Source organism: Nocardia sp. NPDC049190, from assembly GCF_040648115.1.
Lineage (GTDB): Bacteria > Actinomycetota > Actinomycetes > Mycobacteriales > Mycobacteriaceae > Nocardia.
In genome coordinates this window covers 1-56,399 of record NZ_JBEZDE010000028.1, presented here as the reverse complement: position 1 = coordinate 56,399, position 56,399 = coordinate 1, and the positions used below count along the sequence as shown (strand labels likewise).

Below are 56,399 nucleotides of genomic sequence, written 5' to 3'. Positions count from 1 at the left end.
AGGCGTTGGACTCTCCCTCGAACAGGCTCATGTGCGTGTGCATCGCCGAACCGGGGTACTTGGCGAACGGCTTGGGCATGAACGTCGCGCGCACACCCTCGTCGATGGCCACTTCCTTGATCAGATAGCGGAACGTCATCACGTTGTCGGCCATGGAAAGCGCGTCGGCATACCGCAGGTCGATCTCCTGCTGACCCGGTGCGCCCTCGTGGTGGCTGAATTCCACCGAGATGCCCATGGACTCGAGCGCGTCGATCGCATGGCGGCGGAAGTTCGGCGCCGAGTCGTGCACGGCCTGGTCGAAGAAGCCGCCGGAGTCGGCGGGTATCGGCATGCCGTTGTGCGAGCCGTTCTTCAACAGGAAGAACTCGATTTCGGGGTGCACGTAGCAGCTGAAACCGACGTCGCCCGCCTTGTTGAGCTGGCGACGCAGCACGTGCCGCGGGTCGGCCCAGGACGGCGAGCCGTCGGGCATCGTGATATCGCAGAACATGCGCGCGGAGTGCTGGTGACCCTTACTGGTGGACCACGGCAGCACCTGGAAAGTCGACGGATCCGGCCGAGCGACCATGTCGGCTTCCGAGACACGGGCGAAGCCTTCGATGGCCGAGCCGTCGAAGCCGATGCCCTCCTCGAACGCGCCCTCCAGCTCGGCGGGAGCGATCGCGACGGACTTCAGGTAGCCCAAGACGTCGGTGAACCAGAGACGCACGAAGCGGATGTCCCGCTCTTCGAGCGTCCGCAGCACGAATTCCTTCTGGCGATCCATGACCGCGAGCGTAAGCACTTGGCGTTAAATCTGTGTTACATACACGCTCGAGAATTCGGATCAGGTTTCTTCCGAGAAAAATTCACACCAGCGGATCATCCGATTTGCGCGGTTTGCCGCCGCGACCGACCGGCGACCAGGGGTACCGCACCGTTCGGCCAGGTCTCGACAGGTTCAGCAGGTGAGCCCCGCCGGCGGTTCGGAAAGGTCGACCAGATAGGCGATGACGGCGTCGTCAACACACGGCACGCCACCCGCCAGCGCCACCGTGTGCCGGTTGCCCCGATAGCTGATCAGCGCGGCGCCGAGCTGGTCGGCCAGGTCGACACCGGCCTGGTACGGCGTCGCCGGATCATCGGTCGTGGACACCACTACCGTCTTCGGTAGCCCGCTCACCGAGATCCGGTGCGGTTCACTCGTGTTCGGCACCGGCCAGGCGGTGCACAGTTCCAGGGGCGCGGCACCGGTGCCGCGGCCGTCGTCCAGGAACGGCGCCGCCTTGCGGTACTCGGCATCCTGCCGTCCGGTGACCGCGCGGTCGCTGATGCGCGGGTCGTCCATGCAGCGGATGGCGTTGAACGCGTCGGTGGTGTTGCTGTAGGTCCCGTCGTCGCGGCGGCCGTCATACAGATCGGCCAGCGAGAGCAGGGTGTCGCCGCGGCCGTCACGCAGTTCGGACAAGGCGAGCGTGAGCACCTTCCACAGCTCGTCGGAGTACAGCGCTTGTCGCACGCCGGTGAGCGCGTCGTCGTAGTCGAGCCCGCGCGGATCGGTGGTCGCGACAGGCTTGTCCCACAACGGGTTCACCAGCGCACGGAATCGTGGTACGGCCTGTGCCGGATCGGTGCCGAGCGGGCAGTCCCGCTGCTGCGCGCAGTCCGCGGCGTAGGCGTCGAACACCTTCTGGAAACCCGCCGCCTGCCGCAACGACTCCTGTACCGGGTCCTGTGCGGAATCGATCGCACCGTCGAGCACCAGAGCGCGTACGCGCGTCGGGAATCTCTCCGCGTACGCCGAGCCGATCCTGGTGCCGTAGGAGTAGCCGAGGTAGGTGAGCTGGGCGTCGCCGAGCGCGGCGCGCATGACGTCGAGGTCCTGCACCACCTCCCTGGTGCCGACGTGCGCGAGGAAATCCTTACCGGTCCGCTCGAGGCAGCGGCCGGCGTAACGACGGTTGTCGGCCTCCGCGTCGCTGATGCCCTCGGGTGAGTTGTCCTGCTGCGGCTCGGCGCGCTCGGCATCCTGCTCCTGGGCGGTCTGACAGACGATCGTGGGGGTCGAGGAGCCGACGCCGCGCGGGTCGAAGCCGATCCGGTCGAACCGTTCGGCCAGCGGCGTCTTATTGCCGAGGGACGACAGCGCAAGGCCCGACTCCCCCGGCCCACCCGGGTTCACCAGCAGCGAACCGATGCGCCGACCGGTCGCCTTGATCCGAGACACCGCGATCTGCGCGACCGGCCCGTCCGGTGCCGCGTAGTCCACCGGCACGCTGATCCGCGCGCACTCCGCATTGGGCGGCAGGCGGTCATCCGGCCCGCCGAAGCCGGTGCAGCCGCCCCACTGCACCGTCTGGCCGTAGAACCTCTCCAGCCCGGTCGGCGGCGCGGGCAGCGCGGTCCCCGACTCGTCTCGGGTGCTGGCGCAGCCCGCCGCGACCAACGCCAGCACCGCCACCACGAGCACACCGCGCCCACTGCGCACCATCGACATGCCCTTGATATTGCCATCGCGAAAACACCGACACCGCCATCGGGAAACCGGTGGCGCTCCGATCGGGCGAACTCGGGCGGCGCTGTGACCAATTGCACCGGTCACAGCCCTTAATCCGCGCTGGTGGCGGGTGGCACACTGGGGTTCGTCAGATAAACCCGGGGACCCGGTCGGGCCCCGAGGCGACACAGACGAAAGGGACGACGATGTCCGTATCCGATTCGGAAACCCCTGCCTACGGCGCGGTGCCCGCCGAGCGGCAGAAGACCCTACGCAAGACCCGGGTGCACCATCTACAGCAGATGAAATCCGAAGGCGAACGATGGGCGATGCTCACCGCCTATGACTACTCCTCGGCCCGCTTGTTCGAAGAGGCGGGCATTCCGGTGCTGCTGGTCGGCGACTCCGCGGCCAATGTCGTATACGGCTACGACACCACTGTGCCGATCACGGTCGACGAACTCGTCCCGCTGGTGCGCGGCGTGGCGCGCGGCGCCCCGCACGCGCTGGTGGTGGCCGATCTGCCGTTCGGCACCTACGAGTCCTCGCCGCGACAAGCGCTGGCCACCGCGACCCGGTTCATGAAAGAAGGCGGAGCACACGCGGTGAAACTGGAGGGCGGCGAGCGCGTCGCCGAGCAGATCGCGTCGATCACCGCGGCGGGCATCCCCGTCATGGCACATATCGGCTTCACCCCGCAGAGCGTGCACACGCTGGGCGGCTTCCGCGTCCAAGGCCGCGGCGACGGCGCCGAGCAACTGATCGCCGACGCCATCGCGGTGCAGGAAGCGGGCGCGTTCTCCGTGGTCATGGAGATGGTGCCCGCGGAGCTGGCCGGGCAGGTCACCCGCAAGCTGACGATTCCGACCATCGGTATCGGGGCCGGCGCCGATACCGACGCGCAGGTGCTGGTCTGGCAGGACATGGCTGGCTACACCAGCGGCAAGACCGCCAAGTTCGTCAAGCGGTTCGGTCACGTCGGTGACGAATTGCGTTCCGCCGCAGCCGCTTACGCCGACGAAGTGCGCCAGGGTGTCTTCCCGGGGTCGGAACACAGCTTCTGAAGCGCCACCCCGCGCGGCCGATGACCGGGCCGAGCAGCGCACGTCTGCGTCGCACTGCTCGGCCACGGCCGGTGGCGGGTGCCGACGAGGTGCTGCGCACCCACGGGGTCGACATCATCGGCGACCAGGCACAGGCCCGCCGTCGGGATGGCCGCTGACCACCCGGATTCGCACCGACGCGGGGCCGAAACCCGCCAGGCACGGGCCGCTGCGCGGAAAAAATGGCAGACTCGATGCGGACAAGACCGACACGAGCAGAGGTACCGATGCCGCACAGCCGTTGGATTTCCCGCAGCACACTGCTGATAGCGGGCGTGTTCGCCGCCGCTGCACTCACCGCGTGCGGCAGCGATTCGAGCCCCGCGCCGACCACAAGCTCGAGTTCGACCACGGCCTCGGCGACCGGGATGCCGGGCGCGACCTCCGCTCCCCCCGCCAGTCCGGACGTCAGCGACGCCTCCGCGACGCAGCTGTGCGACATGCTCCGACCGGAACTGTCGAACTGGCGGATCCAGGGTGGCACGCTGGGCAAGATCGGGTTGAACGCGCTCGTGCACGAGTGGGCACTGCGCAACGGCGGCATCAACGGCGCGGTACTGGCCGACAAGGCCATGATCGACCGCGCTGCCATCAAGATGTGCCCCGACGTGCGTCAACAGGCCATCGAGGCGCTGGGGATCCCCGATCTGGCCTCCGGTCTGGCGTTCTGATCCGGGCGCGCCACATGCGGACCGTCTATCCCGAGATCGAACCGCACGACTCCGGCATGCTCGCGGTCGGCGAAGGCCAGTCGGTGTACTGGGAGGTCAGCGGGAACCCCGAGGGTAAGCCGGTGGTGTTCCTGCACGGTGGTCCCGGTGGCGCCACCGTGCCGTTCCACCGGCGGTTCTTCGATCCGTCCGCGTACCGGATCGTGCTGTTCGACCAGCGTGGGTGCGGCCTGTCCACCCCGCACCTGGCCGACGGCGCGAGCCTCGAGCACAACACCACCGGCCATGTGATCGCCGACATCGAGGCTCTGCGCGAGCATCTCGGCGTCGAGCGCTGGCAGGTATTCGGCGGTTCCTGGGGTTCGACGCTCGCGCTGGCCTACGCGCAGCGACATACCGAACGGGTGACCGAGTTGGTGCTGCGTGGCATATTCCTGTTGCGCCGCAAAGAGATCGACTGGTTCTACAACGGCGCCGCGGGCTACATCTACCCGGACGAGTGGGCGAAGTTCCTCGCACCGGTGCCCGAAGCCGAACGCAACCAGGACTTGGTCGAGGCCTATCACCGGCTGCTGCATTCGGCCGACAGCGAGGTCGCGCGCGCGGCCGCCGTCGCCTGGTCCACCTGGGAGAGCGCGACGAGTTCGCTGCTGCCGCGACCGGATCGGATCGCCGAAACGGCCGAACCTCGGTTCGCGCTCGCGTTCGCCAAGATCGAGAACCACTACTTCCGCCACGGCGGGTTTCTCGAGGAAGGCCAGCTGCTGCGCGACATCGGCATCATCGCGCACATCCCCGCCGTGATCGTGCACGGCCGCCACGACATCGTCTGTCCGGCGGTCAGCGCGTGGGAACTGCACCGGGCGTGGCCCGGTTCGGTACTGCACTTCGTCGACGACGCCGGGCACGCGGCGAACGAGCCGGGCATCACCCACCACCTGGTCGAGGCGACCGACCGATTCGCGCAGGCACGGTGAGGCACGATGACCACCGCCGGGAACGCTCTCGTCGCCGCGTTGCGCGACGACATCGACCGACTGCTGGCCGCCGAACCCGAGGTTCGTTCCGACGCACCGGATTCCGTGCATCAGATGCGAGTGGCCACCCGCAGGCTACGCAGCGTGCTGCGGTCCTATCGCAAGCTGTTCGGCAAAGGGACGGTCACCGCGATGGGTGCGGAACTCACGTGGCTGGCCGGACTACTCGGCGCGGCCCGCGACGCGGAAGTGCGTGCCGACCGGTTCGAGACACTGCTGGCTGACCACGCCGAGCAAGGACCCCCCGATGACCTGGCCGCTGTCACCGCTCGTCTGGTGCTGGCCGAACGAGACCGCTACCGCGCGGCACACGAGGAGATCCTGACGGCGTTGGACGACGCACGCTACCGCGAACTGCGGAGCGAGTTGTCGCGCTGGCGCGGTGAACCCCCGTTGCGCCATTCCCGCGCCGCGGGAACCGCCGCGGACTTCTTCGGGACGGTGCTGCGGCGCGACCTCGAGCGGCTGCAAGCCCTCGTCCGCGCAGAACCGACGGTGGCGGCTGCCGAGCGGGTGGAGCGGCTACACGATATCCGCAAGAGCGCCAAGCGTTTACGGTATTCGTGCGAGGCGGCGGCGCAAACGGTCGGCAGCGACGCCGCCGATCTCGGCAAACGCGCCAAGCAGTTGCAGACGATACTCGGCGACCACCGGGACACTGTGGAATCGCACGAGACCATCCTCGCCAGAGCAGCCGAAGCCGCCGCGGCGGGCGAGCGGACCGGAACCTACGAAATACTCGCGGCCGCGGAAGACGCCGCGGCCGGCCGCGCGCTCCGTCACTATCCGGCCACGGCCGCGGCAGTGTTCGGTCAGCCGAGTTCGAGCTGACCGAAATCCTGTGCGCTACCGCGTATCTGCTCCGGGCGAGTTCACGCGGTATAAGCGAACATCACCTTCCGGCTAGTCGGGTCGGCCGACGTCAGTGTCACTCGCACCGCTGCCCCCTCCGGCGGTTCGCCTTCGCACGGCGCGAGCACCGGCGGGTCGGCGATGATGATCTCGGCGGGCCGATTGCCATTGGCCTCGCGCACGACCACGGCGTCGAATTCCGTGCCGGTACGCGGCGCCAGCAATGTCGATTCGGTCAGATCGATGCAGGCGCGCTCCAGTTTGCCCGCGACGCCGTCACTGCGGCGCATGGTGTCGACGGCGTCCGCCAATCCGCGCCGCACCCACCGCGGCACCTCGGTTCCGGCGCACCTGGCCAGACAGATCTCGGTCGCGAACCGGTCGGCCAGTCGCCGCAGCGGGGCGGTGACATGGGCGTACGGCGCGCCGATCGCACTGTGCCGCAGCGTCTCCGCCGCGGGCGGCTCCCCGGCGGCGCCATCGACCACGGTGTAGGACGTGCCGCGCAGCAGGCTCGTAGCCTCGGACATCAACACCAACGTCGCGGGGGTGTTCGGGTTCAACCGCGCCAGCATCCGGCCGACCGCCTCCTCGGCGGGCCAGGCAACTCCCAGTGCATGCGCGGTGCGCCGCATCGACTCGATAGCCGATTCGGCCGGAGGCGGCATAGTACGCAGCAGTGCGACCCGCTGCTCGCTCTGCGTGCCCCCGTCCAGCATGATCCGCGCCGCGCACAGACCGGTCAGCAGCGAGACCTGCTCGTTCCAGTCGTCGACCGCGGTGCGCGGTTCCGCGACCAGCCGCCAGTGACCGTCGGCCGTGTCGTCGCGCACGATGCTCTGTGCGGGAAGCCTCAGTTCGATCGCGCCGCGCGCCAGTCCCGCCGCGATGCGCCGCGTACCGAATTCCGGCAGGGCCGCGATCGAGGGATGTAGCCGACCGGCGTCGGCGTCGGCCTGCACACCGGCGTAGTCGAGCCGGACGCGGGAGCGCACCAGGGCCCGGACCACCGAGAACCGCTGCGGTTCGGCCTGTTCATCGAGTTCGATGGACCACAGCGCCGCCGGACGGGTCTGCTCGGGCAGCAGGCTCGCGGACCCTTCCGCCAGCACGTGCGGATGCAACGGCACGGTGCCGTCGGGGAGATAGAGAGTCTGTCCCCTGGTTCCGGACTCCTTGGCGAGCGCGCCGTCCGGGGTGATCACGGCCCCGACGTCGGCGATAGCGTAGTGCACGCGGAAACCGGTAGGGGTCCGTTCGAGATGTAGGGCCTGGTCCAGATCCATGGCCCCGGGCGGGTCGATCGTCACGAATGGGATATCCGTGCGATCGACCCGGTCACCCGCGAACGCGTCGATCGCGCCGCGGGCCTCCGCGGTGGCCTCGGCGGGGTACGCCGAGGCCAGGCCGAACTCCGCACGGATAGCGCCGAAATCGACCGGCGCCGAGACGATCCGTTGGCGGAGTTCCACGCTCGAGCGCCGGTCCTACTGCAGCGCCAGCATGGAGCCGTTCAACTGATCGACCGGCCCGTAGACGGTGAAGGTGACCCGGCCGCCGGGAACCGAGGACGACACCTGGGCCGCAGCATCCAGCGCCTGACCGAAGGAGGCGGCGGACGGATGCGGCAGACCGGCGAGGGTCTGGCCGAAGTGGGTCTGATGCACCCAGACCGTATCGGCAGGGCTGAGGTCCACCTGGACCCCACCCGGCAGCGGGGTCACCGCGACCGCACCGGCGGAACCCGCGCCGAGCACGGCGAAAACCGAAGCGGCCCCGGCGACCAATGCACCGGCGACCAATGAGCGAACTACTCGCATATGAGTTGAAACCTGCTTTCCCGCGATCGGAATATGAATGGCCCGCTGCTGCCCGGCAACGGGCCGTACCAACGGCGACTACTTTATGACGTCGATCACGATGAAGGCCAGTTCCGCACCAATCGGCACGGCGAAAATCTCGTGCGGCGACACATCTCCGCGCGGCTGCTAACGTGGCCCGCGGTGACGGGCGTCGCATTCGCCCGCGCATTCCGAAATGTCCTGTACGTCGACAATTGGGAGCTCACACCGATGTCATCGATTCTGTTCGATTACCTGTTGCCTCTGCTCGGCCCGGAACAGGCCGCGTACTGGGCGCAGGTCTTCATGATCAACCCGACCTGACCGCACGGCTCTTTTTCCGCTACCTGGTCGCCTCCCGTCCACCGGACGGGAGGCGACCTTCGTCCGGGACCGCTAGCATCCCGCTTCGTGAGCAGAACTACCGCCGCGTCAGCGGCCATCGCCAGCCTCTTCGCCCTGCTACTCACCGGTTGCGGGAACGAAACGGCAAGCACGACCACCGCGTCGAGTGCCGCCGCGACCACCTCCGCGGCCGCGCAGAGCGCCCCGGCGGTGGACAACGTGAAGTCGGGGGCATTCGTCGTCAGCTTCCGGGGAGCATTCCCGAAGCTCGCCGAAGGCAAGAACGACGCGAAGATCGCGAGCATCCTGTCCGAGTCGTGCACGGACCTCACAGCGGGCAAGTCCGAAGACGACGTGGTCGAGAGCATCACGGTGCGCGCGGGCGGCAACACCAAGCCCAGCACCGAGGAAGCCAGGGCGATTTATCAGATGGCCAAGCTGATGTGCTGAGCAGAAACTGCGGTCGGAGACGTCGGCATGTCGCCGATCGTGACACACCCGCTGTTTCACCGGCGGCCTTCTCGACCTCGTGGAGCCGCCGGATCATCGGCGCCTGGACGCCCGGCACATGCGATATCGCACGCGGTGCCCCAGGCGGCCGATGGCCGGTGTATCCCACCGGGATTCCATGGCCCGGCAGGGGCGGACGAGTTGGTCTCTAAGCCGGATCCTGTCCCCGGTTCGCACCGGGGGGCGACCATCCATCTGGACACACCGTCGCCGGGTGCCTCGAGCGGTCCACCCGCAGGCTCGGGCGAGCAGCCCTCGAACACCTGCGCAGCCGCACCGCGAGCGATGCGACCTTCGACCTTGCTCCGGGCGGGGTTTACCTAGCCGCCCCGGTCACCCGGGGCGCTGGTGCGCTCTTACCGCACCGTTTCACCCTCACCGCACAGCCCCGAAAGGCCATGGGCGGTCTGTTTTCTGTGGCACTGTCCCGCGGGTCACCCCGGGTTGCCGTTAGCAACCGCCCTGCTCTGTGGAGTCCGGACTTTCCTCGACACCGGGCAGCGGCACAGGTGTGCCCGTTCCCGACGTCGCGGTCGCCCGACCAACTCGTCCGCTCCGACAGGATACTAGGTACGGTTATCGGCCATGGAACGTGTCGAGGTCGGCTTCCCCTCGGGAAGCGAGCAGTGCGCCGCGTGGCTCTATCATCCGGACGGTGCACCCAAACCCCGCCCGCTCGTGGTGATGGGACACGGCCTGGGGGCCAATCGGGAAATGGGGCTGGACCGCTACGCGCGACGCTTCGTCGCCGCGGGAATCGCGGTCCTGATATTCGACTATCGGCACTTCGGCGCCAGCCAGGGCACGCCGCGCCAACTGCTGAACATCGCGCGCCAGCGCGCGGACTGGCATGCCGCGATCGCGTTCGCCCGTACCGTTCGCGGCATCGACGCGACCCGAATCGCGTTGTGGGGAACTTCTTTCGGCGGCGGGCATGTGCTGTCGGTGGCGCCGGACGACGCCTACATCGCGGCCGTGGTCGCACAGGCCCCCTTCACCAGCGGCATAGCCTCGGCGCTGGCGAAGGGACCGATCAGCCTGACGAAGGTCGCCGCGATCGCCGCGACCGATCTGCTGCTCGGGACGCTCCGACGCAAACCCATCGGCATCCAGCTGGCCGGCCGTCGCTGGGCGGCGGCGCTGATGAGCGCGCCCGACGTGCCGGAGGGCTACCGTAGGCTGGTCGAGGAGAGTGCGACATACGAGCCGAAAGTGGCTGCGCGCGTGGCATTCTCCGCACTGCTCGACACCCCCGGCCGCCGCGCCAAAGCACTGAAGATGCCGGTGCTGTACGTGCTGTGCGACAACGACTCCGTCGCCCCGGTGAAATCGGCACTGCGGGCCGCCGAACGGACCAAGCACGCGATCGTGAAGCGTTATCCGGCCGGGCATTTCGATATCTACTTCGATGACGTCTTCGAGAAGGCCGTCTACGACCAGACCGAATTCCTCGTGTCGGTGCTACGACCCTGAGATGCCACGGAGCCGACCCGGCCGGCTGATCGAGCCGTGCCCGTCGTTCCCTGCGAGCCTGGGCTCGCGGCCGTGGACGTAGCGGGGCACAGGCCCCACGACGGTTCGCGATGGGCTGCCGTGGCGAACCGTCGTCCGCGCGGGCCGCCCTTCACCGCCTGCGGAATGCCCGCCAGACGACGAAGGTGAGGATCGCGGCAGGCGCGGTGGCAAGCAGCGGCTGGTTACGGACCATATCCAGGAGCGTGCGTGCGGGGTGGGCGATGGGTTCGGGAGGTCCGGCGGCACCGCGCTCGCCCGCGGTGGCGACGTTCGCCTGGTCAAGGTCGGCGCGCTCGGCGGCTCGGCGAATCGACTCGGCGGCTTTGTGCGCAGCCTCCTGGTTCTGCCCCCCACGTCGTTCGGGGACCGCTTTCCCCTCGTCCTCCCGGCTCGGCGGTGCGGCTGAGCGGCACACGTCGGCGGCCTTGCTCTCGGCTGCACGCCGCACGTGGGCGGCAGCGTCCTCGGCCCGATGTTCGGTGTCGGGCGCTTCGCCGCGCACGGCGTCCGTGACCTCCCGGTATCCGTCGGTTTCCGGACCCGGGGGCTTATGCTCGTTCATCACTGTCTCCTGTCCTCGGCGGCGTGCCGGGTGGATGCCCCTGGACGGGTGAGTCACGCTCGGCTGGCGCGGCGTCGACAGACTGAGAGTGCTGGCAGGTACCGCCGCTTGTCGCGCCTGGCGATTACCCGGCGCGGGCACCGGCAAACCGAGCCACAGAGGCACCGTTGCCTCTCGATTCCCGCCGCGGATCGCCGACCAGAGGTCCGCTGACCCCGGTCCCCCGCGCCTCTGGCGCCACCCACATCGAAACCAGGTGACACCACCGCGTTCCACGCCGTGTATTCCCGCCACCGTCCCCAGCTCCGCTCCCAAGGACGAAGCCAGAAACTGTGGTGTGGCGATTCAGCGATCAACCTGCCGACAGCAGGGCGCGCACACTCTCGTCGGCGAGACGTTCGGCACGCTTGCGCGATACCGCCGGCTCGACGTAGCCGACATTGAAAGACAGCTGGTTGTGCGTCGTATTGGCGGTGGCCATGACGAAACCGCTCACCGACATGCCGGAGACGAACTGGGCTTCTTCCAGCCGCCAGGAACCGAGTTTGTCGGGGAAGGAATAAGCGCCGAGGTAGGCCATACCGAGATGGCCGGGACCGCGGGTGTCCATGAGTTCGACCGTGGACGCGCTGGTGGCCACCGACTTCGGCGCGGCCACCTTCAGCAGATTCAGCGCGGAGAGATGATCGCGGCGCTGCGTTCGTGCGTCGTACTGGCGCTCGATCTCGGCGGCGATCTCCCAGAGCGAGGCCCACGGCGCGTACTTCGCCGGGGTGGGGACCATGCCCTGGTAGCTGCCGACCTCGGTGTCGGCCGCGGCCCCGTCGAGATGGTCACGGAAGTTGACCGAACTACCGACGGTGTACCAGGTCGCCTTGGCGGTGCCCGCCTCCCTGGCCGCCGCCATCAGCAGCGCCGCGGAAAGGGTGGCCGGCAATCCGACGCCGTGGCGCGCACAGCCCGCGGTGAGCGCCTCGAGTCGGTCGGCGTCGAGACTGCGATGGATCACTCGGCTGCGGCGCTGCGCGGGTGGCGCCAGCGCGGTGGGCTCCAGTCTGCGCGGCCTGCGCAACTGCGACTTCTGGTCGCGCAGAAATGAGCCTGCGGTGCGCACGGCGCCGCCGGTTCCGTGGAAACGGGACGGGAACAGTTCTTCGGGGCCGGGCCGCACCGGCGCAGGCGGGATGTCGCCCGTTTCCCCGGCGGCCGCCTGCAGTACCTGCTTCGCCACGGTCAGCGCGCTCTCGCCGTCGGCGATGGCGTAGTGCAGCGTGATGATCAACTCGTTGGTGCCGTCCGCGTCTTTGATCAGCACGGCCCTGGCCAGCGGCCCGGCCCGCCAGTCGAACGGCACGCGTAACTCGACGTCGTCGACCTCGGTCAGCCAGGTCGTGCTGTCCTCGGATTCGACCACACGCAACGGGATGGACGCCTCGACCGGCACGAAGCGCGGTACGGTGCCGTCGGGTTCGGTGGCCACCGCGACCCGGAGCAACGGATGACGTTGCTGGACTTCGTCCAGTCCCGCCCTGATCTGCTCGGCGTCGACGTGCCCGCGGATCCGCACCCGCGACACGATGTGCAGCGGCGCCAGCTGGTCGGCGATCCAATGCCAACGCTCTACCGGTGTCAGCGTGCGCGGCAGCTGCGCGGTCGGGCCGCCCAGCGCGGGGAACGACATCGGCTTGGCGAGCTCGCGCAGGAAGAATTCGGTGGGCGCGTGCCGCAAGTAGCTGTCGCGTACCTGCACCAGGCGTGGGCTGGTGGTTTGCTCGAGCTTGGCGAGCGCGGCGGAGGCGTTGACGACCATGGCGGTGCGGTCGGCCCGTAGTCGCTCGTAACGACGCAGACTCGCAACGGGATCCAGCGATCTGCGGAGCACATCGGCAAGCACCACCGCGTCCTCGATGGCGGCGTTGGCCCCTTGGCCGAGGCTGGGCAGCATCGGATGCGCGGCGTCGCCGAGCAGGGTCACCCGGCCCCGGCCCCACTGCGCGAGCGGTGGGCGGTCCTGGGCCGGCACTGCCACAATCGCGGACTCCTCGGTCCGCTCGAGGCAGGCACGCACCTCCGGCGCCCAATGGGCGTACCGACGCAGCAGTTCTTCCTTGCCGCCTTGCCAGGTCGCGGCCCGGCCGGCGGGTCCGGTGCCCCACCAGTACACGCGGCCGTGGCCGATGTCGTGGAGACCGAAACGCATTCCGGTTCCCCAGAAGTGGGCCGACAGGCCACGCGGAACGTTGCGATGCTCGAACGGAACGCAGGCCAGCCAGCACACGTAGTTGCCCGGCCTCGGCTCGGCGCGGCCGTGCAACTGGGTGCGTACTGTCGAGTGCAGACCGTCCGCGCCGACGAGCAGGTCGCCCTCGGCGATGCGGCCGTCGGCGAACTCGACACGCACATGGTCGCCGTCATCGACGAACCGGGTAGCTTGCGCGTCAACGAAAGTCGGAGTGTCCGCGACCGCGCGCAGCAGGACATCATGCAGATCGGCCCGGTGCAGCGCCACGGCGGGCGCGCCGAGCCGGGCGTCGAGCCGGTGCACCGGAACCACCCTGATCGGGCTGCCGTCCGGATTACAGAGGCGAAACGACTGTACCCGAGCGCCACGTTCGAGCAGTTCGTCCTCGATACCGAGACCGAGCGTGCGCAAGGCGTTGATTCCGTTTGCCTGCACCGAAACACCGAGTGCCGGAGCGCGCAAGTCGGCGCCCGCCTCGTAAAGTTCGACGGCGAAACCCGCGTTTCGCAGGGCGGCCGCGGTGGTAAGTCCTCCGATCCCCGCCCCGAGAACGACAACCTTGACCGGACTACTCATCGAACCTGCACTCTCATAGAACTATTCGACGGCATGGGCGCTTCCCGCCGCGGCGGCGACCTCGAACGACACCGTGCGAACCATCGTCACCTGGAACAGCCCGATCGAGGGCCCATAGGCAACCCGACCAGGCAGGGTGGACATCTGTGCCTGACCGCCCGGAAGCCTACCGCTCTTCGCCGCACAGGGCAGCGTCGAAGCGGGAATCGCCACATGCCGCAGTCTTCTACCCAAATATATTGCCGCATAGCGCAATTAGCCGACCTACCGCGTATTCGCCGGTGCGCCCGCGCGCCAACGACGTCACAGGTAGGACGTGTCGTTCACCAGACGAACCGACGATTCGCCATCGGGATAGAACTCCGCTATCGACAGTGACGCCAGATCCAGATGCAATCGATACAGCATCGACGGGCCGACGCCCAGCGCCAGTTGCAGCATCGTCTTGATCGGGGTCACGTGGCTGACCACCACGACGTTCGCGCCGGGATACAGCCCGATCAGATCGCGACGGACCGCCTCCACCCGCTCTCGGACCTGGTCGAAACTCTCACCGCCAGGCGCCGAGATCGCGGGATCACCGAGCCAGCGGGCATGCAGTTGCGGGTCGCGCTGCGCGGCCTCGAGAAAGGTCAGCCCCTCCCAGGCGCCGAAGTCGGTCTCGGTCAGGCCGTCGAGCACCTTGACCGGCACGTCCAGCGCGGCGGCCGCGGCGTCGGCGGTCTCCCTGGCACGGCCGAGCGGGGAGCTGACAACAGCGGCGATACCTCCCTTGACGGCAAGCATTTTCGCGGCGCGAGCAGCTTGCGCACGACCGAGTGACGTGAGCGGCGGGTTACCGCGGCCCGAGTAGCGACGCTGCAGCGACAACTCGGTCTGGCCGTGGCGCAGCAGCAACAGACGGGTGGGTCGGCCGGCGGCTCCGGTCCAGCCGGGTCCGCTCCGGTCCGCCTTCGCCGCCGCGTCCGCGTCCCTGGCCTCGTCGATCCAGCTCGGCAGCGCACGCTCGGCGCCGACCGCGACAACCGGATCGGCGGGCCCCGTCGCGGATACGCGCTGCTCGCGGGATTCGGCGGCGCGCACCTCCTGCACCACGGTGGCGTCATCCATCGCTTCGTTCGCCAGCCGATCGGCGTGCGCGTTCCGTTCGCGGGGAATCCAGGTGAAACTCACCCTGGTAAAACCGGCGACCAGCCGGCGCGCGCGGTCGGCAAGCGGAATCATGGCCGGATGCTTGACCTTCCACCGTCCGGACATCTGCTCGATGACCAGCTTGGAATCCATTCGCACCGCGACGGATTCGGCGCCGAGTTCCGCCGCCGCCTCCAATCCGGCGATCAAGCCACGGTATTCGGCGACGTTGTTGGTGGCGACGCCGAGGAACTCGCGGCGTTCGGCCAGCACTGTGGCGTGATCGGCGTCGTAGACCACCGCGCCGTACCCGGCGGGACCGGGATTCCCGCGTGAACCGCCGTCGGCCTCGACGACCACCGAGGAGGTCACCGCCGCCTCTGTTCGGCGGGGCCGGGCACCGACGAACTCACAGCCCCGATTCCTTGGTCCGGACCAGAATCGCCCCGCACTCCGGGCAGCGGACGACGACCTCGGACGCCGTCTTGGCGATCCGGGCGATTTCGCCACGGTCGAGTTCGATACGGCACGCGCCGCAACGGCGCGCCTGCAACAGCGCGGCACCGACGCCGTGCTGCGCACGCTGACGGTCGTACACCGCGAGCAAATCGGCTGGGAACAGAGCGATCAGGCCCAATCGGTCGACGTCGCAGCGGCCCTGCGCCACAGCCAGATCCGCGAGCGCCTCGTCGCGCTGTCGTTGCGCGTCGGCCAGATCCGCTTCCGTCTTGCTCAGCCTGGCGCCCGCGTGCTCGTGGTCGGCGACCGAAGCCTCCTTGCGCTCCATCACGTCGAGCAGTTCGTCCTCGAGCACCGAACGGCGGCGCTCCAGGCTGCCCAGTTCGTGCTGGATCTCGGTGAGCTGCTTGGCGTTCACCGATCCGGCGGTGAGCATTCCCTTGTCGCGGTCCTCGCGTTTGCGCACCGCTTCGACCTCGCCCTCGAGCTTGCGGATATCGCGATCGAGGTCGTCGAGCACGATCTCGACGGCCACCGCGGCATCTTTGTGCGCGTTGCGCTCGGCTTCCAGCCTGGCCACCTCCTGCTGCTCGGGCAGCACGGTGCGACGGTGCGCGATCCGCGTCAGCTCGGCGTCGACGGCGGCGAGCTGCAACAGCTTGGCCTGAATCGGGGGTTCGACATTCAACGCAGACAAACTCCTGGACGCGGTGGACGGTTGGTGTCCAACCGTACCCCGCCGAGCTTGTTGCCTGGCGCTAGCCGCCGACCGTACGGGTTTTGATGGCGTCTCTGGAGACGTAGACATCGTATTCGCCGGGTACCGCGATCACCGCATTACCGTAGGCGGAGCGCACGAACGGTTGAGTCCACCAGCGGCCCTCGCGCATGTCGGCGAAGAAGTCCTGGTCGCCACCGTTGAGAAAGATGTGGTGCTGGGTGGTCGCGACACCGTCCAGGCGCTGGCCGTACAGGCGGCTGATCTGGTAGCCGGAGTGGAAGCCGAGGGCGTTCACCCAGGGCTCCAGCTCCACGATGCCCGCTTGCAGCATCCACATGTCGCCCTCGACCCGATAGGTCGTGCGCTGTTCGGCATGACGGTCGTCGCCGTAGAGAGTGAGGTCCACGTCGAGCTGGTGCTCCTGCCCGGCGACCTGTTTCGCGACCACGTGCGCCGCCTTGATCTCCCCGGTCAACCCGAGATACGTCTGCATCAGCGTCGCCACCCACAGCAACACCGCCGCGACCAGCAGCAGAACCAGGCCGCTCCCGCCCCGCGCGACCAGCGCCCGCCACCCGGTTCGCCGCGCCATGAGCAGACCGGAGACGATCAACGCGACACCGACGAGCAACAGCAGGATCAGCCCGATCTGTACGAGCCCGACATCGACCGGGAAGTTCATGGGGTAGTTGTACCCCGCCCGAGCCACGCCATCCACGCGAATCGTCCGCGGCCTTCCGGTCCCGCGTAGACACGCCCCGACACGCCGAGCCCGATGCCATTCCGACACCGGGACAACGGCATTCGATATCGGCGCGGCGGTCAGCCGGAGGCTCGCACCGTCCACGGGTCCGTGCGCACCGTCGACACTCGGGTGTCCAGGTCGGGCAATGCGGTCCGAACCACCGACTCCGCCTGTGCGCACCAGGGGAATTCGGTGGCCCAGTGGGCGGCGTCGACGAGGGCGGGTCCGCCCCTGCGCAGGTGTTCGTCGACCGGATGGTGGCGCAGGTCGGCGGTGACATAGGCGTCGACACCGAGACGTGTCGCCGCGGACAGATACGAGTCGCCCGCCCCGCCGCAGACCGCGACCGTGTAGACTATACGGGCGGGGTCACCCGCGGCCCGCACGCCCGAGACAGTGGCCGGCAGCGCGGCAGCCACGCGATCGGTGAAGGTGCGCAACGACTCCGGCTCCGGCAGGGTGCCGACCCGGCCGATGCCCAACGACGAAGGCAGCGGTGCGCGTTCGCTGACCTGGTAGGCCGGGTCCTCGTAGGGATGGGCGGCACGCAGTGCGGCCGCCACCACCGAGCGCGCCGCGGACGGGGCGAGCACCTCGACGCGTTCCTCCTCGACGTGCTCGAGTTCGCCGAGGACGCCCCGCATCGGATTCGCCGCGGCCACCGGACGGAATTGGCTCGTCGCGGGCATCCGCAGCGCACAGTCGCGATAGTCCCCACTGCCGCCGGCGCCGGCCGCGAACAGCGCGGCCAGCACCGCGTCGGTGTGCGTGCGCGGCACCTGGAACACCCAGTTGTCCACCGCGGATTCCGGTTTGGCATCCAGCGGCCCGGTGACGGTGAGGCCGATGGCCGCCGCGAGCGCGTCGGAGACGCCGGGATCGGCCGAGTCGGCGTTGGTGTGCGCGGTGAACAGGGCGCAGCCGGCACGGATGAGCCGGTGCAGTAGCGCGCCTTTCGGCGTGTTCACCGCGACGGTGTCGACACCGCGCAACAGCAGCGGGTGATGGACCACCAATGCCTGGGCATGCCAGTCGATCGCCTCGTCGACAACCGCGGCGGTGGCATCGACCGCGAACAGAACCCGGGTCAGCTCGTCGGCGGGATCACCACAGACCAGGCCGACCGAATCCCAGGACTCCGCCAGCTTCGGCGGGTAAGCCGTATCGAGCACCGCGGTGAGATCCGCGAGTGTGGTCATCCGTCCACCTTCCTTCGCTTCGTTCATGCACTGCCCCTGGATTTCGTTAGGCACCGCCGGCCGCGGTCACCGGGGAGAAACCGGATCTGCCCGTTGCGGCTCCGCCGCCGCATTCCGGCATATTCGATCGCGAACAGCGCTGGTGCGGCCGCCGGAGTCACGAACAACGCGTAGTCGATGTCGGGCGGTCACCCCACACCTGCTGACCTGATCGCCGCAACCAGCCGATCGACTTCCGCGGCGCCGCGAACCGCGACCCGCAGATGATCCGGGCCGAGCCCAGGGAACGTGTCGGCGCGGCGGACCGCGATTCCCCGGTCGGCGAGGCGCTTGCGCAACAGTTCGCCGTCCGCGACGCGCAGCAGGAGGAACGGGCCCTCCGCCGGGGTATACACCTGCACACCCAGCTCGGTCAGTCGCTCGATCATCGCGACACGTGCCACGGCAAGTGTCTCGGCACGCCGTTCGGCCTCGGCGACGGCCGTTCGGTCGGCGGTCGCGGCGATCGCCTCCAGTTGCAGGGTGCCCAGCGGCCAATGGGCCCGCCCGCGCTCGAGCCGTGCCAAGAGCGCGGAGTCACCGAGAAAATAGCCGCAGCGCAGACCCGCGAGGGCCCAGGTCTTGGTGAGGCTGCGCAGCACGAGCAGATCGGGTGAGCGGTCGGCGGCGAGGGATTCCGGTTCGCCCGCGACCGCGTCGGCGAAGGCTTCGTCCACCACGATGGTGCGCCCTGGCCTGCGCAGCGCACGGATCGTGTCGGCCGGGTGCAGCACCGACGTCGGGTTGGTCGGATTGCCGAGCACGACCAGATCGGCCTGCGCGGGCACCGCGGCGGGGTCGAGCAGGTAAGGCGGTGCCAGCATCACCCTGGTCACCGGGACACCCGCATCGCGCAGTGCGAGTTCGGGCTCGGTGAACGACGGATGCAGCACCGCGGCCAGCCGCGATCCGAGGCGGGGCAGCATCGCGAAACCTTCCGCGGCGCCCGCCAGCAGCAGCACTTCGTCGCGAGCGCGGCCGTGGCGGGCCGCGACGGCACGGCATGCCCGGTCGGCGTCCGCGGCGCTCGGATACCGGCCGAGCGCGCCCAGCCGGGCGGCCAAGCGCTGTCGCAGCCACTCCGGCGGCGCTGCGCCTTGGACATTCACCGCGAAATCGAGCATGCCCGGGTGCGCATCCACGTCGCCGTGGTGGCGCAGTCTCGCGCGATCGGCGCTGTCCTCGGGCACGGGATCACACCCTACGTGGCGAGCCGGGCGCCGGACCGGCCAGAATGGCAGTCGTGGGTCAGCTGCACGTGTCGTTCGTCTGTACCGGCAATATCTGCCGTTCCCCGATGGCGGAAAAGATCTTCGCAGCGCATCTGCACCGGACCGGACTGGCCGACCAGGTGCAGGTGAGCAGCGCGGGCACCGGGGCGTGGCATGTCGGCGACTCCGCCGACCCACGCACCGACGCGACGCTGCGCAAATACGGCTACCCCACCGGACACGTGGCCGCCGTCTTCGGCGCCGAGCACCACGACGCCGATCTGGTCATCGCGCTGGACAGTTCGCACGAGCGGGAACTGTCCCGTCTGGGCGTGCCACGGGCGCGGTTGCGACTGCTGCGCACCTTCGACCCGGACGCCGACGGCCGGAACGTGGCCGACCCCTACTACGGCGACGAGGCGGACTTCGACCTGGTGCGCAGCCAGATCGAAGCGGCGATCCCCGGCCTACTCGAGTGGGTACGCGCCGAACTGGCCGCGGTCACCCCACCGCCTGCGTTCACCCCACCGCCCGACCCGGGACCCGCCTCGGACGGACGAATGTGATGCGCAGACTCGCCTTCCTGCTGCGCCCCAGCTGGCTCATTCTGGCGGTGCTGGTCGCCGCGTTCGCCTACCTGTGCTTTACCGTGCTCGCGCCATGGCAGCTCGGCAAGAACACGGCAACCTCACACCGCAACCAGTTGATCGCCGATTCGGTGCGGGCACATCCGGTGGACGTCACGACGGTACTCGGCGACACCCCCACCGACTCCCACACGGAATGGCGGCGGGTCACCGCCGCCGGGAGTTACCTGCCGGAATCGACGGTGCTGGTGCGACTACGCCATCTCGACGGTGCACCCGGTTACGGTGTGCTCGCGCTGTTCCGGCTGGATGACGGGCGCGTGTTGCTCATCGATCGGGGTCTGGTCGGCGCGGTGGACGGGTCCCGCCCACCACCGATTCCCGCACCGCCCGCCGGGCCGCAACGCATCGAAGCGCGCGTCCGGATGTCCGAAGGCGTGACGCCCGGCAAAGACCCGAGCGTCCAGGACGGCTACCGGCAGGTGTATTCCATCGATACCGCCCAGGAGTCGACAGTCCTCGGACAGGCACTCACCGCCATACCGACCGGTGAACGCGGCGGCTATCTCCAACTGGGCGACAACCAGCCGGGCGCCTTCACGCCGACTCCGCTCCCGCAACTCGACGCAGGCCCGTACCTGTCCTACGGCCTGCAATGGCTGGCCTTCGGCATCATGGCGCCGCTCGGCCTCGGCTATTTCGTGTACGCCGAGATCCGAGAACGGCGGAAGGAGAAAGCCGGTGCCGCACCGACTCCCGCGCCGGCGGCTCCGGCCGCCGCAGTACCGGCGACCGTGCCCGCCGCGCCCACACCCGAAGCGCGGCTGGCCGACCGCTATGGCCGCGGCCGCCACTGAGCGTGCACGACGCGGGTCAACGCCTGCCGGCAGCGACAGCGGCGAGGAGCAGGGCGGCGGCCAGCTGCACAGCTTCGGACATCCGGACCGCCCGCCGCAGGTCACCGACCGTAGGAGCCGGCCCGTCACCGAGGACCGGTCGGAGTTCGGTGCCGTGCCGGTAGTGGGTGCGCCCGCCGAGCCGGACACCGAGCGCGCCCGCCATCGATGCTTCGACCACCCCCGCGTTGGGGCTGGGATGCGCGGCCGCATCGCGGAGCCAGACACGTAGTGCTGCGGCGGGCCGACCACCGACCAGCGGGGCAAGCAAGGCCGTGAGCAGGCCGGTGAGCCGGGCCGGAATCAGATTGGCCAGGTCGTCGGTGCGGGCGGCGGCCCAGCCGAAACGAAGATAGCGCTCGTTCCGGTAACCGATCATGGCGTCGAGGGTGTTGATCGCGCGATACCCGACCAGACCGGGAATGCCCGCCACCGCGCCCCAGACCAGTGGCGCGACGGTCGCGTCGGACGTGTTCTCGGCGATGGACTCCACCGCGGCGCGCGCCAGCCCGTCCGCGTCGAGCACCTCGGGGTCGCGCCCGCACAGCGAGGGCAGCAGGGCGCGAGCGCCGTCCACATCGCCGGATTCCAGCCGATCGGCCAGTGCGTGACCGACCCGCACGAGGCTGCGGCCACCGAGAACGATCCAGGTCACGACCGCGGTGGCCGGCATCCCGCCCCGCCGCGACACCATGGCGAGTCCGACCATCGCGCCCACGGCGACCGCTTCGTGCACGAGCCCCGCGGTGCGCCGGTCGGCGTAGGTCACCGACTCGAGCGCGGCCGCCGCCGAGCCGAATCCGGCGACGGGATGCCGGCGCCGCGGATCGCCGAGCACCCGGTCCACGGCGAATCCGAGCAGCAATCCGACTGCGGTAGAGGTCCCCTTCTGCACCCGGCGAGATTATCGGGTGGGTCCGACGGGCGGAACGCACGGTTCGGCGGTGTGCGAACGGCCCCTGCCGAACGCACACCACAGTCGGAGGTAGCGGAGGGGACCTGATACACCACGCTCCTGGACCCCGCATCGTCGACCGGAGAAGACATTTCTACACTGAAAAACAAGGGAGCCGAACGACCGAACGGCGAACAGTAGTGACTTTCCAACAGCCCTCCACCTCGGAGCCCCTCGACCAGGCCCAGCTGGCCCGTCGGTTCGAGGAACACCGGCCGTACCTGCGCAGGCTGGCCTACAGCACGCTGGGTAGCCTCACCGACGCCGACGACGTGGTGCAGGAGGCGTGGCTGCGGCTGCAGCGCCAGCACGAGGCGGGCGCCGCGAACGAGATCGATAACCTGCGCGCATGGCTGTCCACGGTGACCGGTCGGATCGCGCTCGACCAGCTCGGCTCGGCCCGGATGCGCCGGGAACAGTACGTCGGCGAGTGGTTGCCCGAGCCCGAGGTGACCAGCTGGGACGATCCGGCCGATCGGATCACCCAGGACGAGCGGGTCACCACTGCTCTGTTGGTCGTCCTGGAATCGCTGTCGCCTGCCGAACGCACGGCGTTCGTGCTGCAGGACGTGTTCGGGATGTCCGGCCCCGAGGTCGCCGACGTGGTCGGCCGCACTCCGGCGGCCGTGCGCCAGCTCGCCTCCCGAGCCCGCAAGCGCGTCGAGGACGGCACCCCGCGCTTCCCCGCCTCACCCGACGAGCAGGAGAAGGTGGTGTCGGCCTTCGCGCTGGCCTGGCGTTCCGGCGATCTGAGCGCCCTGCTCGGTGTGCTCGACGCCGACGTCAGCCTCACCGCGGACGGCGGCGGCAAGGTGCCCGCGATCCGACAGCCCGCCTACGGCGCCGAACTGGTGGCCAAGCTGCTGATGGGGTGGTTCCACGCCCCGTCCGCGGCGGGCGCCTGGGGCCGCGCGGTGCTGGTCAATGGACAGCCGGGATTGGTCGTGTTCGACGGAACACACGTCGGCGTTTTCTCCTTCACCGTCGACGACGGCCGCATCGTCGCGATCGACGTGGTCCGTAACCCGGACAAGTTGCACGACCTACCGATGAGCGGTCAGCCCGACTGGTACATGAACGAGGGCAGCGCCGACCAGGCGTAGCCGCGGACACCCGGCGCACCTGCGACCAGCGGTCTACCGCGCCGCCGATCAGCCCGCGATGCCCACCGGTCGCGGTGCCGCGTACCCGTGCGCGGCGGCCACTTCGACCGACACGAGCCGCCCGGCGTCCGCAGTGAGTCCATGGGCGAGGTCGAGGTCGGCAGCGCAGGCGGCCTTCCAGCCGACGTCGGCGATCGCGCGGGCGTACGGCAGCGTGGCGTTGGTGAGCGCGACCGTTGCGGTGTGCGGCACCGCGCCCGGCATGTTCGCGACACAGTAGAACAGGGAATTCGCCACGCGGAAAGTAGGATTCGCGTGCGTCGTCGGGTGCGAGGCGGCGAAGCACCCGCCCTGGTCGATGGAGATGTCGATGAACACCGAGCCGGGGCGCCCGCTCGCGACGAGTTCGTCGGAGACCAGTTCCGGCGCACGCGCGCCGGGGACCAGCACCGACCCGATGACCAGGTCGGCGGACAACACCGCGCGCCGGATCTCGACAGCGTTCGACGCGAGAGTGGTCACCCGTCCGTTGAACCGGGCGTCGAGTGCGCGCAGCCGCCGCAGGTCGACATCGAGCACGCGGACGTGGGCGCCCATGCCCGCGGCGACCGCGGCCGCGGCGGAGCCCGCGACCCCGCCGCCGAGCACGACCACGTCGGCCGGACGCACCCCGGGAACGCCGCCGAGCAACAGTCCGGCCCCGCCGAGCGGCGCCATCAGGTGATACGCGCCGACTTGGGCGCCGAGCTTGCCCGCGACCTCGCTCATCGGCGCGAGCAGGGGTAACCCGCCGTCGGCGGTACGCACCGTTTCGTAGGCGATGGCCGTGATCCCCGAGCGTAGGACGGCATCGGTGCACTCCCGGTCGGCGGCCAGATGCAGGAAGGTGAACAGCACCTGCCCGCGACGCATGTGCGGGTACTCCGCGGCGACCGGCTCTTTCACCTTCAACACCAGATCGGCTTCCCACACCTGGTCGGCGCCTGCGACCAGTCGCGCGCCCACCGCAGCGTAGGCGTCGTCGCCGAAGCCCGACCCGGCGCCTGCACCGACCTGTACCACTACCTCGTGTCCGTGTCCGGTCAGTTCCCCCGCGCCGGCCGGAGTCAGGGCTACCCGGAACTCTTGCTCCTTGAGCTCCCGGGGCACTCCGATCCTCATATCGTCATCGTGGCCCGACGTCTCGGCCACCGCCAGAACCGACGCGCCGATCGGGCACACCGGCCACCCGAAGGCGACTCTTCGCACGACATTCTCGGCATGTTGCCTACCTGGACGAGCATGCGATGTACCGGGGTGCATGGCCATTGCCCGAGGCTGGCCGCGCTGCCCATGGCAGCGATGTGCACCCCGGTGGATTCGGGGCAAGTATTCGCCGAAGATCGGGGAGTGCGCGTACAGCGCGTCGAACGCCGTGGTGATCGGCCATGCGCACCTCGCCATCGAGCGAGCGTGGATCGGGACGCGGTACGGCACGCCGACCTGGCGGCAACCGAGGTCGGCGCCCGCCCGATATCCGGTACTTGCTGTGTGCCGCAGATCGACTCGAGCTTCTCACTCACCATCGATAGCAGAGTGCCCGTGGGACACCACGATCCTGCGCAGGGGGACAACCGGCGACGAAGCGCTGGTCGGCAGAGGTGCGGCGGTTCCAGGCGGAGCAGCCGCCAGAGCGTCGGCACGATGCCGGCCGACGCGTTGAGCAGCGGGCGGCGCGGGTTTCCACCCGGCGCACCACCCGCAAGTGTGCCCGATAACGTGTGCCGCGAAACCGTACGTGGTGGAGCAAGATCGCATTCGCCCGAATGCGACTGCCTATTTACACAATTCGGCCGATTACCGCACCGCAAATGAGGTGTGATACAAGACACATCGGCCAATTGTTAGACCGGAATCGCTGATAACATTCAGCCAGCGTGCCCGGTAACCCGGGGGTCTCCTGCCGAGGCGCTTGTGGCGGCTTGTAGCGCAGTGGTGAACCCACCGGTCGTGGGCGGGTGGGCATGTAGGCAGGAGGTATCACGGTGTCGTACGTGCAGTCGGGTGCATACCGGTCGAGGGGCCGGCTCAGCGTGGCCGACATCGCGGCCCAACCCGGAGGAGTCGAGGCACTCCAGCGCAGGGTTCATGAATTACGTTCCAGCGGAGTCGATTTCGCCGCGAATGCGATCGAGAAGGAAATGGCCGAGCTGGATCTGCCTCGCCAGTGATGTCGACACCACGGACGCCATGTGCCACGGTGACCATGGCAGGTCCCGCCGATACGCGGATCCGCACCTGCTGATCCTCGGCGCCCTGCACCGAGTTCACGATCTCGACCGGAGCCACACCTCGCCGCGGTGGGTGGCCAGCCCGGTGAACGCACCGGCGACGACCGGCTCGGCGGTGTGGTTGCGCGGTCCCGCTGCCCTAGAAGCACTCGACCGGAACTGATTTCGGCATCGGCGGTGTTGTGCGATCCGCGGGCTCGAGCAGCGGGTGCGCCTACCGTCGAGTCGCAGGTTCCGGCATGCCCGACCGCATCGCCGTATCTCGATGGGATAATGAACATCCCCGTCCGCACCGTCGCGATGCCGCTTCCGCGGGCCACCCGCCCGGTGTCCGCGCCGTACCCACTGGAGACCCGATGGCCACCGCCCCGCCCATGCTGCAGCGCATCCTGGAGAAACCGGTCACCGACGGGGAGAAACTGCTGGAGAGCGCGCTCTCGGCGTTCCTGGACTTCGGCATCAAGCGGACCAGCATGGGCGAGATCGCCCGCCGCGCAGGCATCAGCCCGGCCACTCTGTACCGACGGTACGAGTCGAAAAACGATCTCGTCGAGGCGGTGAGCGTACGGGAGGCGCAGCGCTTCGTCGCCGCCATCGACAAACAGGTACGGACGGTCTCCGACTCCGACGATCAGCTCGTCGAGATCTTCGTCGCCTTCATCAGCGCCATCGCGCGCAATGAACTGCTGTGCAGGCTGCTGCGGACCGAGCCCGACCTGATCCTGCCACGGCTCACGACCGAGGCGGGACCGATCCTCGCCGTGGGCCGGGGCTATCTTGCCGAGAAGCTGCGCGAGCTACGGGAAACCGGAGGCACGCACGAATTCGACGCCGATCTGGTCGCCGAGATCATGGCCCGGCTCGCACTCTCGCTCGCCCTCACACCCGACGGCCTCATCCCGGTCAACGACCACGACGCCGCGCGGGAATTCGCCCGCCGCACCCTGCTGCCGATGGTCGGCGTCCGGGTGAGCGCCTAGCCGGACGCCGAACGCCGCCGCCACGCGCTCATCCAGCTCGGCCCGGGCCTCGGCGTCGGGCACCCGGCCATCCACCAACTCACGGGCTAGCTCGATGACGTGCGCGGACCGGGCAGCCGAAGGGTCGGGCAGCGGGAGCCGCGACACATACTGGGTGATCCAGCGCCGCCGGCCCGAGTACAGGCGGTTGCCGCAGACCGCGTCGTAGAACCGCAGCCCGAGCGCTGAATTGGCCACTCCCATCAGCAGATACGCCAACCTCCTCGCCTCCGCGGGAGCGCGGGCCAGATCGGGTAGCGAGATCCAGTAGCAGTCACCGTTGACCACCGCACCCGAACAGTCCAGCGCGAATCGGGGCCGATCACTGATGTCCGGAAAAACCAGCTTCGGCTCACGCCACAGATGCGGCCGCTGCGGAACCCAGATCTCGAACCATTCCCGCCCGCTCGCGGTGACATAGCGACGGGCGGCGAGGGTCTCCTTGTTAGCCTGTAGATACGCCGCGGCACCTGGGAAGTCGGTGAGATCGATCGCGGCTCGGCGCGGACGCGTGAGGTCATAGGGGTACAGCACCCGGAGATCGCGGCGCCGGGTGGTCCGCCACGGGTCCAGCTCGTGGTGCGTGATCAGCTCGAGCAGGAGTTCGGGCTCTGGACACGGGTCGACCTCGGCCCAGCGGTCGGAGATGAACACCCGGTCGGCGGTGGTCTTGATGCCGACCCGGATGCGTGCGACCTCCCCGAAACTGCGCCAGGTCGCGGTGTCGACCTGAGCCAGCCAGGAGTCGACCGCATCGTGCGACATCCGCCACGCGGTGTCGGATTGGGCACCCAGCACCAGGCCGGTCGGCCTCCGCCGTGGTTGTGCCGGTTCGTTCGTCGCCGGGCGCTCCGGCGCGAGATCGGCCGCGAGCCCAGCGCCCGAGCCCGCGGTGGACACGTCGGCGGCGCGAGTCCCTGCCACGGACCGCCGCCGGGGCGTCGTCGCATCCGGGAGCTGCTGCCCGGTCGCCAAGCTGCCGACCTCGACGGCGAAGGTGCGCTCGTTGTGCTGGACCAACGAGCCGTGTTCTTCGATGAGCGCGTCGAAAAGTCGCTTTTCACCGGGGATTTCGTCGGAGCTGACCTCGTAGGCGGAGACGTAGCGGCAGATCTCACGGTTGCTGTCGCGACGCGCGATGGTGATCGCGGGCAGCACGGCCGCGGCGAACAGCTTCGTGTCACCCAGGTCGTACAGCTCGACGGGCGCCAGTTCGGTCAGCAAAAGCCGCCGGATATTCGCGCCCGCCTTGGTGGTCAGAAATCTATTGGCACACAGCAGTCCGAGCACGCCCCCGGGCGCCAGCAACCGGGGCAGCGTCGCGACAAACGGGTGCGTCAGATCGATCCGCCCGCGCAACCCGAACCGCCGGCTCAGCAGCTGCGCGGTCGATCCGCCCAACTGCTGGGTCCGCACATATGGGGGGTTGGTGATCACCGCGTCGAACGAACCGTCCCCGAGCCCCTCCTCGACCGCGAGAAAGTCGGCCCCCTGCCAATCGGCGACAATCCCTGCCGCACCGGCCCGTTCCCGTGCCACAGCGAGTGCGTCGCCATCGAGGTCATAGCCGGTCAGGACCAGACGGGTGCCGGCGGACCGCGCCTCGACCTCGGCGTGCAACGCGAACAGCAGCTCACCCGCACCACAAGCCGGATCGAGCACACGCAAGACCCCGGATTCCGACGGCGCCGCGTGCTGCAGCAGCCTGCTGGCCAGGAACCGTGCCAGCGCGGGCGGCGTGTAATGCCTACCGTGCCGTTTACGGTCCCGCGCGGCGGGCCCTTGGGAAGCCATACCCTGGGATTCTGCCTTGTCCGGGCTCGCTGATCGCGACGACGCGGAGGTACAGTCCCTGACCAGTCGTGGCGTCGCCACCGATCGCGACGTTCGATTCCAGCACCGGGTATCGACAACGCACGGGATGACAGCGGCGAGAGTCTCGCGATGCCTCGGCCTGATTACGCGTTCGCCACCCTCGGCTCCTCTTGCTGGTGCGGCGCGACCGCCTCGCCGTCGAGCACCGCGCGCATTCGCTCGGTGTCGAGCTGTCCTTCCCATGCCGCGACCACGAAGGTGGCGACACAGTTGCCGAGCAGATTGACCGTGACCCGCATCGAATCCATGACGCGATCCGCGCCGAGCAGCAGCGCGACCGCCGCCACCGGGATGGAGCCGTGCCCGATCGCGCTGATAGTGGCCGACAACGCAAGGAACGACGAACCGGGTACTCCCGCCATCCCTTTCGAGGTCAGCATCAGTACTCCTACCGCGGTGATCTGCTCCCCCAGACTCAGATCGACGCCGAGCGCTTGGGCGAGGAACAGCACACAGATGGACAGGTACAGCGTCGCACCGTCGAGGTTGAACGAGTAGCCGGTCGGGACGACCAGGCCCGTGGTCGCCCGCGAACAGCCCGCCTCGGTCAGCTTGATCATGATCCGTGGCAGAACCACCTCGGTGGAGGCGGTGCCGAGCGCGAGAAACAACTCGTCCTTGATGTACCGCACGAACTTCCACAGGTTCACCCCGGCGAATATCCGCGCCACCCCCGCGAGAACGAGCAAGAACAACAGCGCCGCGCCATAGCAGCAGACGATGAGTGTGCCGTAACTGCCCAGCGACGACAGCCCGTACTGTCCGACGATGTAGGCCATCGCACCGAACGCGGCCAACGGCGCCAACCGCATGATCCATCCGATAATCGTGAAGAAGATCCGTCCGATGTGGTCGACGGCCGCCAGGATCACCGGCGGTCCTTGCTCGCCGAATTTGGCGAGAGCCAGCCCGAACAGCACCGCGAAGAACAGCACCTGCAGCAGCGCGTTCTCCGCGAACGCGGAAATCACCGACGCCGGAATGATGTTCAGCACGAACTCGACGGCGTGCGGCAACTCCCCGTTACCGGTCTTCTGCGCAATCTTGTCCGCACCGGCGGCCAGGGTCTGCGCATCGACGTCGAACCCGGCGCCCGGCTGGACCAGATTGCCGACCAACAGCCCGAACAGCAGCGCGAAGGTGGTGATCACCTCGAAGTAGATCAGCGCCTTCACGCCGATCCGCCCCACCGACCGCATGTCGCCGACGTGCGCGATCCCGAGCACCACCGTGCAGAAGATGATCGGTGCGATCACCATCTTGATCAACCGGATGAACCCGTCGGCCAGCGGTTTGAGATCGGCGCCGACCGCCGGCCAACACGCCCCGATCACAATGCCCGCCACGATGGCGACCAGCAACTGCACGAACAGCGAGCGATACCACGGCGCCTTCGACGCCTCCTCGTCGCGCACTTCCATCGAGGATTTCCTCATCAAAGTCACGCGACGACCCTACGAATCCCCGGTATCCGACCGGTGTCCCCGATGTTGCGTCCCCGCTACCGCATCGGTATATCGGCGACTTCGCGCGCACGTCCGTCGAAAGACTCACCGCACCTACGCGAGGGCGCCGCACTGTGCGGATAATCCGGCGACTGTGCGATGTCGGTGCGAAACGCGGAATCGGCCCCGGACACCGTCCGAGGCCGACTCCCACTGCCCTGAGTCAGAGCGGGATGTTCTTGTGGTGGCTCTTGTGCGACGGAGCCGCCGCCAGGGCCGCCGCGAGGATGCTGCGGGTCTTGGCCGGGTCGATGACCTGATCGACGACGCCGATCGCGATCGCGCGCTCGACGCCGCCCGCGATGCGCTCGTGCTCGGCGGTCAGCCGCTCGTGCAGCGCTTCGCGCTCGTCTTCCGGCGCAGCCGCGAGTGCCTTTTTGTGCAGGATGCCGACCGCGGCCTTGGCGCCCATCACGGCCACCTCGGAGCCCGGCCACGCGTAAACCGCGGTCGCGCCCAGTGAGCGGGCATTCATCGCGATGTAGGCGCCACCGTAGATCTTGCGGGTGACCAGGGTGACCCGCGGTACGCGCGCCTCGGCGAAGGCATGCAGCAGTTTCGCACCGCGGCGCACGACGCCTTCCCACTCCTGACCGACGCCGGGCAGATAGCCCGGCACATCGGTGACGACGATCAGCGGAATCCCGAAGGCGTCGCACAGCCGCACGAAACGCGCTGCCTTCTCGGCGCTTTCGGAGTTCAGGCAACCACCGAGCCGGATCGGGTTGTTCGCGAGCACGCCGACGGTGCGACCACCGAGCCGGCCGAGACCGGTGACGATGCTGCGCGCATACAGACCTTGCAGTTCCTCGAACGACGACTCGCCGTCGACGTTGTCGAGCAGTTCGTGAATGATCGGCTTCACGTCGTAGGCCCGCTTGGCCGACTCGGGCAGCATCGCCTTCAGATCGACGTCGCCGTGCGCGGCCGCGACCAGGTCGAACGTGCCCTGCTCGGCGAACATCGACACCAGACGCCGCGCCCGGTGCAGCGCGTCGGCCTCGTCGTCGGCAACGATGTGGGTGACGCCGGACTTCTTGCCATGCGTATGCGGGCCACCGAGCGTGACCATATCGACCTGCTCGCCGGTCACGCTGCGAACCACGTCCGGACCGGTGACGAAAACGCGGCCTTCCGGAGCCATGATCACGATATCGGTCAGCGCGGGACCGTACGCGGCGCCGCCGGCGGCGAAGCCGAGCACCACGGAGATCTGCGGAACCAGGCCGGACGCACGGACCATGGCCTCGAAGACCAGACCGACCGCGTGCAGAGCCTCGACGCCCTCGGCGAGGCGAGCGCCCCCGGAGTGCCACAGCCCGACCACCGGGACGCCGGAGTCGATGGCGGTGTCGATGGCGTCGACGATGTGCTGGCAACCTGTTACGCCCATGGCGCCGCCCATGACGGTGGCGTCCGAGCAGTAGGCGACAGTACGGACACCGTCCACCTCACCGATGGCGGCGAGCACACCGGACTTGTCTCGCGGGTGTAGCGGAACAGTGGTGCCGGGATCGAAGAGGCGTTGGAGTCGACCGAGCGGATCTCGCGGGTCGGTCGCTGTTTCCTGCTGCGACGCGGGAGCGATGATCGTCATCGCGGTGTCTCCTGACCTCAATGCATTTCGCCGCTGCTGCGGCTGCGTATGGACAACCACGGCGGGGCCGAGCCAGTTTCAGTGGCCGACCCCGCCGGGAGGTTGTTTGTGCAGTCGATCGCGCGGCTATGCCCGACCGAAGGCGAGCGCGACGTTGTGCCCGCCGAATCCGAAGGAGTTGTTGATCGCGAACTCGATCTCCTGGCGCCGGGCCTCCCCGTGCACCACATCGAGCTCGATCTCGGGATCCTGGTTGTCCAGGTTCAACGTCGGCGGAACGATGCCGTCTCGGATAGCGAGCACGGTGAGCACGGACTCGAGCGCGCCAACGGCGCCGATCGAGTGGCCCAGTGCCGACTTGGGGGCGTAGACCGAGGCGTGGTTGCCGACCGCTTTGTTGATCGCGTTCGCCTCGGCGGTGTCGCCGATCGGCGTAGCGGTCGCGTGGGCGTTGATGTGGGTGATGTCGTTCTTGGTCAGCCCAGCGGTCTGCATCGCCCTGGTCATCGCCCGCGCCGCGCCATCACCCGTGGGGTCCGGTGCGACCAGGTGGAAGCCGTCGGAGGTGATGCCTGCGCCGAGCAGACGCGCGTGGATCGTGGCGCCACGCGCCTTCGCGTGCTCCTCGGTCTCGATGACCATGAGGGCGCCCGCCTCACCGAAAACGAAGCCGTCGCGATCCTTGTCGAACGGACGCGAGGCGCCCTTCGGATCGTCGTTTCGGGTGCTCATGGCGCGCATCATGGTGAAGGCCGCGATCGGCACCGCATCGATGAAGCCTTCGACGCCACCGGTGACCACCATGTCGGCGTCACCCATGACGATCATCCGCCACGCATTGGCGATCGCCTCGGAGCCGGACGAGCACGCCGAGACCGGAGTGACCACTCCTGCCCTGGCCTTCAATTCGAGGCCGACAACGGCCGACGGGCCGTTCGGCATGACCATCTGCACAGCCAACGGGGAAATCTTGCGATAGCCACCGTTCTTCAGCTTGTCCACCGAGTCGATGAGGGCGTCGCCGCCCCCCAACCCGGTGCCGATGGCCACACCCAGCCGCTCCGGGTCGACCTCCGGGCTACCGGCGTTGCGCCACACCTCGCGACCGAGCACGGTCGCGAGTTGCTCGACGTACGCCATGCGCCGGCACTCGACACGAGTCAGCAGGGTATCGGGCCGGACCTTCAGGTGACCGCCGATGCGGACCGGAAGGTCGTATTCCTCGACGAAGGAATCCTCGAGAACGTCGATACCGCTCTCGCCGTTGAGGAGTCCCTTCCACGTCGCATCGACGTCACCCGCGATCGACGTGGTCGCCGCCAGGCTAGTTACGACGACGTTGGGGAAGTTCCCATTCAAGGTGGAAGGAGTGGTCACAGTGTCGGCCCTACTCGGCGTTGTCGAATTTAGCCTTGAGCTCCGCGGCCGCCTCAGCGTTCTCGGCCTCGAGCTTCTGGATGTAGCCGACGGCGTCGCCGACCGTCTTGAGGCTGGCCAGATCCTCGTCGGGGATCTTCACGCCATACTTGTCCTCGGTCTGAACCGCAATCTCGACCATGGACAACGAGTCGATGTCCAGGTCATCGACGAAGGACTTCTCGATCGTCACCTCGGAGGGTTCGATGCCCGTCACCTCTTCGATGATCTTGCCGAGTTCCTCGACGATTTGTTCCTGGGTCAGAGCGGCCACTTCGTGGCTCCCTTCTTGTTTCTTTGCAGGGCTCTACTGGTTTTTCGGATCGAGTCGGGCAATAGTTACCGCCCGCTCGGTCACGACCTCGCATAGGTGATGCAAGGTCGCGGAGGAAAGCTAGCCGGATGTGGTCAGCTCAGCCAACGCGGGGAGGTCTTGCGGGGTCTTCAGGGCAAGCGTCGGCGTACCCTTCATCTCCCTTTTCGCGATGCCGACAAGGGTGCCCGCCGGTGGCAGTTCCGCCACCGCCGATACCCCGGCCTGCCGCGCGGTCTCGGTGCACAGGTCCCATCGGACAGGCCGGGTGACCTGCGCAGCGAGCTTATCTATCGCGTCCCGTCCGGACCCGACCGACTTGCCGTCGAAGTTCGACAACAGTGTCTTGGTCGGCTCGTTCGGCACGATCTTCGTTATGGCATCGGTCACAGCATCCTGTGCCGGGGCCATGAACGCGGTGTGGAACGCACCCGCGACAGGCAACGCACGAACCCTGGCTTTCTCCGGCGGGTTCGCGGCGAGCTCCGCGAGGGCGTCCAGCCGACCGGCAGCCACGATCTGGCCCACCGCATTGCGGTTGGCCGGAACGAGGTCGAGGTCGGCGAGCCGTTCGAGCACGGCGGCCTCATCGCCGCCGAGCACCGCGGACATACCGGTCGGCGTCAGCGCGCACGCCTTGGCCATCTCCGCTCCGCGGATAGCGGCCAACTTGACCGCGTCATCGGCGGAAATGACGCCGGCGACCGCGGCGGCGGCGAGCTCACCGACCGAATGTCCGGCGACGATGGTAGCGGCCGGAAGCGAATCCTGCGGAATTTCCGAGAACGCGAGCAGCGCAGCGGCAACCACCAGCGGCTGGGTGACGGCGGTGTCGGTGATCTCCTCGGCCGTCGCGGTGGTGCCGAGACGGACCAGGTCCAGGCCGGAAGCTTTGGACCAGAGGTTCAGGCGATCACTCGCGCCGGGAAGGTCGAGCCAGGGCGCGAGCATGCCGGGTGTCTGGGACCCCTGTCCAGGGGCGAACAACGCGATCACGCCTCTAAGAAAACACTGTGAGACGGGCCGCACGAGATGTCGACGCGGATGAAGCTTTGGAACAGCTTTTGTGGGACTCCCACAAAACTCCATGTGACTTGTCGAGATCGACCCGATCGACGGATGCGTTACAGACCCTCGGAGCCGGGTGCGACTTGCGTGACTTCAGGGGCTGGTGTTGACGATTCGTTACGGGTTCGTGTCAAACGACCCACTGTCGCGGCGATCCGGAGCACGTACGCGTCCCGCGGATTCATCGGATCACGCCCAGTGATCTCGGCAATGCGCTTGAGGCGATACCGAACCGTATTTGGATGGACGTACAGCTGACGCGCACACGTCTCGACCGCTCCGCCGCAATCCAGATAGGCATCGAGGGTGTCCGCCAGCGACGATCCCGCTGCGGCCAACGGTAGGACAAGATACTCGTTCAACGCGTCGACCGCAGCTCGATCGCCCAGCAGCGCGCGCTCTGGAAGCAATTCCGCCGCGTGCACCGGCCGCGGCGCCCCGCGCCAGCCGACGACGGCCTCCATTCCGGCCAGTGCCTCCACCGCACTGGCGTGCGCGGCACCCAGCGTGCGTGTGGTCGGGCCGATCACCACCGGACCGTCGGAGAACACCTCGCCGAGCAGGTCCGCCAGAAACGGGGAGACATGGGAGGACTCACCGAGATGCCCGGAAACCACCATCACCAGCCTGGTGCCCTGCACCACCGCCAGCGCCGCGCGACCGTGCCGCGCGGCGATGGAGTGCACGGCTCCGACCGAGGACACGCCCTGTTCCCCAGGCGGCGTGCCCACCAGCACCGTCGCCGGTGCGGTGGCATCCCAGTTCAGGGTCGCGGCCCGCGACAGCATGTCCGGTCCGCTGTCCCCGCGCACCACGGCGTCGACGACGAGCGCCTCCAACCGGGTATCCCATGCGCCGCGCGACTCCGCGGCGCTGGCGTACACCGAGGCGGCCGCGAATCCGAGCTCGCGCCCGTAGCGCAGCACCGCCTCGGTGAGGGCGACCAACTGCCGGTCGTTACGGGCCAACGCGGGCAGCCACTGTTCGAAGAACTCCATGGCGACCCGGACCATGTCCACGGTCTGGCGCAGGGTGAGCCGCCGCGCCAGGTCCTGTGGGATGACCTGGAAGGCGTCCAGGCTGAACCGGATGTCACTGTCCGGGTCCTGTAGCCATTCCAGGAAGTTCACCACCGCGGTCTGCACCAGCATCTGTACACCGGCCCGCTGGGCGGCATCCAGATCGGTGAAGAACGGCAACCGATCCTGCATCGACCCCACCGCCTCGGTCGAGAGGCGGCCGGAAAACTGCTTTACCCGCTTGAGCAACGTGTCCGGAAGAGGGTCGCGAGTTTGCCGGTTCGGGGATAGCGCGCCCGTCGGCAGATACACCTCGTGCTGCGAGGAGCCCTCGGAGATCCGACGCGGCCGCGGCGGTTTACGGTCCACCATCCAATAGTCCGCTACGCGAGTTCTTCTTCGGCGCTTGCCGCGGGCTTCGGCGCGGCGTCGACATCGTCGATGCGGTACTTCGCCGCCGCCTCGGTGACCTTGGCGGCGTCGATCTTGCCCGTTCTGGCCAGGCCGGCCAATGCGGCGACCACGATGGACTGCGCGTCGACGTTGAACACCCGCCGCGCGGCCGGGCGGGTGTCGGAGAAGCCGAATCCGTCCGTACCGAGCGTCGTGAAGTCACCGGGCACCCACTTGCGGACCTGGTCGGGCACCGCGCGCATCCAGTCGGTCGCCGCGATGTACGGACCCTCGACCCGGGAGAGCGCCTCGGTGATATAGGGCACACCGGGATCGACGCCCGGATTGCGCAAAGCCGCGATCTCCTTGTCCAGCGCCTCCTTGCGCAACTCGCCCCACGACGTCGCCGACCAGACGTCCGCCTGCACGCCCCATTCCTCGGCCAACAATGCCTGCGCGCGCAGACCGTCGGGCACGGTGACACCGGAGACCAGGATCTGGGCGCGTACCGCACCCTCTCCCCCGCGCTTGTAGAGATAGATGCCCTTGAGCAGGCCCGCGATATCCACGTCGTCCGGCTCGGCGGGCTGCTGGTAAGGCTCGTTGTAGAGGGTGATGTAGTAGAAGACGTCCTCACCGCCGAACTCGCCACCGTCGCCGTGCGGGTGGGCGCCCGGCAGCGCGACGGCGTTCTGCGGGGGTGTTCCGCCGCCGTACATCCGACGCAGGCCGTCGCGCACGATGTGCGCGATCTCGAACGCGTACGCCGGGTCGTAGGTCACCACGGCCGGATTGGTCGAGGCGAGCAGCAGCGAGTGTCCGTCGTTGTGCTGGAGTCCCTCACCGGTCAGCGTGGTTCGCCCAGCGGTTGCTCCGAGGACGAACCCGCGAGCGAGCTGGTCTGCCGCAGCCCACAGTCCGTCGCCGGTGCGCTGGAAGCCGAACATCGAGTAGAAGATGTACAGCGGGATCATCGGCTCGCCATGGGTGGCGTAGGAGGTGCCTGCCGCGGTGAACGACGCGGTCGATCCGGCCTCGTTGATGCCCTCGTGCAGGATCTGCCCGACGGTGCTCTCTTTGTAGGCAAGCATCAATTCCGCGTCGACAGACGTGTACAACTGCCCGTTGCGGTTGTAGATCTTCAACGAAGGGAACCACGAGTCCATACCGAAGGTCCGTGCTTCGTCGGGGATGATCGGGACGATCCGCTTGCCGATCTCCTTGTCCCGCAGCAGCTCCTTCATCAGCCGCACGAGCGCCATCGTGGTGGCCACGTTCTGCTTGCCCGAGCCCTTGCGCACCGAGCGGTAGGCCTCGTCGCCGGGAAGTTGCAGTGGCTTCGCCGCAGTGCGCCGCTCGGGCAGGAAACCGCCCAGCGCCTTGCGCCGGTCGAGCATGTACTGGATCTCGCGCGACTCCATGCCCGGGTGGTAATACGGCGGCAGGTACGGGTCCCTTTCCAACTCGGCGTCGGTGATCGGGATCCGCTGCAGGTCACGGAAGTCCTTGAGATCCTGCAGGGTCAACTTCTTCATCTGGTGCGTGGCATTACGGCCCTCGAAATGCTTGCCGAGGGTGTAGCCCTTGATGGTCTTGGCGAGGATCACCGTCGGCTGACCCTTGTGCGCCATCGCAGCCGCGTAGGCGGCGTACACCTTTCGGTAGTCGTGACCACCGCGCTTGAGGTTCCAGATCTCCTGGTCCGACAGGTCCTGCACCAGCGCCTTGGTGCGCGGGTCACGGCCGAAGAAGTGGTCGCGGACATAGGCGCCGTCGTTGGCCTTGTAGGTCTGGTAGTCGCCATCGGGCGTGCTGTTCATCAGGTTCACCAGCGCGCCGTCGCGGTCGGCGCCCAGCAGCGCGTCCCACTCACGGCCCCAGATCACCTTGATGACGTTCCAGCCCGCGCCGCGGAAGAACGACTCCAACTCCTGGATGATCTTGCCGTTGCCGCGCACCGGGCCATCCAGCCGCTGCAGGTTGCAGTTCACCACGAAGGTGAGGTTGTCCAGACCCTCCATCGCCGCGACATGCGCGAGGCCGCGCGACTCCGGCTCGTCCATTTCGCCGTCGCCGAGGAACGCCCACACGTGCTGATCAGAGGTGTCCTTGATGCCGCGGTCGTGCAGGTAGTGGTTGAACCGCGCCTGGTAGATGGCGTTCATCGGACCGAGGCCCATGGACACCGTCGGGAACTCCCAGAAGTCGTTGAGCAGCCGGGGGTGCGGGTAGGACGGCAGCCCGTGGCCCGGGCCGCCGTGGCTGTACTCCTGTCGGAACCCGTCGAGCCGATCGGTCGACAGCCTGCCCTCCAGGAACGCGCGCGCGTAGATGCCGGGCGAGGCGTGACCTTGGATGAAGATCGAATCGCCGCCGCCGGAGTGGTCCTTGCCGCGGAAGAAGTGGTTGAAGCCGACCTCGTAGAGTGCCGCCGAGGACGCGTAGGTCGAGATGTGCCCGCCGACGCCGATGCCGGGACGCTGGGCGCGATGCACCATGATCGCGGCGTTCCAGCGGATCCAGGCGCGGAAGCGGCGCTCGACCTCTTCGTCGCCGGGGAACCACGGCTCGTTTTCGGTGGGGATGGTGTTGACGTAGTCGGTGGACGTCAAAGACGGGATGGCGACATTACGTTCACCGGCCCGCTCCAACAGGCGGAGCATGAGGTAACGCGCACGACCGGGACCCTCCCGGTCGAGCATCTCATCGAACGACTCGAGCCATTCGCTGGTTTCCTCCGGGTCGATGTCCGGTAGGTAGGACGCCACCCCTTCGCGGATCACCCGTACCCGTCCCCCCGGCTGCTGATGCTGCGAGCCATTCGGGTCGCGGCTCGCAGCGGGAGCGGGCGCGGAGTTGGTGCCAGCGGATTTCGCTGACGCGGAAGAGTGGATCAGGTCGGTCAAATCTGCTCCTCATACAGGGGTGGGCATGCTGATGGCGTCGGTATCCCCGGGCGGTACGCGTGGTTGGCGGACCGCCCGTTTTGGAAAGATTCGGGGCGCACCACCCATCCTTGCCGATAGCGCGTCCCAGGTCATCATGTCAGCCGGAAATCCAGTACCGTTCGACAGGCAAGGCGAGTCGAGCCGTGGGAGCTGTGAGGAGCGGGGAGGACGATGAAGCTGCTTGACCCACGTGGGTTCGGGTTGGTGTGCGCGACCGGTGCGGTCGCCATCGGGTTGACCGTCGCGGGATGCGCGAATCGGGTAGAGGGCGTGGCCAACCCGAACGCGAGCGACTTGGCGGCCTACAAGACCGAGGCCGCGTCCTCATCGGCCGCCGCGACCTCCTCGCGGCGAGCGGCAGCGCAGAGCAAGGCGATCGCCGACAACTGCGGCCAGTTCCCCACCATCAGCGGGCTCGGCGTTTCCAAGTACAACGAGTTCGTCGACGCGCACGATGCGAACGCGCCCGACTACCTCGCCAAGCGCGATCTGGCCGTCTCCACCCTCGAGGACGCCGCGAACAAGGTGGAGAGCAGCGTACGCACCGCCCGGGACGCGCTGCCACCCGACCTGGCCGCCCAATTCACCGAGTACGTGAACGCGGCGCGCGCCTTGGCCGCCGAGACTCGGACCATGACCTACACCGCTCCGGTCGGGGCGCTCAACGACGCCAGCAAACGGGTGAACGACGCGCGCAACGTCGTCCGCGACGCCTGCCCGAGACGCTGAAGCAGGTCCTTGACACACCATTGCAACGCGACATTCACCGCCTATTTCTTCGGATCAGCTTGCGCTGGAGCCCATAACCATGTTCGCTTGCAACTACCTACTGTCGGGAGTTGAGGAGGACACCACCGTGGTCGCCGCGGCGGACGCGCAGAACTACGCTCAGAAGCTTGGCATCGCACACGGCTTGGTTGTCCAGGAATTGGGTTGGGACGAAGACGTCGACGACGACCTGAGGGCCGACGTCGAGGAATCGATCGGCGGCGAACTCGTCGACGAGGATTCCGATGAAGTCGTCGACGTTGTGCTGCTGTGGTGGCGCGACGGGGACGGTGATCTGGTGGACGCGTTGATGGACGCGATCGGCCCGCTCGCCGATGACGGTTTCGTCTGGGTGCTCACCCCCAAAACTGGACATCCGGGCCATGTCGACCCGAGCGAAATCGCAGAATCCGCACCTACCGCCGGTCTGACCCAGACCTCGGCGATCAGCCTCGGCACCTGGGCAGGTAGTCGTCTGGTGCAGCCCAAGGCGCCCTCGAAGCAGCGCTGACCCACTTCGCTATGGTTTTCACCGGGCGGTGTCATCGGCTGGCCGCCCGGTGGAGACCCGACACGATGGAGGACTTGCGATGCCACTCGAGGTAGGCACTGTCGCGCCGGATTTCACGCTGAAGGACCAGAACAACCAGGACGTGACCCTGTCGGATTTCCGCGGCAGGAAGAACGTCCTCATCGTGTTCTATCCGCTCGCGTTCACCGGAATCTGCCAGGGCGAGTTGTGCAAGGTGCGTGACGAACTGCCGAAGTTCCAAAACGACGACGCCGAGATCGTCGCGATCTCGGTCGGCCCGCCGCCCACACACAAGATCTGGGCCGCCGAACAGGGCTACACCTTTCCGTTGCTGTCGGACTTCTGGCCACACGGCGCGGTCGCCCACGCCTACGGCGTCTTCAACGAGAAATCCGGCTATCCCAACCGCGGCACTTTCGTCGTCGACCGCGAGGGCCGCATCCGTTTCGCCGAGATGAACGGCCCGGGCGAGCCCCGTGACCAGGCGGCTTGGGAGAAAGCGCTCGCCGCGCTAGATTCATAAGCCGTCGGTAACGATTGGGGCGTATAGCTCAGCGGTAGAGCACTGGTTTTACACACCAGCGGTCGGGGGTTCGAACCCCTCTGCGCCCACCATCTTGAAGCCAAGGTCAGAGGCTATTTCTGATCAACCGGCGGTGTTCCCGCCAGCGGCCCGAAACGGGCCAGTGTTCCTACAGTGTTCCTACGGGCGGTCGAGCTAGGTTCCGGTCGCCTCGGTGTCCCCGCCGAATAGGGCCGCGCCAGTCGCCTCCAGAATCTCGGGCCGCACGTGGGCGTAGACCCGTGCCAGCACCGCCGGATCATGGCCGAGCCACTTCGCCACAGCGATGATCGACGCACCCGAATCAATCAGGATGGTCGCGGCAGTGTGCCGGGTGTCGTGCAGCCGGATCACCGGCAGCCCGGCCGCTTTCGCCTGGCGCTGGAACTCGTCGGTGTACCACTCCGGCCGAATCTCCTCGCCATCCTCGTGTACGGCGAGGAGACGTTCGTCGGTCCACTGCTGCCCCAGGGCCAGCGCTTCGGCCTTCTGGGCGATCTTCAACCGGCCGAGAGCCTTCACCACGTCGGCCGGAAGCGGCAGGCTGCGGCGGGACCGCCGCGACTTCGGGTCGTCCTCCTCTACGTCCTTGCCGACCGCCACCCGGCCCCGGCGGATGTGCAAGGTGCCGTCCTCGATGCGAGACCACCGCAGCCCCATGATTTCCGAGCGCCGCAGCCCGCACAGCGACAGCAGGAACAGCGCGTAGAGGCGGTGCTCGCGGACGTGCTCACGGAAGGCGCGGCTCTGACCTTCTGTCCAGAACTGCATCTCGGTGTCCTCCACGTCGGGTCGCTTCACCAGCCGGGCGACGTTGCGCGTCACCAGCCCCTGTTCCATCGCGTCATCGAGCGCGGCCGAGAGCTGGATCAGCATGGTGGTGACGGTGCGGGCGGAAACGCCCTGCGATGCGCGCGGCGCGGCGGTGTCGGGAGCGAGCGCGTAGACGCCGCGCTTGGGCCGAACCACCTTGCCTGAGCTGCGCAACCGGTCCAGGTAGCGCCCTGCCTTCTCGCCGAACTTCTCGGTTACCTCGGCGTAGCGCACGCCGTCGGGGTGCTCGGCGACGAATGCCAGCACGGCCGTCACGGCGTCGTTGGCCGGAGCCTTGCCGCCGCGCCCCTCCGTGAGCCGCCAGGTCACCAGGTCGTCCACATGCTTCTTGGTGAGCTGCTGGAGGGGCAGATCACCGAGCCGATCAACCACCGGCTTGAGGGCGTGCCGGTAGCCCTCCACTGTCACCCGGCGGACATCGCGCCGCCCATCCAGCCAGGCCGTGATGTGCGCGCCCACCGTGGTCTTGGTCGGCGCGACGTAGCGGCCCTCGGCGACCTCGGTAGTGATCCGCCGATATTCGCGCCGCGCCTCGGTCTTGGTGTCGTAGGTGAACCGGCGACGGTCGCGGGTGCCATCAGCCTTGAGGCCCACGTCCACCAGGAAGTGGTAGCTCACCGTCCCGTTCTTGGCGGTGCGCGTGTTGATCGGCTCGGAACGGCGCGAAGCCTGCGCCTTGTCGGTCTTGCTGCTCATCTGTTCAACTCCGCTTCGATCTGGTCGAGAGTGAGCCCGTAGCCGGACGGCCCGGTGCTGGCGGTGACAACGCCGTCGGCGTCGGTGATTCGGTAGGTGCCGTAGCCGAGGGCGCGGGGGTCGCGCCGCCCGCACTTCTCCAGCCGCAGCCCCTGCCGGTCGGCGGCCCGGCGGAGCCGATTCTCCCTGACTTTGATGCTCTGATCCATGCTTGAAACGATACTCAGAGTGATGCTGCAGTCATCCAGGCCGCCGTTTCCGCAGGTCAGTCTTCGGCCTCGGGCTGAAAGGTGTCGTCCTCCTCCTCGATCTGCAAGGCCACGGCCAGCCGCTTCAGCTCCTTGTCGCCAGCGTCGGTCAGCTCGTAGTAGGCGACCGTGCCGTTTGGCTTCGTCACGTCCGCAACCCACGGATCGCCCTCGGCATCGGCGAGTTCGGTGAGCCGCGCGGTCACGTCTCCGTTGGTGAAGCCCTTCGGCAGAAGACCCCTCGCGGTCAGTAACTCCCTGGTCGCCATCAGCGGCTTCACGCGCTCCCTGGAGAACTTGCCGATGCGGCTCACGGGCGACGCGACGGTGGACACCCCGAGCGCCCACAGCACGCCGTAGGTCTGGAACGCCCGGATCAGGTCGGCGGTGTTCAGCACGCTTCCGTCGGCGGAGGCGAACGGATCGCCCGAGGTGCGAACCACGAGCGTGAACCGGTTCTCATCGTCGGGGATGACTCCGCCGCGCAGCTCCGGCGGAATCTCCACGAGCTCGAACGGGAAGTACTTCGCGTCGTCCTTGGCCGAGTTCTTCTGCCTGTTCTCGACCACCTTGATGCACCTCTTCCCGTTCTTCTCCACGTCGGTGACGAGCAACGTCGTGGTGAGCCCGGCCTCCATCGACTTCCCGCCGCGCCCGGTCTTGCCGTCGGAGGTGTGATGCACCAGCGCCACGGCCGGGCCGAGCTTCCGAAGCCGATCGGCGGCATCCAGGATCTTGTGGGTGTCGTCGTTGCTGTTCTCCACCAGCCCCTCCGCGCACCGGTGCTGGGTGTCGAACACGACCAACGCCGTGCCGTTCGCCTTCACCATCTCGGCCAGTGCGTCCATGTCGGCGGGATCGGCGAATTGGACCGGGCGGGTGATCGTCGGCATCCGGTCGGACACCTCGTCCGGGTCCGCACCGTGAGCCGCACACCACCCCGTGGCACGGCGCGTGAACTGGTAGATCGAATCGTCGGCCGCGATGTAGATGACGTGCTCCCCGTTCACCGCCAGCGAGCACGCCCACGCGAGCACGAGGAAGGTCTTGCCCTGGTTCGGCTCCGCGATCACCTGCACCAGCGACCCGGTTTCGATGAGCCCCGGAATCAACATCTCCGGCGCGCGCAGAGAGGCGAAGTCCCTGCGGCGGTTGAAGACAGCCTCGGCCAGCGGGACGTAGCCCTCAGCCCGCAGCTTGGCGAGACGCCGTTCCTCGGCCACCCGCTCGCGCCGGGCCTCAGCGGCGTGGAGAAGCTGCTCCTTGGCGTAGTCGCGGGCTTCCGCATTCACCACCACGCTCGTGATCGGGGCCAGCGCCGCGATATCGGCGGCGGTCGCGCCGAAGGCGATCAGGCGCTCGGCGGCGAGGCCAGTAGGCAGCGGGGTCCGGTTCGCCTCGGCCTGGTCACATTCGGCGATCCACTCGCGGGTGGCAGCGGCGATCCAGGCAGTATCGCCGAAGCGTCGGGCAGCCTCCACGAGCGAGTACACGGCGGTCTTCCCGGTGCCGGAGCCGTTCGCCTTCGCCGCACGGGCGGCCTCCACGACGGCGTGCGGGTCGCTGCGGCCACGCCCCACAGCAGCAGCGGCAATCTCGGCCCTGGTCGGTGCGTAGTCCGGTGCAAGCTGCGCCAGCGCCGCGAGCGGCACAGCCTCGGCCTCATCGAAGGTCTCGCCGGGTACGAGACCGTTGGTCGCGCAGAACTCCTCGTAGAGGGCGTAGCCGTCCGCGCCCAGGTAGCGACTCAGCCGCGCGCCGGACTCGATCACCGGATCGTCCTTGCCGGCCGACTCGCGCGCCTTGCTGCCCGCGTGTGCGGCGTCCAGGCCGTGTACGACCTCGGCGACCTCGCCGGATGCCTCGCCCTTGGTACTATTCACAGTGTTCGCCTTTCTGTTCGGATGGGTTGGGATGCCCGCCCCTACTACGCGCTGAGGCCCAAGGACGCGCGAGGGGTGGGCACTTCCCGTTTCTGGAGTCAATCCCGCTGTGCCGGTGCGGATTCAGATCAGTTGCGGCGACGCCGACGGCGGTTGCTGTGCGCACGCAGCACCGGGCACGGATCGGCGTGGTAGATGCGCAGATGGAACAGCCGGGCGTTTCCCGCGTCCGGCACCACTTCGCCCTCGGCGTCGCAGTGTTCGCACTGACCAGGCAGCCTGTGGCCGACCATCGCCGCCAGACCGGCGGCGGCCTGATGTCCCGCCGACGCGGCACCGTGGCCGGTAGTCTCGGAGTTGGCCCGCAAGCCATTCTTTTCGGTCGGTTCAGTGGCCCCGGTTTCCTCCTCGGTACCGGGGCCGCTCCACGTCTCGGGCATGATCACGCCTCCGCTACCGCGTCGGCGGGCACGTCGTCCAGGCACAGCTGCGCCCGAACCCACGCCGAGGGCACGCGGACGCGGCGGCCGACGCGGAAGGACGGGACTTCGCCCGAGCGGATGGCTTCGTAGATGGTCGTCTTGCCGACACCGAGCACGCGCCCGGCGTCGATGACGGACAGCGTGGGAGCCGAAAGAGCTTCCCGGTCGGACTCGCAGAGGAAAGACAACGACGGCGTAGACGCCATGACACACGCTCCAGAAGTGCTGGATGGTTCCCTCGCAGGCGTGAGCGTGTGCCGGAGGCGGGAGCGTGTGCGGGAGGCCGCTACGTCAGAGGTAGCAGCCGGAGGGGGTCGAAGATATCGACCGCCGTCAACCATACCGCCAATCCGGTACACGCCAAGTCACGCCGGGCCTGCGGGCGCGGCGGCATGACTCGCCGGGATAAGCGTCGCCACGGCGACGATATCGAGTTGGCCGAGGTGCGTTCTCAACTCTGAATGCGGCGCACAGCCTCAAAAGTTGGCCTCTACCTGGGCAGATGATCCGGCTCGGCGGAATTCAGAGTTGGAGTTGCAAACTCTGAATCAGACCTCTCAACTCGAACTCGCACCGCCCCGACCGAGTGCATAAATGCCCATCTACCTGCGCAAACGCCAATATCGAGTTGGGGCGGGCAACTCGATATTGCACCCGTCCGAAGGCTGTCGACGATGTCGTGAAAGTTGTTGTATACCAATGGATTACGACACTTATGCGGGGGATTCAGAGTTGACTCTTCCCTTAAGGACTTCCCTAGTCGGGGGTCGGCCTCCGGCACTCCCCACCCGCCGTTTCTAGGGCCGGATGAGGTGAGAGAGAAGCAAGCAACCTCAACTCTGATTTCCTACTGACACCGACATGTAGAGCTGTGCGACACCGGAGGGCAGAGGGCGGCACAGCTCCGCCTCGGTGACCCCGGCCGGGGATTGAGTGCTGTGTCTACGCCCACCGCCCCCGACGCGCGCACCTCAAACCACCACGGCCACAACAGAACACCCGCAACAGCGGGCATTCTCATTTGCACCCCGACGTGGCTTAATGACGGAATATTCCGGCATGAGTACCCGCCCACCGGTCAAAGTCAGGAGGACCACCGATGACGAACCAGGACAGGGCCGCGACCCTGGAGCGGATCGGACAGGCCGTTGAGCTGCGCGCCGCCGGTGCTACGTGGCAGAACGTCGCCGCCCGACTCGGGTACGCCTCGGCCAACGCCGCTGAAGCCTCGGTGCGGAAGTACCTGTGCCGTATGAGCGACGGCAAGGACCTCGGGGAGACGCTGATGATGGAGGAGCTGAAACTCCAGCAGCGCGAGCGCTACATCATGTCGGCTGCGATGAAGCTGCCCGTCGGCGATATCGCCAGCCGCAACATCGTGGATCAGGCGCGCGACCGCATCGCCCAGCATCGCGCCCGGCTCCACGGTCTGTACGCGCCCGTCCGCCAGCACGTCGATGTGCAGGTGAGCCAGACGCCCGGCGCGGTCGTCGCCGACGCTCGGGAGAAGTTGATGCAGATGGCCGCCACGACCGACCAGGCCGCCCTGGAAACCGCCATCGACGCAGAGGTGATCTGATGACCGTGACCCGTACCCAGCTCGTGGACGAGGTGATGACCGTCGCCGGGGATATCGCCGACGGACGCCTTGATCCGGCCGCCCTGGAGCGCCGTGCCGCCGAGGCGTGCACCGACCTCATGACAACCACCTTCGACCCGCACGGGCCGATCCGGGAGGCTCAGGTCGCGGTCGCACGCGGTGTCCTCGCCGCCGGGTGGCTGACGGCCGATGAGGTGGCCGAATGGGCTGCTGTGCTGCGCCGCGCCGAGGCCACCGCCGACCCTGCCGACAGCGATTCCGACCGCCCGTAGGAACGCTGCCGGAACACTGGCTGTCCACGCCTCGGTCGCCAGGCCGTCCGCGGACCGGCAAGAAACACCGATTGAGCTGCGGTGACACCGCCATTCGCCGATCTTTCGACAAGCGCCGACCGCCGGTGTGGAAGACCGGTCCGGGCACCTCGCACCCGGACCGGCTCGGCTCACGCGGCCGGGGCAGCGGCGTGCAGCGGCAGCGCGACAAGGGTCGCGCCGTCGATCTTCACCGCGTGGACCTGACCGGCGTGCATGAGCGCGACGAGCACCCGGCCGCGCTGCCCGTCGTCGCGACCCGGCAACCCGGCGCGCAGCTCGGCCCAGCGGTGAACCTCGCCGTCGGCGAGCGCGTCCAAGATGGCCGCGCTGATCTTGGTGGTGTCGCTGATATGGGTGGTGTCGGTGGTCATGGTCGGGCCTCTCGGTTCGGGTCGGTGAGGCCGCCAATCGCCAAGCTAGAGACCGGCGGTGCACCGGACCCCCGGACCCCCTGCACCCCCGCTCGCTACCGTCGCCACCATGAGCACCACCTATGCCGACACTGACCCGCGTTCCCGTCCGCCAGAGGCATGGAACGGCCGTCTCGGCTGGCTGGTCAGCCAGGGCGAGACCGACGGTCCGCGCGTGGAAGAGTGCCGCCGGGCGCTGGCCTGGTGGGCTGCGCACCGGTTGTTCTCGGGCGAGATCGACCGGGGAGCGATGACCGTGGAACTCGCCGAGCACATGCTCGACATGCTGAGGACGCGAGGGGCTGCGTCGTGAGGCTCTACACCCGGCCGCGCCGGGCGGTGTCCGAGCCAGCCGCCGACCCCGTGCCGCCTGAGCTGTCCGGCGCGGCCGAACTGCTCGCCGAGCTGGCCGCCTTCGCGGACCGGGCGGCATCCTCGCCGATGCCCGGAACGGCGGCCGTGGCGGCAGACCTCGCCGAGGATCTCCGCGTTCCCCTACGCGATATGACCGACCTCGCGCAGGTGGCCCGTCCCCGGCCCGTCGTGTTCGACGCCTCGGCGGTCGCGGCTCGCACCTGGGCCGAACCCCTGACGGCCGCCGTCTCGGCGACGAGCAAGGCGCTGAGCCGCACCCCGGCGCGGATGCCGAGGTTCGAGTTCGAGGCCCGCCGGTTCGACGCCGGGCGGCATATCGGCCTGTGCCGGACCGCGATCCGCTCGGCCAGCAAGAGACTGGACACTCTCGCGGCCAACGCCGCCGCTCGGGAACGGTTGGCCGCGAAGGGTATCCGCCTCACCACCGACAAGGCCGTGAGGCGCTGATCATGGCCGCCACCTGTACCGGCTGCGGGATGCTCACCTCCAACCCGGACGCCGGGGCGGACTGGCGATGCCTGGCGTGCTGTCCAACCTGCACCTTGTGCGGTGCCCCGGCGTCCCCCGCCTGCGTGACCCGCTGCCCGGCGCACACCAACACCCACGGCCGGGCCGCCCGCAACCGACGCACCGGGATGCGCAAACGCCGCAAGCGCGCCCGAGACCTGGCGCAGACCGCACCACCATGAACCTGACCGAAGTCGGGCGTCCTCCTTTCCGCCCGCCGATGGTGTCGGTCTCCGGTGAACTGGCTACGGGCCGACCGGCGACCGGCACCGCCGAACTCCAACCCACGAGCCCGAGAGGCTGCGAACCGATGAAGCTGACCGACGCCGAGCGCGAGCGGATCGCCGTCGCATTCCATGAGGCCGGGCACGCCATCGCGGCGGTACTGGCCGGAGGCCGGGTCACCGAGGTGACATTGTCCTCGGGTCCAGATGCGCACGGGCAGTGCCAGACTGCGGACCTCCCCACCAGTGCCGAAGCGCTGGTCGCGGTCGCCGGACCGTGGGCGGCTGCCCGGTGGACAACCGGGGCGGTGCCGAGCTGGCGCGATGTCCGCGACGAACTTGCGGCGCAACCCGACGACTTCGCGGTAGTTGCGGCTGCGTCACCGGATGACGACCCCTACCGGGTCGGCCGCTGGCTCGAAACCGTCTGGCCTGCTGTCCGTGAACTCTCGGCGACGCTCTACCGCGACGGGCGGATCGGACACCGGCAGATCACCGAGGCGCTCGGGCTGCCGCTGTGGGGCGTCGAGACCTCCGCCGTCGCCGCGAGCATCAAGTCCGGGTGCTGGTCGCCGCCCGTGAAAATTGGTGTGTCTTGACCCGTGCATCGCACCCCCTTTTTCCGCTGGTCAGCGCATTCCACAATGCCCGCCGAACGTGGTGTCCAAAGCTGAAAAATATTCGGGAGGAAGCGAAATGGCTGTGTCTTCGGCTGAGCTGGCGCTGACGGTGGGAGCCGCCGAGGCACTGCGCCGCGCCCACGGCGCGACCCGCCCCGCAACCCCGGCCGCCCTCGCCGCGCGGCTCATCCCCTGCTACAACGTCACCCCGGCCATCCGGATGATCTCGGATGTTCTGGCCGACGCCATCACCCAACCGGGGCGGCGGATCATCATCACGACCCCGCCGCGCACAGGCAAGAGCGTTCTGATCAGCCAGATCGGTGTCGTGTTCGCGTTGATGGACAACCCCGACGCGAAGGTGATCCTCGCCAGCTATGCGGACTCGCTCGCCGAGGAGCATTCCCGCGAAGCGCGGCGGATGATCACCGAGAACGCGAACCTCCTCGGGTTCACCCTCGCCGCCGACAAGCAGGCAGTGGGACGTTGGCGCGTCGCCGGGCACGCGGGCGGCTTGCTCGCTACCGGCATCATGAGCGGCGTCACCGGCCACGGTTCGTCGCTGCTGCTGATAGACGACCCGATCAAGAACCGGACCGAGGCCGACTCGCCCGCCTTCAAACAACGGCTGCTCAACGAATATCGCTCGACCCTGGCGACTCGACTGCACCCTGGCGCGTCGGTGGTGCTCGTGATGACCAGGTGGGCACCGGATGACCTCGCAGGCGTCCTGCTCGCCGAGGAGCCGGACAAGTGGCAGGTGGTCAACATTCCGGCCGTCGCCGAGACCGGCATCCCCGATGCGCTCGACCGCACCCCCGGCGCGGCGATGGTCTCCGCGCTCGGGCGTACCGCTGAGGAGTTCGCCGAGCTGCGGTCGATGGTCGGCGAGCGGGCCTGGTTCTCGATGTTCCAAGGTGTACCCGCCCCACCCGACGGCGGCCTGATCCATCAGGAATGGTTCGACCGCTGGCGATTGCCGGCCGAACCCGAGCGCCCGATGCGGACCGTTGTCGCGGTCGATCCGGCCGATTCCGGCCACGGGGATGCTGCGGGAATCATCGCCGCGAGCCTGACCGGTGACGGCGTGGTGGTCATCCACCGCGACATCTCCAAGCCGATGACCTCCGAGCAGTGGGCGAAGGCTGCGGTGGAAATGGCGCTGGATGTCGGAGCGTCCAAAATCCTTGTCGAGGGATTCAGCGCGGCGACGACGTATCGGGCTGTGGTGCGGGATGCGCTGCGCCGCTCCACAACTGACCGGCCGATCCAGGTCACGAGCTGGCCGCCGAAGGGTGCGGGCCGGACCGGGGATGCCCTTGCCCGCTCGGCCGGTCTGATCCAGGGGCTCGAAGTCGGCACCTGCCGGATCGCTGGGCAGTTGTTCGAGTTCGAGCGCGCCGCCACCCAATGGCACGCCGGACAGCACCAGCCCGACGCCCTGGCTGCGGCGGTGATCGCCTTCGACACCCTCAGCCGGTCTGTCGGCCAGCGGATGACCTTCGGCTCCCCGCTGGCGGCGGAGCGCCGCGCCGGTGCCGGAAAGGTGACGCCGATATCGCGCTCCCTCGCCCGGCGTCTGGAGTGGCCCGACGGAAGGACATCATGGGCGGCGAGGTGATCCCCTTCCGCCGTCGCCGCTGCCCGCGCGCCGTCGCGGTGGCGAATCAGGTGACGGCCGACCGTGCGGCGCTGCACGCCGAGCTGACGACTGGCGATGACGGACCGGGCTGCGACCGCCCCGGCTGCACCCGCTGCGGCGATCACCCGCTTACCTCCGCCGAGGCCGACGCCGCCCTTGAACACGTCAGCGACACCGACGCACAGCGTTACGCCGCTGGCGCGCTGCGCTTTACGAACTTCACCCTGTGCGATCAGTGCCTGGCGTGGGTGCCGGTCTTCGCTTACAAACCTGGTGCGACCGAGGGCACTTAGCGGGTTTCGCGCGGAGATTTGTCAGTGGTGTCCTCGCGCGGGCTCTTATCTGTCGTGTCCTCACGGGGGGACTTATCCGTGGTGTCCTCGCGAGGGGACTTATCGGTCGTGTCTTCGTAATCGCCTCCGCCGACCATGATCACTCCGTTCGTTCGGTGGATCGCCGTGGCCATTCGGTCACTCGTCAACGGTAAGTACGAACGGCCAATGCAGCGCGAAAGCACATCGAAATGTGATCTGAGCTGCGCAGAGCCCTGCGTCGGGCGATGTGGCCAACACACGGCCCACACGCACACCGCCACGGGCAACGCGACCACGACCACCCACCCGAGGACGATCACCGCGCCGCCCGGCGCGCTCCCCGGAGGCATAGCAGGCCGCGCCGCACCGCGACCAACAGGCGCTCATCCACCGGCGTCTGTTCCACGGCCGCGAGGGCGGCCACCACATCGGCGTGGAGTTCCACGTATTCGGCCATCGGGATCGGCCAGCCGTCCGCGCCGATCACCTCCCAGGTTCCATCGCTGTGCTGGAGGTAGCGCGCGCCGTCCATGTCGTCCCCTGTCGTCTCGCTGGTGGCTTGCACCGGCCGCCGGGGGCACAACACCCGACGGCCGGGCATAAACGAATCCTCGGCGGGCACCGCGCGGACCCGATACGACTTTGTGTGTTTTTGCGCGCAACCTTGTGAGCCAGTGGCGAGCACGGCGACCATTGCGGGGTACGTTCGCCTCAATCGCAAAGGACGGCCTCACCATGCACTCTCACCTCACACTGCGCCTGCTCGGCTCCGGCTCCAAGAGCGGCACCTGCCCAGCGGTGTACGCCGCCGAGACCGGCGAGCTGGTCGTACAGGGCGACATCACCGACAGAACCGGGACTGTGCTGGTGCCTCACGTCCTGCTCGATTGGCTGGAGCCGGGCATGACGCTGCCCGTGGAGGCCACCGACGCCCCCGGCAAGCTCCTGGTCAGCGGCGAGCAGGTCACCGCGCCCGAAGTCCTCGCACAGCTCCGTCTCGCCGACCATGAGACGGCCGTGGTGGTGCGCTGATGCTCCACGTCGTCGGTGACGAGGTATTCGAGCCGCTGTTCCGCGCGGCCCGCCGGTATGCCTTCCACCTGGAGGTGCAGGACACCTACGGCGTAGCCGATGAGGTCGAAGCGCTGCGGCGCTGGGAGGCCGGGGAGACCTACGAACCGGAGGAACAGCCCGCGTCGTGGAAGGCGTGGGATGAGCTGATGGCCTCCACGGCCGGGCGCGGCGTCTCGCTGGAGCGGCTGCGCGTGGTCACGGTCCCGCACTCGACCTACACCCGGTGGCTACTCAGCGAGACGGCCAACAACGTGGAGGTCGGGGAGGTGGTGCGGTGGCTGCCGCGCCACCTCGCCGACGTGGCCGAGGTGCCGGGCGATGACTTCTGGTTGTTCGATGACGAGACGGTGGCGTTCACGACGTTCGCCGAGACGGGAGAGTTCATGGGCCTGTCCATCACCGCCGATCCGGGAATCGTCGGCCTGTGCGTGCGAGCACGGGCGACGTTGTGGCCGAAGGGAATCGACCACGCCCGCTACGCCGACAGTGAGTACGCGCACGCGCCGTGAGAGCTGTCGATGACGCACGGGCCGCGCTCGGCGCACGCCTTCGGGAGCTGCGCCGAGCCGCCCATCTATCCGGCGTCGATCTCGCCGCTCGATGCGGCTGGCACTCCAGCAAGATCAGCCGCATCGAGCGCGGGAAGCAAGCGCCATCCGAAGCCGACCTCGCCGACTGGTGCGCGGCGTGCGACAGCATGGCCGTCCTGGATGACCTGGTGGCGAGCCTGCGCAACCTGCGCGCGATGTACCTGGAGTGGCAGCGCACCCTGGCCGCCGGGCACGCCCACCGACAGCGCCAGTCCATCAAGACCGAAGGCGAGACCCGCCTCATCCGCTGGTACGACCCGGACACCATGCCCGGCCTGTTGCAAACCGAGGGCTACGCCCGCGCGATCCTGCGCGTCTGCATCTCGATGATCGGCGGCCGTGACGACCTGGACGAGGCCGTAGCGATGCGGATGGCCCGCAAGGGCGTCCTGACGCGCGCCGGGCACCGCTTCCACATCCTGATCGGCGAGGCCGCGCTATATCCGACGGTCGGCGACAGCGCGGTGATGGTCGCGCAGCTCGAACACCTCCTCGGCGAGCTGGAGCGGCCCAACCTCCGGCTCGGCGTGATCCCGCTGGACACCGACTACCGCGCCCCGGCGACGAACTTCGTCATCTACGACCGCGCCCAGGTGCTCACCGAGACCGTCAGCGCTGAGCTGACCATCACCCGGCCGTCCGAGATCGCCCTGCACGAGAAGACCTTCACGGTGCTCGCCGAGCAAGCCGCCTACAACGAGGCCGCCCGAGCGCTCATCGTGCGAGCGCTGGAGCGGCGTACGGGTGCTGCATGAGTGAGCTGACACCTGATCCACAGCGGCGGCGCGTCTGGCACCTTGTATGGCGGCGACCTGTACCTCCCTGGGACGCCGAAGCAAGCAACCGGAACCAACGAGACTCGTTGCTGCCATCCATCCGACCTGTCCGGGCTACGGTATGCAAGTCGTCGATCCCTCTTCGGCGGGCACTCATCCGAGTCGTGGAGGCTGATCGCCGATGGGCAAGAAAAAGCGGAAGGGGCCGCGCCCACAAACTAAGCGCGCAAACCCTCGTGCGCGCGGCGGCGACGCCATGACCCTTGAGGCGGCACAGGAGTTGCTCGGCACCCCGATGTTCCCAATCGTTTCTGGCCATGCTGGTTTAGTGGCGATGGACCACCCGAAGCGCATCGAGTTTCTGCGTCGGTTCAACCTCGCCTCGGCGTTGCAGACCCTCGTCTCGATCCAGTCACAGCTCGATGTCGCAACCACAACTGACTGGACCGAAGGGGCAGTCGAGCGGCGGCTTCTGACCGAAGCAGACCCTAGTTGGGTCGCTCTGCTTGATGACAAGGTGGGCCGCACACATCGTCTTATCCCACCTCGCTCAATGACGCAGTTGATGCGCGAAGTGCTTGAACTCGGCGACACTGAACCCGACGCCGGTGACATCTCAGTTGCAGCGGTTCTCGAACTCATCATGTCGATCACGACAGAGCAACTTGCTGATGGCAGTCCGCTCGATGCGGATCCAAATCCGGACCCCGCAGAATTGCAGAAGCTTATGGCCGAAATCTCGGCATACACCCCAGAGCAGAGCATTCTTGCCAATCGAAGATTGGCTCTCAGCGAACTTGCCAACCTTCAGAGCAACGCCCCTGTGAAGCTGGAGATTATTCTCGCGTCGACCTTCGACCTATGGTTTCGCGCCTGGCCGGATCGAGTCACAGATACCCGTGTCGGCGACACCCCGTCATCCGCATTTGAACTTGCCAACGGTGTCGCCCTCCTCGACGTCATGGTCGTGGGCCAAATCGTCACCGAGCGTGTGCTGGCTGGCAACTACGATTGCACGAGGGAAGACCTTCTAGCCGAAGGCGCTGCCGCCGAAGCCGTAGAGTTTGTGTTCGAAAACATGAGCTACGACGCATCGGGATTCCGAACCCGTCTGGAAAAGGACCGCTCACGCGGGCCAGTTCTCGATCAGAGATACGTGTTTACCGAGCGCCCGTTCCTCGCGCGTGAGAATGGGCACCTATCCGCCCTTCGCTACCAGTGGATCATCGACCGATTCTTCGGGGCGCAGCTCTACTGGCAGACCTTCTTCGGATTCGGGCGACCAACAGCAGGTTCTACGGCAGAGTCGTTCAGTCAAGCCATGAACTACGCATTCGAACGGACTGTCGGTGATACTCTCGAACAGATCGCTTCCCGTAGCCAGAAGATCACCAGGGTGGTGACCGAGAGCGAGATGCAAGACGAATGGACCGAGCGTCGCGGTTCGCCGCCGTCGGTCTGCGATTTCCTGATGGTTGCCGGACGAGGGTGCTTTCTGCTGGACGCCACCAACCACCACCTCAGCGCCAACCTGGCACAGGGGCTGGCATCCGTCGAGGACTTCAATGAGGATGTCGAGACTGCCTTTGTTGCAAAGAAGTTCGAGCAGCTAGTCGCGACTGCAAAGAAGATTCGCGAGACCCGTCCATTCGGGATTGGCGCCAGCCCTGTCTTCTACCCATTCGTCGTCGTACCGGACAACGGGCTGTCGAGCATCACATCGGTACAGATCGACTGGCGAGAACGTGCCACCGAGCCTTTCAGAGATCTGCAAGGTAGTACACGCGCGCCTGTGCCGATCAGCGTCAGTGAACTAGCGCTGGTCGAGGGCATCGCCGAGTACTACTCACCTCGCCGTGACATCGCCGATTTCATCGGAGGGTGGCTGGGCCAGCCTCTGCCGCTCTCGCTGAGACAATTTGTCGACTCGATCAATTGTGCCGCACCGATCCCTACGCGGATGCTCCGCAACCAGAAGACTCTCACCGAAATGATCAGGGAGCGCCGAAACTCATCGCGCCAACGGCAGTGAGTCGCGGGCGCTTGTTGCACCGCACCTTCGTCCGATCCGGGCCATGTCAACGCAGGTCGCAGGTGCTATCGGCGTACCCGCCAGTGTTCCTACAGTGTTCCTAAACGGGGCGATACGGGCCGGACTGGGCGACACTACCCGGACATGAATAGGCCCCTGACCTGGGCAGAACGGACGGGGCGATACCCGCCGGACGGTTCGGCGCGCTTTTACACACCAGCGGTCGGGGGTTCGATCCCCTCTGCGCCCACAAGTCAGCCCATGTAGAGGGGCTGTTGTCCGGCCTTCGATTTGCCCCACACCGGTTTCGTGGGGCAGACGCATACAAGTCTGGGGGGTGGGTCCTTGTCCATCAGTCAACAACTCTGGCGCTCTCGGCGGCCTCGTTCGGGGCAGCCGACCCACCCCGCCGTGTCGATCTCCGCTGATACGGTGCGGCCGTGTACGAGAAGCTGAGGCACACCCTCGATGGCACTCTGGCCTACTTCTGTGTGAGCTACGACACGAAGGGCATCGACTCCAATTCGGTTCCTGGCTACGTCCATCTGACCGACAAAGGCGAACTGCTCCTGGATACGATGGACTCTTTGCCAGACATAGGGTTTGAAGAGTCGATACCCGAGGCCATTCCGGCCTGGACCACGACGACCGGGGCAATCTTCTTCGACTTCCGGCGTGTTCGGACAAACCAAATATGGGGTGGCAGCGCCGTCTCTACGTGCAGCTACCACGCTGGATTCGTTGCAGTCCATGTCGACGCTCATGACCTTCGTAGCACCGGCCCAACCCGGCTTGAAGCGCACTTCCCTGGCCTAACGCTCTGGTCCGGAATGTAAGGGATCCACATCGCTGACGAGACCGGAGATGACGGCCGCCTTCAATTCGTCACCGCGACCGTCAGGGTTCGGGAAGCCTGGACGGAGGACCGGGGCAACGGGCGGTCGCTCGTCCTCTCAACCCACTGGGATGTCTCCGGACCACGTGATCGTCAGACGTTCAACGCACCCATCAACCTCGCGTCTCTGTCCGATGCGCCGCTTGAGTGGCGTGAACATCTGTCGGTCCTGATCGCCGTTCAAGACGTCCTCAGTCTTGCGTACAAGGGTTTCGTAGTCGCCGATGGAGGGCTCGCCAACTTCGACCTGATCAAGCACGATCCTCACTCGACCACTCCCAAATGGTGGTCCCAGCGACTGATGATGGTGCCGAAGGCCGTCGAAACGCCGCCGTCCATGAACGAATACCCAACCTTCTTGCTCGCCGACATAGGCGGCCTCGCAGGCGTCAAGCGTTGGCTGGAATTACGCAACGTTCATAAGCGCGCAGCTGGCCCCATCGTGAACCGCTATCGCTTTGGATCGACTGCGGCCGAGTCTCAACTCCTCGATATCGCCTCAGCTATCGAGTACTGGACCGCAGCCAACCGACGGAACCATCCATGGGTGTCAATGCCGACCCAATCCTGAGCGGAACCTTTTTGCCGCGGGACTGTAAGAACAACGGTGTAACTCTGAACGGAGATGCACCACGATGACTGATGTGGTTGATCGCGAGACCGGTTCGGCCGGTGATGGTTTCAGTGACTCGCAGCTGCGTGCGCTGGTCGATCAAGCGCGGGTGGATGGCTTGCAGCTCACTGGTGAGGGTGGCTTGCTGGGCCGGTTGACCGAGCTGGTGGTCGAGTCCGCGTTGCAGGGCGAGATGGACGACCACC

General features: G+C 67.7%; 56 protein-coding genes, 1 tRNA gene, 1 other RNA gene and 2 pseudogenes (1 of these 60 running past the window's edge). 30 read left to right on the top strand and 30 right to left on the bottom strand.

Annotated elements, in window-relative coordinates; translation table 11 throughout:
* Nucleotides 1–769 carry the 5' portion of a glutamine synthetase family protein gene (locus AB0B25_RS22945; RefSeq protein WP_357076214.1) on the bottom strand. Its footprint begins 569 nt before the window's first position, so 769 of the gene's 1,338 nt are visible here — the first part of the coding sequence; its start codon is at nt 767–769; its stop codon lies off the left edge, out of view.
* Nucleotides 770–943: 174 nt separating this feature from the next.
* Nucleotides 944–2,473 carry an alpha/beta hydrolase gene (locus AB0B25_RS22940; protein ID WP_357182999.1) on the bottom strand — a complete coding sequence of 510 codons (1,530 nt, stop codon included), beginning with the start codon at nt 2,471–2,473 and terminating at the stop codon, nt 944–946.
* Between the two features lie 212 nt (nt 2,474–2,685).
* On the opposite strand from AB0B25_RS22940, the gene panB reads away from it, so the two are divergent.
* The 4 genes from panB (at nt 2,686) to AB0B25_RS22920 (ending at nt 6,121) form a co-directional block, all read left to right on the top strand.
* On the top strand, nt 2,686–3,543 hold the full coding sequence (gene panB, locus AB0B25_RS22935) for a 3-methyl-2-oxobutanoate hydroxymethyltransferase (protein ID WP_357182918.1): 858 nt from the start codon (nt 2,686–2,688) through the stop codon (nt 3,541–3,543).
* 266 nt (nt 3,544–3,809) lie between these two features.
* The gene (locus tag AB0B25_RS22930; protein ID WP_357182915.1) at nt 3,810–4,253 is read left to right on the top strand and encodes a hypothetical protein; all 444 of its coding nucleotides are present in this window, start codon (nt 3,810–3,812) and stop codon (nt 4,251–4,253) included.
* 14 nt (nt 4,254–4,267) lie between these two features.
* The gene (gene pip / locus AB0B25_RS22925) at nt 4,268–5,230 is read left to right on the top strand and encodes a prolyl aminopeptidase (RefSeq protein ID WP_357182913.1); all 963 of its coding nucleotides are present in this window, start codon (nt 4,268–4,270) and stop codon (nt 5,228–5,230) included.
* A gap of 6 nt (nt 5,231–5,236) precedes the next feature.
* Nucleotides 5,237–6,121, top strand: coding sequence for a CHAD domain-containing protein (locus AB0B25_RS22920; protein ID WP_357182910.1), 885 nt, complete (start codon nt 5,237–5,239; stop codon nt 6,119–6,121).
* A gap of 41 nt (nt 6,122–6,162) precedes the next feature.
* Here AB0B25_RS22920 and AB0B25_RS22915 read toward each other — a convergent pair whose 3' ends face one another.
* Nucleotides 6,163–7,614, bottom strand: coding sequence for an RNB domain-containing ribonuclease (locus tag AB0B25_RS22915; protein ID WP_357182907.1), 1,452 nt, complete (start codon nt 7,612–7,614; stop codon nt 6,163–6,165).
* A 15-nt stretch (nt 7,615–7,629) separates the two neighbouring features.
* On the bottom strand, nt 7,630–7,962 hold the full coding sequence (locus AB0B25_RS22910; RefSeq protein ID WP_357076227.1) for a hypothetical protein: 333 nt from the start codon (nt 7,960–7,962) through the stop codon (nt 7,630–7,632).
* Nucleotides 7,963–7,995: 33 nt separating this feature from the next.
* Between AB0B25_RS22910 and AB0B25_RS22905 the strand changes: the two genes are divergently transcribed.
* Nucleotides 7,996–8,307, top strand: coding sequence for a hypothetical protein (locus tag AB0B25_RS22905; protein ID WP_357182904.1), 312 nt, complete (start codon nt 7,996–7,998; stop codon nt 8,305–8,307).
* 87 nt (nt 8,308–8,394) lie between these two features.
* Nucleotides 8,395–8,778 (top strand): hypothetical protein, encoded by a 384-nt coding sequence (locus AB0B25_RS22900; RefSeq protein WP_357182901.1) that lies wholly within the window; start codon nt 8,395–8,397, stop codon nt 8,776–8,778.
* Between the two features lie 193 nt (nt 8,779–8,971).
* Here the strand turns inward: AB0B25_RS22900 and rnpB are convergent.
* Nucleotides 8,972–9,387, bottom strand: an RNA gene (gene rnpB / locus AB0B25_RS22895) — RNase P RNA component class A.
* 36 nt (nt 9,388–9,423) lie between these two features.
* Here rnpB and AB0B25_RS22890 point away from each other — a divergent pair.
* Nucleotides 9,424–10,311 carry an alpha/beta fold hydrolase gene (locus AB0B25_RS22890; RefSeq protein ID WP_357182898.1) on the top strand — a complete coding sequence of 296 codons (888 nt, stop codon included), beginning with the start codon at nt 9,424–9,426 and terminating at the stop codon, nt 10,309–10,311.
* A gap of 151 nt (nt 10,312–10,462) precedes the next feature.
* Here AB0B25_RS22890 and AB0B25_RS22885 read toward each other — a convergent pair whose 3' ends face one another.
* The 8 genes from AB0B25_RS22885 to cobC all read right to left on the bottom strand — a co-directional run bounded on the left by AB0B25_RS22885 (nt 10,463) and on the right by cobC (nt 19,217).
* Nucleotides 10,463–10,915 carry a hypothetical protein gene (locus AB0B25_RS22885; protein WP_357182895.1) on the bottom strand — a complete coding sequence of 151 codons (453 nt, stop codon included), beginning with the start codon at nt 10,913–10,915 and terminating at the stop codon, nt 10,463–10,465.
* A 352-nt stretch (nt 10,916–11,267) separates the two neighbouring features.
* On the bottom strand, nt 11,268–13,733 hold the full coding sequence (locus AB0B25_RS22880) for an FAD-dependent monooxygenase (RefSeq protein WP_357182892.1): 2,466 nt from the start codon (nt 13,731–13,733) through the stop codon (nt 11,268–11,270).
* A 21-nt stretch (nt 13,734–13,754) separates the two neighbouring features.
* Nucleotides 13,755–13,946, bottom strand: coding sequence for a hypothetical protein (locus tag AB0B25_RS22875; protein WP_357182889.1), 192 nt, complete (start codon nt 13,944–13,946; stop codon nt 13,755–13,757).
* Nucleotides 13,947–14,036: 90 nt separating this feature from the next.
* Nucleotides 14,037–15,236, bottom strand: a complete 1,200-nt coding sequence (locus AB0B25_RS22870) for a bifunctional RNase H/acid phosphatase (protein WP_357182886.1) — start codon at nt 15,234–15,236, stop codon at nt 14,037–14,039.
* Between the two features lie 37 nt (nt 15,237–15,273).
* Nucleotides 15,274–16,011: a C4-type zinc ribbon domain-containing protein gene (locus tag AB0B25_RS22865; RefSeq protein WP_357182883.1), complete on the bottom strand. Its 738-nt coding sequence runs from the start codon at nt 16,009–16,011 to the stop codon at nt 15,274–15,276.
* Between the two features lie 70 nt (nt 16,012–16,081).
* Entirely contained in the window at nt 16,082–16,726 is a 645-nt protein-coding gene (locus tag AB0B25_RS22860; protein WP_357182880.1) for a hypothetical protein, read from the bottom strand.
* A gap of 140 nt (nt 16,727–16,866) precedes the next feature.
* Nucleotides 16,867–17,988 (bottom strand): Nif3-like dinuclear metal center hexameric protein, encoded by a 1,122-nt coding sequence (locus AB0B25_RS22855; protein ID WP_357182877.1) that lies wholly within the window; start codon nt 17,986–17,988, stop codon nt 16,867–16,869.
* Nucleotides 17,989–18,176: 188 nt separating this feature from the next.
* On the bottom strand, nt 18,177–19,217 hold the full coding sequence (gene cobC, locus AB0B25_RS22850; RefSeq protein WP_357182875.1) for an Rv2231c family pyridoxal phosphate-dependent protein CobC: 1,041 nt from the start codon (nt 19,215–19,217) through the stop codon (nt 18,177–18,179).
* A gap of 44 nt (nt 19,218–19,261) precedes the next feature.
* On the opposite strand from cobC, the gene AB0B25_RS22845 reads away from it, so the two are divergent.
* Nucleotides 19,262–19,804 carry a low molecular weight protein-tyrosine-phosphatase gene (locus AB0B25_RS22845; RefSeq protein ID WP_357182873.1) on the top strand — a complete coding sequence of 181 codons (543 nt, stop codon included), beginning with the start codon at nt 19,262–19,264 and terminating at the stop codon, nt 19,802–19,804.
* Nucleotides 19,804–20,682: an SURF1 family cytochrome oxidase biogenesis protein gene (locus tag AB0B25_RS22840; protein WP_357182870.1), complete on the top strand. Its 879-nt coding sequence runs from the start codon at nt 19,804–19,806 to the stop codon at nt 20,680–20,682. Before AB0B25_RS22845 ends, AB0B25_RS22840 begins: the two co-directional genes overlap by 1 nt.
* Before the next feature lie 16 nt (nt 20,683–20,698).
* Here the strand turns inward: AB0B25_RS22840 and AB0B25_RS22835 are convergent, their stop codons facing one another.
* Nucleotides 20,699–21,616, bottom strand: a complete 918-nt coding sequence (locus AB0B25_RS22835) for a cobalamin biosynthesis protein (protein ID WP_357182868.1) — start codon at nt 21,614–21,616, stop codon at nt 20,699–20,701.
* Between the two features lie 200 nt (nt 21,617–21,816).
* Between AB0B25_RS22835 and sigJ the strand changes: the two genes are divergently transcribed.
* A complete protein-coding gene (sigJ, locus tag AB0B25_RS22830; RefSeq protein ID WP_357182866.1) occupies nt 21,817–22,779 on the top strand; it encodes an RNA polymerase sigma factor SigJ in 963 nt (320 codons plus the stop codon).
* A gap of 48 nt (nt 22,780–22,827) precedes the next feature.
* On the opposite strand, the gene ald is transcribed toward sigJ, so the two are convergent.
* Complete coding sequence (gene ald / locus AB0B25_RS22825) at nt 22,828–23,940, bottom strand: alanine dehydrogenase (RefSeq protein ID WP_357182863.1); 1,113 nt, start codon at nt 23,938–23,940, stop codon at nt 22,828–22,830.
* An 863-nt stretch (nt 23,941–24,803) separates the two neighbouring features.
* On the opposite strand from ald, the gene AB0B25_RS22820 reads away from it, so the two are divergent.
* Entirely contained in the window at nt 24,804–24,989 is a 186-nt protein-coding gene (locus tag AB0B25_RS22820) for a hypothetical protein (RefSeq protein ID WP_357182861.1), read from the top strand.
* Nucleotides 24,990–25,288: 299 nt separating this feature from the next.
* On the top strand, nt 25,289–26,029 hold the full coding sequence (locus AB0B25_RS22815) for a TetR/AcrR family transcriptional regulator (RefSeq protein WP_357182860.1): 741 nt from the start codon (nt 25,289–25,291) through the stop codon (nt 26,027–26,029).
* 1,305 nt (nt 26,030–27,334) lie between these two features.
* Here the strand turns inward: AB0B25_RS22815 and AB0B25_RS22810 are convergent.
* The 8 genes and pseudogenes from AB0B25_RS22810 to aceE form a co-directional block, all read right to left on the bottom strand.
* Nucleotides 27,335–27,862: pseudogene (locus tag AB0B25_RS22810) on the bottom strand (N-6 DNA methylase); the annotation flags it as partial.
* A gap of 164 nt (nt 27,863–28,026) precedes the next feature.
* Nucleotides 28,027–29,379: a C4-dicarboxylate transporter DctA gene (gene dctA / locus AB0B25_RS22805; protein WP_357182996.1), complete on the bottom strand. Its 1,353-nt coding sequence runs from the start codon at nt 29,377–29,379 to the stop codon at nt 28,027–28,029.
* Nucleotides 29,380–29,611: 232 nt separating this feature from the next.
* Nucleotides 29,612–31,045 (bottom strand): carboxyl transferase domain-containing protein, encoded by a 1,434-nt coding sequence (locus AB0B25_RS22800; RefSeq protein WP_357182857.1) that lies wholly within the window; start codon nt 31,043–31,045, stop codon nt 29,612–29,614.
* 126 nt (nt 31,046–31,171) lie between these two features.
* Nucleotides 31,172–32,422: a KasA/KasB family beta-ketoacyl-ACP synthase gene (locus AB0B25_RS22795; protein WP_357182855.1), complete on the bottom strand. Its 1,251-nt coding sequence runs from the start codon at nt 32,420–32,422 to the stop codon at nt 31,172–31,174.
* A gap of 10 nt (nt 32,423–32,432) precedes the next feature.
* Nucleotides 32,433–32,735, bottom strand: coding sequence for a meromycolate extension acyl carrier protein AcpM (gene acpM / locus AB0B25_RS22790; protein ID WP_067470056.1), 303 nt, complete (start codon nt 32,733–32,735; stop codon nt 32,433–32,435).
* 120 nt (nt 32,736–32,855) lie between these two features.
* Nucleotides 32,856–33,770, bottom strand: coding sequence for an ACP S-malonyltransferase (locus tag AB0B25_RS22785; protein WP_357182852.1), 915 nt, complete (start codon nt 33,768–33,770; stop codon nt 32,856–32,858).
* Between the two features lie 128 nt (nt 33,771–33,898).
* Nucleotides 33,899–35,233: a helix-turn-helix domain-containing protein gene (locus tag AB0B25_RS22780; protein WP_357182849.1), complete on the bottom strand. Its 1,335-nt coding sequence runs from the start codon at nt 35,231–35,233 to the stop codon at nt 33,899–33,901.
* A gap of 11 nt (nt 35,234–35,244) precedes the next feature.
* Complete coding sequence (aceE, locus tag AB0B25_RS22775) at nt 35,245–38,160, bottom strand: pyruvate dehydrogenase (acetyl-transferring), homodimeric type (protein ID WP_357182846.1); 2,916 nt, start codon at nt 38,158–38,160, stop codon at nt 35,245–35,247.
* A gap of 213 nt (nt 38,161–38,373) precedes the next feature.
* On the opposite strand from aceE, the gene AB0B25_RS22770 reads away from it, so the two are divergent.
* The 4 genes from AB0B25_RS22770 (at nt 38,374) to AB0B25_RS22755 (ending at nt 40,117) form a co-directional block, all read left to right on the top strand.
* Nucleotides 38,374–38,931, top strand: a complete 558-nt coding sequence (locus AB0B25_RS22770) for a hypothetical protein (RefSeq protein WP_357182843.1) — start codon at nt 38,374–38,376, stop codon at nt 38,929–38,931.
* Nucleotides 38,932–39,058: 127 nt separating this feature from the next.
* Nucleotides 39,059–39,481, top strand: coding sequence for a DUF3052 domain-containing protein (locus AB0B25_RS22765; RefSeq protein ID WP_357182993.1), 423 nt, complete (start codon nt 39,059–39,061; stop codon nt 39,479–39,481).
* 79 nt (nt 39,482–39,560) lie between these two features.
* Nucleotides 39,561–40,025 carry a peroxiredoxin gene (locus AB0B25_RS22760; protein ID WP_357076299.1) on the top strand — a complete coding sequence of 155 codons (465 nt, stop codon included), beginning with the start codon at nt 39,561–39,563 and terminating at the stop codon, nt 40,023–40,025.
* Between the two features lie 17 nt (nt 40,026–40,042).
* A tRNA-Val gene (locus tag AB0B25_RS22755) sits at nt 40,043–40,117 on the top strand.
* Between the two features lie 103 nt (nt 40,118–40,220).
* Here AB0B25_RS22755 and AB0B25_RS22750 read toward each other — a convergent pair.
* The 5 genes from AB0B25_RS22750 to AB0B25_RS22730 all read right to left on the bottom strand — a co-directional run bounded on the left by AB0B25_RS22750 (nt 40,221) and on the right by AB0B25_RS22730 (nt 44,413).
* Nucleotides 40,221–41,594 (bottom strand): site-specific integrase, encoded by a 1,374-nt coding sequence (locus AB0B25_RS22750; RefSeq protein ID WP_357182840.1) that lies wholly within the window; start codon nt 41,592–41,594, stop codon nt 40,221–40,223.
* Complete coding sequence (locus tag AB0B25_RS22745; protein ID WP_357182838.1) at nt 41,591–41,803, bottom strand: hypothetical protein; 213 nt, start codon at nt 41,801–41,803, stop codon at nt 41,591–41,593. Before AB0B25_RS22745 ends, AB0B25_RS22750 begins: the two co-directional genes overlap by 4 nt.
* 56 nt (nt 41,804–41,859) lie before the next feature.
* A complete protein-coding gene (locus tag AB0B25_RS22740; RefSeq protein ID WP_357182836.1) occupies nt 41,860–43,725 on the bottom strand; it encodes an AAA family ATPase in 1,866 nt (621 codons plus the stop codon).
* 128 nt (nt 43,726–43,853) lie between these two features.
* Complete coding sequence (locus tag AB0B25_RS22735) at nt 43,854–44,165, bottom strand: hypothetical protein (RefSeq protein ID WP_357182834.1); 312 nt, start codon at nt 44,163–44,165, stop codon at nt 43,854–43,856.
* A 2-nt stretch (nt 44,166–44,167) separates the two neighbouring features.
* Nucleotides 44,168–44,413, bottom strand: coding sequence for an excisionase family DNA-binding protein (locus AB0B25_RS22730; protein WP_357182831.1), 246 nt, complete (start codon nt 44,411–44,413; stop codon nt 44,168–44,170).
* Between the two features lie 893 nt (nt 44,414–45,306).
* On the opposite strand from AB0B25_RS22730, the gene AB0B25_RS22725 reads away from it, so the two are divergent.
* Complete coding sequence (locus AB0B25_RS22725; protein WP_357182828.1) at nt 45,307–45,786, top strand: hypothetical protein; 480 nt, start codon at nt 45,307–45,309, stop codon at nt 45,784–45,786.
* Nucleotides 45,786–46,079, top strand: a complete 294-nt coding sequence (locus AB0B25_RS22720) for a flagellar hook-length control protein (RefSeq protein WP_357182825.1) — start codon at nt 45,786–45,788, stop codon at nt 46,077–46,079. The genes AB0B25_RS22725 and AB0B25_RS22720 overlap by 1 nt, the downstream gene beginning before the upstream one ends.
* Nucleotides 46,080–46,249: 170 nt before the next feature.
* On the opposite strand, the gene AB0B25_RS22715 is transcribed toward AB0B25_RS22720, so the two are convergent.
* On the bottom strand, nt 46,250–46,492 hold the full coding sequence (locus AB0B25_RS22715; protein WP_357182822.1) for a hypothetical protein: 243 nt from the start codon (nt 46,490–46,492) through the stop codon (nt 46,250–46,252).
* 109 nt (nt 46,493–46,601) lie between these two features.
* On the opposite strand from AB0B25_RS22715, the gene AB0B25_RS22710 reads away from it, so the two are divergent.
* From AB0B25_RS22710 to AB0B25_RS22690, 5 genes are all read left to right on the top strand, one after another.
* Entirely contained in the window at nt 46,602–46,844 is a 243-nt protein-coding gene (locus AB0B25_RS22710) for a hypothetical protein (protein WP_357182819.1), read from the top strand.
* Nucleotides 46,841–47,353 carry a hypothetical protein gene (locus AB0B25_RS22705; RefSeq protein WP_357182816.1) on the top strand — a complete coding sequence of 171 codons (513 nt, stop codon included), beginning with the start codon at nt 46,841–46,843 and terminating at the stop codon, nt 47,351–47,353. The genes AB0B25_RS22710 and AB0B25_RS22705 overlap by 4 nt, the downstream gene beginning before the upstream one ends.
* A gap of 238 nt (nt 47,354–47,591) precedes the next feature.
* On the top strand, nt 47,592–48,236 hold the full coding sequence (locus AB0B25_RS22700) for a M50 family metallopeptidase (RefSeq protein ID WP_357182813.1): 645 nt from the start codon (nt 47,592–47,594) through the stop codon (nt 48,234–48,236).
* A gap of 97 nt (nt 48,237–48,333) precedes the next feature.
* A complete protein-coding gene (locus tag AB0B25_RS22695) occupies nt 48,334–49,878 on the top strand; it encodes a terminase family protein (protein WP_357182810.1) in 1,545 nt (514 codons plus the stop codon).
* Entirely contained in the window at nt 49,863–50,192 is a 330-nt protein-coding gene (locus tag AB0B25_RS22690) for a hypothetical protein (protein ID WP_357182808.1), read from the top strand. The genes AB0B25_RS22695 and AB0B25_RS22690 overlap by 16 nt, the downstream gene beginning before the upstream one ends.
* A 337-nt stretch (nt 50,193–50,529) precedes the next feature.
* Here the strand turns inward: AB0B25_RS22690 and AB0B25_RS22685 are convergent, their stop codons facing one another.
* Nucleotides 50,530–50,814 (bottom strand): hypothetical protein, encoded by a 285-nt coding sequence (locus AB0B25_RS22685; RefSeq protein ID WP_357182805.1) that lies wholly within the window; start codon nt 50,812–50,814, stop codon nt 50,530–50,532.
* 134 nt (nt 50,815–50,948) lie between these two features.
* Here AB0B25_RS22685 and AB0B25_RS22680 point away from each other — a divergent pair, with 134 nt between their 5' ends.
* The 7 genes and pseudogenes from AB0B25_RS22680 to AB0B25_RS22650 all read left to right on the top strand — a co-directional run.
* On the top strand, nt 50,949–51,245 hold the full coding sequence (locus AB0B25_RS22680; protein WP_011210409.1) for a hypothetical protein: 297 nt from the start codon (nt 50,949–50,951) through the stop codon (nt 51,243–51,245).
* Nucleotides 51,245–51,796 (top strand): DUF6879 family protein, encoded by a 552-nt coding sequence (locus tag AB0B25_RS22675; RefSeq protein WP_357182802.1) that lies wholly within the window; start codon nt 51,245–51,247, stop codon nt 51,794–51,796. The genes AB0B25_RS22680 and AB0B25_RS22675 overlap by 1 nt, the downstream gene beginning before the upstream one ends.
* Nucleotides 51,793–52,632 (top strand): helix-turn-helix transcriptional regulator, encoded by an 840-nt coding sequence (locus AB0B25_RS22670; RefSeq protein ID WP_357182799.1) that lies wholly within the window; start codon nt 51,793–51,795, stop codon nt 52,630–52,632. The genes AB0B25_RS22675 and AB0B25_RS22670 overlap by 4 nt, the downstream gene beginning before the upstream one ends.
* A gap of 202 nt (nt 52,633–52,834) precedes the next feature.
* Complete coding sequence (locus AB0B25_RS22665; RefSeq protein ID WP_357182797.1) at nt 52,835–54,685, top strand: hypothetical protein; 1,851 nt, start codon at nt 52,835–52,837, stop codon at nt 54,683–54,685.
* 440 nt (nt 54,686–55,125) lie between these two features.
* Nucleotides 55,126–55,521, top strand: coding sequence for a hypothetical protein (locus AB0B25_RS22660; protein WP_357182794.1), 396 nt, complete (start codon nt 55,126–55,128; stop codon nt 55,519–55,521).
* Nucleotides 55,522–55,881: 360 nt separating this feature from the next.
* Nucleotides 55,882–56,151, top strand: coding sequence for a hypothetical protein (locus tag AB0B25_RS22655; RefSeq protein WP_357182791.1), 270 nt, complete (start codon nt 55,882–55,884; stop codon nt 56,149–56,151).
* A gap of 64 nt (nt 56,152–56,215) precedes the next feature.
* Nucleotides 56,216–56,399: pseudogene (locus AB0B25_RS22650) on the top strand (IS256 family transposase); the annotation flags it as partial.

Coding starts and splice junctions, on each gene's coding strand:
- AB0B25_RS22890 (WP_357182898.1), top strand. CDS start 9,424: ATGGAACGTGTCGAGGTCGGCTTCCCCTCGGGAAGCGAGCAGTGCGCC.
- AB0B25_RS22655 (WP_357182791.1), top strand. CDS start 55,882: ATGATGGTGCCGAAGGCCGTCGAAACGCCGCCGTCCATGAACGAATAC.
- AB0B25_RS22710 (WP_357182819.1), top strand. CDS start 46,602: ATGAGCACCACCTATGCCGACACTGACCCGCGTTCCCGTCCGCCAGAG.
- AB0B25_RS22815 (WP_357182860.1), top strand. CDS start 25,289: ATGCCCGACCGCATCGCCGTATCTCGATGGGATAATGAACATCCCCGT.
- AB0B25_RS22910 (WP_357076227.1), bottom strand. CDS start 7,962: ATGCGAGTAGTTCGCTCATTGGTCGCCGGTGCATTGGTCGCCGGGGCC.
- AB0B25_RS22725 (WP_357182828.1), top strand. CDS start 45,307: ATGACGAACCAGGACAGGGCCGCGACCCTGGAGCGGATCGGACAGGCC.
- AB0B25_RS22720 (WP_357182825.1), top strand. CDS start 45,786: ATGACCGTGACCCGTACCCAGCTCGTGGACGAGGTGATGACCGTCGCC.
- AB0B25_RS22880 (WP_357182892.1), bottom strand. CDS start 13,733: ATGAGTAGTCCGGTCAAGGTTGTCGTTCTCGGGGCGGGGATCGGAGGA.
- AB0B25_RS22760 (WP_357076299.1), top strand. CDS start 39,561: ATGCCACTCGAGGTAGGCACTGTCGCGCCGGATTTCACGCTGAAGGAC.
- pip (WP_357182913.1), top strand. CDS start 4,268: ATGCGGACCGTCTATCCCGAGATCGAACCGCACGACTCCGGCATGCTC.
- AB0B25_RS22695 (WP_357182810.1), top strand. CDS start 48,334: ATGGCTGTGTCTTCGGCTGAGCTGGCGCTGACGGTGGGAGCCGCCGAG.
- AB0B25_RS22730 (WP_357182831.1), bottom strand. CDS start 44,413: ATGGCGTCTACGCCGTCGTTGTCTTTCCTCTGCGAGTCCGACCGGGAA.
- AB0B25_RS22840 (WP_357182870.1), top strand. CDS start 19,804: ATGCGCAGACTCGCCTTCCTGCTGCGCCCCAGCTGGCTCATTCTGGCG.
- AB0B25_RS22780 (WP_357182849.1), bottom strand. CDS start 35,233: ATGGTGGACCGTAAACCGCCGCGGCCGCGTCGGATCTCCGAGGGCTCC.
- AB0B25_RS22675 (WP_357182802.1), top strand. CDS start 51,245: ATGCTCCACGTCGTCGGTGACGAGGTATTCGAGCCGCTGTTCCGCGCG.
- AB0B25_RS22770 (WP_357182843.1), top strand. CDS start 38,374: ATGAAGCTGCTTGACCCACGTGGGTTCGGGTTGGTGTGCGCGACCGGT.
- AB0B25_RS22715 (WP_357182822.1), bottom strand. CDS start 46,492: ATGACCACCGACACCACCCATATCAGCGACACCACCAAGATCAGCGCG.
- AB0B25_RS22940 (WP_357182999.1), bottom strand. CDS start 2,473: ATGGTGCGCAGTGGGCGCGGTGTGCTCGTGGTGGCGGTGCTGGCGTTG.
- AB0B25_RS22735 (WP_357182834.1), bottom strand. CDS start 44,165: ATGCCCGAGACGTGGAGCGGCCCCGGTACCGAGGAGGAAACCGGGGCC.
- AB0B25_RS22930 (WP_357182915.1), top strand. CDS start 3,810: ATGCCGCACAGCCGTTGGATTTCCCGCAGCACACTGCTGATAGCGGGC.
- AB0B25_RS22665 (WP_357182797.1), top strand. CDS start 52,835: ATGGGCAAGAAAAAGCGGAAGGGGCCGCGCCCACAAACTAAGCGCGCA.
- AB0B25_RS22905 (WP_357182904.1), top strand. CDS start 7,996: ATGAATGGCCCGCTGCTGCCCGGCAACGGGCCGTACCAACGGCGACTA.
- AB0B25_RS22885 (WP_357182895.1), bottom strand. CDS start 10,915: ATGAACGAGCATAAGCCCCCGGGTCCGGAAACCGACGGATACCGGGAG.
- AB0B25_RS22750 (WP_357182840.1), bottom strand. CDS start 41,594: ATGAGCAGCAAGACCGACAAGGCGCAGGCTTCGCGCCGTTCCGAGCCG.
- AB0B25_RS22860 (WP_357182880.1), bottom strand. CDS start 16,726: ATGAACTTCCCGGTCGATGTCGGGCTCGTACAGATCGGGCTGATCCTG.
- AB0B25_RS22680 (WP_011210409.1), top strand. CDS start 50,949: ATGCACTCTCACCTCACACTGCGCCTGCTCGGCTCCGGCTCCAAGAGC.
- ald (WP_357182863.1), bottom strand. CDS start 23,940: ATGAGGATCGGAGTGCCCCGGGAGCTCAAGGAGCAAGAGTTCCGGGTA.
- AB0B25_RS22700 (WP_357182813.1), top strand. CDS start 47,592: ATGAACCTGACCGAAGTCGGGCGTCCTCCTTTCCGCCCGCCGATGGTG.
- panB (WP_357182918.1), top strand. CDS start 2,686: ATGTCCGTATCCGATTCGGAAACCCCTGCCTACGGCGCGGTGCCCGCC.
- AB0B25_RS22800 (WP_357182857.1), bottom strand. CDS start 31,045: ATGACGATCATCGCTCCCGCGTCGCAGCAGGAAACAGCGACCGACCCG.
- dctA (WP_357182996.1), bottom strand. CDS start 29,379: ATGAGGAAATCCTCGATGGAAGTGCGCGACGAGGAGGCGTCGAAGGCG.
- AB0B25_RS22845 (WP_357182873.1), top strand. CDS start 19,262: ATGGCAGTCGTGGGTCAGCTGCACGTGTCGTTCGTCTGTACCGGCAAT.
- AB0B25_RS22685 (WP_357182805.1), bottom strand. CDS start 50,814: ATGCCCGGCCGTCGGGTGTTGTGCCCCCGGCGGCCGGTGCAAGCCACC.
- AB0B25_RS22745 (WP_357182838.1), bottom strand. CDS start 41,803: ATGGATCAGAGCATCAAAGTCAGGGAGAATCGGCTCCGCCGGGCCGCC.
- AB0B25_RS22920 (WP_357182910.1), top strand. CDS start 5,237: ATGACCACCGCCGGGAACGCTCTCGTCGCCGCGTTGCGCGACGACATC.
- AB0B25_RS22690 (WP_357182808.1), top strand. CDS start 49,863: ATGGGCGGCGAGGTGATCCCCTTCCGCCGTCGCCGCTGCCCGCGCGCC.
- AB0B25_RS22855 (WP_357182877.1), bottom strand. CDS start 17,988: ATGACCACACTCGCGGATCTCACCGCGGTGCTCGATACGGCTTACCCG.